The following is a 57,671-nucleotide window of genomic DNA, read 5'->3' as shown; positions in this document are numbered from 1 at the left end:
GCCGCCGTGTCACCGTCCGCCAGGGCCTCGAGCCCGGCCAGCAGACCCTCACGGTCCGTGGCGACCACCGCCGCCCGCTCGTCGAACGCGGACCGTCCGGTGGCCAGGGTCCGGCCGACGTCGGTCAGCGACAGCTCGGGGTCGGCGAGGAGCCGCGTCCGCAGGTTGTGGGCCTGCGACCGGAGTCCCGTCCGGCTCTTCGCCGAGATCACCAGCGGCATCGGCACCCGCAGGGCGCTCGGCGCCACGGATCCGGCGTCGCCCGCGCCGGGCGCCGTCGGCGACAGCTGCGGCGCCTGCTCGATGATCGTGTGGGCGTTGGTGCCGCTGAAGCCGAACGAGGAGATGCCGGCCCGGCGCGGACGGCCGGTGTCCGGCCAGGGCCGCCGCTCGGTCAGCAGCTCGATGTCGCCCGCCTGCCAGTCCACCTGCGGGGAAGGCTCGTCGATGTGGAGGCTCTCGGGAAGCTCTCCCTCCTGCATCGCCATCACCATCTTGATGACGCCCGCCACACCCGCTGCGGCCTGCGTGTGCCCGATGTTCGACTTGATCGAGCCGAGCAGCAGCGGCTGCCCGTCGGGCCGGTCCTGGCCGTACGTGGCCAGCAGCGCCTGCGCCTCGATCGGGTCGCCGAGGGTCGTGCCGGTGCCGTGGGCCTCGACGGCGTCCACGTCGGCGGCGGTCAGACCCGCGCCGGCCAGCGCCTGCCGGATCACCCGCTGCTGCGACGGACCGTTCGGCGCCGTCAGACCGTTGCTCGCACCGTCCTGGTTCACGGCCGAGCCGCGCACGACCGCCAGCACCGGATGCCCGTTTCGGCGAGCGTCGGACAGCCGCTCCACGAGCAGCATGCCGACGCCTTCACCCCAGCCCGTACCGTCCGCGCCGGCGGCGAAGGCCTTGATCCGGCCGTCGGCCGCAAGTCCGCGCTGACGGCTGAACTCGATGAACGTGCCGGGCGTGGACATCACGGTCACGCCACCGGCCAGAGCCAGGTCGCACTCACCCTGCCGCAGCGCCTGGATCGCCCAGTGCAGCGCGACCAGGGACGACGAGCAGGCCGTGTCGACGGTGACCGCCGGGCCTTCGAGGCCGAACACGTACGACAGTCGGCCGGACACCACGCTCGCCGCGTTGCCCGTACCCAAATGCCCTTCCAGGCCCGCCGGTTCCTCCAGGAGTACCGACAGGTAGTCCTGTCCGTTGGTTCCGACGAACACCCCGGCCTGGCTGCCGCGCAGCGTCTCGGGGTCGATGCCGGCGCGCTCGAAGGCCTCCCAGGAGGTTTCCAGCAGCAGGCGCTGCTGCGGGTCCATGGCGAGGGCCTCGCGCGGCGAGATGCCGAAGAAGTCGGCGTCGAAGTCGGCGACGTCGTAGAGGAATCCGCCTTCGCGGGCGTACGAGGTGCCCTGCGCGCTCGGGTCGGCGTCATAGAGGGCGTCGAGGTTCCAACCACGGTCCAGGGGAAGGTCGGAGATCGCGTCGGTGCCGGATGCCAGCAGTTGCCAGAGGTCCTCAGGCGTGCGCACTCCGCCGGGGAACCGGCAGCTCATCGCGACGATCGCGATCGGGTCGTCGTCGACGGCCTTGACCGTCGGGCCCGCCGTCTCGACCTGGGTTCCGAGGAGTTCGGAACCCAGGTGGGCGGCGAGTGCGGCCGGGGTCGGGTAGTCGTAGACAAGGGTGGCGGACAGCCGCAGTTCGGTGGCCGCGCCGAGTCGGTTGCGGAGTTCGACCGCCGTGAGCGAGTCGAACCCGATCTCTCGGAAGGCCCGTCCCGCCTCGACGTCCTCGGCACCGGAGTGGCCGAGGACCTCGGCGACCTGGGCGCGAACGAGGTCGAGGAGGAAGGCCTCCCGGTCACCGGCGGGCAGGCCCCGCAGGTGCCCGGTGAGCGACGAGCCCGCGCGCTCGGTACGGTCGCCCGCGTGGTCCGCACCACGGGTGACGGCTTCGGCCTCGGGCAGGTCGGCGAGCAGTTTGCCGAGCCGTACCGCGGTGAAACCGGGGGCGAACTTCGCCCAGTCGAAGTCGACGACCGTCAGTATCGCCTCGTCCGAACCGACGGCCTGCCGCAGGGCGGTGATCGCGAGGTCGGCGTTCATGGGCGGTACGCCACCACGGCGCATCCGGGCGTCCATCGCCTCGTCGGCGGCCATACCGCCATCGGCCCACGGGCCCCACGCGATCGACGTCGCGGCCAGCCCGGCCGCCCGACGCTGCTCGGCAAGCGCGTCCAGGTAGGCATTCGCAGCCGCGTAGTTGGCTTGACCGGCGGAGCCGATGGTGCCGCTCATCGACGAGAACAACACAAAGGCAGAAAGCTCGATGCCCAACTCGACCGTCAGCTCGTGCAGGTTGAGCGCGGACGTCGCCTTGGCCCGCAGCACCGACTCGAACCGCTCCGACGTCAGAGCGTCCAACACCCCGTCATCGAGAATCCCGGCCGTGTGAACAACCGCCGTCAGCGTGTCGGCCTCATCGGCCAGCAGCGCACGCAACGCGTCCCGGTCGGCGGCGTCACACGCCACCACCGACACCTCCACACCCAACCCCGACAACTCAGCAACCAGCTCAACAGCCCCAGGAGCATCCACGCCCCGACGACTGGTCAACACCAGACGCCCGGCACCCGCCCCGGCCAGCCAACGCGCCACCCGACCACCCAGCGCACCCGTACCACCGGTCACCAAAACCGTCCCTGACGGCACCCAGGAATCCGTACCACCGGCCACCGCACGCACCAGACGACGCCCGAAGACCCCGGAGGAACGCACCGCGACCTGGTCCTCACCGGTAGAACCACCGGCCAACACACCCGCCAACCGGCCCATCGCCCGCTCGTCCCACACCTCGGGAAGGTCCACCAGACCACCCCAACGCTCGGGAACCTCCAACGCCGCGACCCGACCCAGACCCCACACCTGCGCCTCAACCGCCGACACCAGAACGTCCGAGCGACCCACACTCACCGCACCACGCGTCAGGCACCACAACGGCGCCTGCACCCCGGCATCACCCAACGCCTGCACCAGAACAGCGGTGTCAACAACATCCACCGCCCCACCCGAAGCCAGCAGCGACACCACACCCGCCACAGCCCCGACACCCGACAGCAGACCCGTCAGGGACACCCGGTCGGTACCCGGCTCGACCACGAGCCGGCGCACCTCGGCCCCACGCCCGACCAGCGCACCCGCCACGGCCGCGTCATCGACACCAGCCTCGGGAACCACCACCAGCCAGACACCCGACAACCGCGCGCCCGCACCGGCATCCGTCAGCGGCTTCCACGTCACCCGGTAGCGCCAGCCGTCGACCTCCGACTGTTCTTGTCCCTGCCGGCGCCAAGCCGACAGGGCGGGGACGAGGTCGCTGATGCGTGCGTCGCCGGCCACGTCCAGTTCGGACGCCAGCGACGTCAGGTCGCCGCTCTCCACCGCGTCCCAGAACCGCGCGTCCACCCCGTCGACGGCCGGAGCGGAGGCGCTCGGGGCGTTCCAGAGGATGGTCTCGGGCCAGTAGCGCTGTCGCTGGAAGGCGTACGTCGGCAGTTCCACGCGCCGGGCGCCCGTACCGGCGAAGTAGACCGACCAGTCGACCTCCACTCCCCGCACGTGCACCCGGGCCACGGCGGTGACGACGGTCTCCGCTTCTCCCCGGTCCGCACGCAGAACGGGAACGAAGGCGGTGTCCGCGTCCCCCGTCAGGCACTCCTGGGCGAGGGCGGACAGCACACCGTCCGGTCCCAGCTCCACGAACGTCGTCACACCCAAGGCTTCCAGGGCGCGTACGCCGTCGAGGAAGCGGACGGCTTCACGGACGTGCCGGACCCAGAACTCCGCCGAGCCCATCTCGCCATCGGCGACGGGAGCGCCGGTCAGGTTCGACACGATCGGAATGCGCGGCGCCGCGAACGACAGCCCCTCCACCACCTGGCCGAAGTCCTCCAGCATGGCATCCATGTGCGGCGAGTGGAACGCGTGACTGACCGCGAGCCGCTTGCTCTTCCGGTCACCGAGGGACTCCACCACCGCGACAGCGGCATCCTCATCACCCGCGATCACCACCGACTGCGGGCCGTTGACGGCCGCGATGCTCACCCGATCCGTCAGCAGCGGCAGGACCTCCGCCTCCGACGCCTGAACGGCGACCATCACGCCACCGGACGGCAGCGCCTGCATCAACCGACCACGCGCCGCCACCAGGGCGCACGCGTCCTCAAGGGCGAACACTCCGGCCACGTGCGCGGCGGCGATCTCACCGATGGAGTGTCCGGACACGAAGTCCGGCCGCACACCCCACGACTCGAGCAGCCGGAACAACGCCACCTCGACCGCGAACAACGCCGGCTGCGTGAACCGCGTCTCGTCCAACAGAGCCGCATCCGCCCCGAACAGCACATCCCGCAACGGCACTTCAAGGTCGAGACGGGCACACACCGCGTCCAACGCATCGGCGAACACCGGAAACGCGTCGTACAGTTCGCGCCCCATTCCCAGCCGCTGACTGCCCTGGCCGGTGAACAGGAAGGCGAGGCCGCCGCTCGATGCCACGCCCTGCACGAGGCCCGGTACCGGTTCGCCGGCGGCCAGGGCGGTCAGGCGTCCGAGGAGGGCCTCGGCGTCCGACGGCGCGCCCAGCACGACAGCACGGTGTTCCAGGGCGGCGCGGTGCGTGGCGAGGGTGTGGCCGAGGTCGAGTGCACCGCTGGTCCCCGTGGCGGCGACCGCGTCGGCGGCGGCCGGGCGCAGGCGTTCCGCCTGGGCGCGCAGGGCGGTCGCGGTGCGGCCGGAGACCAGCCACGGCACGACCGGGACCCCGGGCCCGGTGGGCGTCGCCTGTACGGAGTCGTCCGCGGGTCGCGGGGCCTGCTCGATGACGGCATGGGCGTTGGTGCCGCTGTAGCCGAACGAGGAGATGCCGGCCCGGCGCGGGCGGCCGGTCTCGGGCCAGGCCCGCTGTTCGGTCAGCAGCTCGATGTCGCCGGCCGTCCAGTCGACGTAGGGGGTCGGCTCGTCGATGTGGAGGGTTTGGGGCAGTACGCCGTGGCGCATCGCCATGACCATCTTGATGACGCCGGCGGCGCCCGCGACGGCCTGGGTGTGGCCGATGTTCGACTTCACCGAGCCGAGCAGCAGCGGCCGGTCGGCCGGCCGGTCCTGGCCGTAGGTGGCCAGGAGGGCTTGGGCCTCGATCGGGTCGCCGAGGCGGGTTCCGGTGCCGTGGGCCTCGACGGCGTCGACGTCCGTGGCGGTCAGACCGGCGTCGGCGAGGGCTTCGCGGATGACGCGCTGCTGGGAGGGGCCGTTGGGGGCGGTGAGGCCGTTGGAGGCGCCGTCCTGGTTGACGGCGGTGCCGCGGACGACGGCGAGGACGGGGTGTCCGTTGCGGCGGGCGTCGGAGAGGCGTTCCAGGAGGAGGAGGCCGACGCCCTCGGACCAGATGGTGCCGTCGGCGGCCGCGGCGAACGCCTTGATGCGGCCGTTCTCCGCGAGGCCGCGCTGGCGGCTGAACTCGGTGAACGCGCCGGGGGTGGACATGATGGTCACGGCGCCCGCGAGTGCCATGGCGCACTCGCCGCTGCGCAGGGCCTGCGCGGCAAGGTGCAGGGTGACGAGCGACGAGGAGCAGGCGGTGTCGACGGTGACGGCCGGCCCCTCCAGCCCGAAGGTGTAGGAGATGCGGCCGGAGACGACGCTGGCGGCGTTGCCGGTGCCGAGGTGTCCTTCGAGGCCGTCGCCGTCGTTCAGCCACAGCTGGAGGTAGTCCTGGGCGTTGGAGCCGATGAACACGCCGGTGCGGCTGCCGCGCAGCGTCGTCGGGTCGATGCCGGCGCGTTCGAACGTCTCCCAGGTGGTCTCCAGCAGCAGGCGCTGCTGCGGGTCCATGGCGAGGGCCTCGCGCGGGGAGATCCCGAAGAAGGGGGCGTCGAAGGCGGCGGCCTCGTGGAGGAAGCCGCCCTCGCGGACGTAGCTGGTGCCCTCGCGGTCGGGGTCGTCGCTGTAGAGGGTGTCGAGGTCCCAGCCGCGGTCGGCGGGGAAGGCGGTGATGCCGTCGCGGCCTTCGGCGAGCATCCGCCAGAGGTCCTCGGGAGAGTTGATGCCGCCGGGGAAGCGGCAGTTCATGGCGACGACGGCGATCGGGTCGTCGTCCTCGCCGGCGCCCGTGGCGGCTGCCGTGCGACGGGACGCGGGTCCCGCCGTGCCGGCGGCGTCGTCGGTGAGGTCTCCGACGATCTCCTGGCGGAGGTACTGGGCGAGGGCGGTGGCCGTCGGGTAGTCGAAGACGAGGGTGGCGGGCAGCCGGCGGCCGGTGGCCTCGCCGAGGAGGTTGCGCAGTTCGACGGCGGTCAGCGAGTCGAAGCCGAGCTCCTTGAAGGACCGGCCGGGTTCGACGGAGGCGGCGCCCGGGTGGCCCAGCGCCGAGGCGACCTGCTTGCGCACGAGGTCGAGGAGCGTACGGTCCTGCTCGGCGGCCGGGAGCCCGGCCAGGGTCGCCCGCAGGCCGGAGGCACCGGCCGCGGCGCCGGTGCCGCCCGCGGCGCGGCGTACGGGGATCCGTACGAGTCCGCGCAGCAGCGGGGACAGGGCGCCCGCGCGGGCCTGCGTGCGCAGGCCGGGGAGGTCGACGCGCATCAGGACCGGTACGGGTTCGTCGATGCGGTGGACGAGGTCGAACAGGTCCAGGCCCTCGGCCGAGGTGAGCGGGGGCAGTCCGCCGCGGGTCATGCGACTGATGTCGGCGTCGGTCAGGCTGCCGGCCATGCCCGATCCGTCGGCCCACAGGGACCAGGCGAGGGAGGTGGCGGGCAGGCCGAGGGATCGGCGGTGTTGCGCGAGCGCGTCGAGGAAGACGTTGGCCGCCGCGTAGTTGCCCTGGCCGGCGCCGCCGAGGATGCCGCCGATGGACGAGAACAGCAGGAAGGCGGAGAGGTCGAGGTCGCGGGTCAGCTCGTGCAGGTTGCAGGCCGCGTCGGCCTTGGGCCGCAGGACGGCCGACAGGCGTTCGGGTGTGAGGGAGGTGATGATGCCGTCGTCGAGGACGCCGGCGGTGTGGACGACCGCGCCGAGCGGGTGTGCGGCGGGTATCGCCTCCAGTACGGCGGCGAGCGCGTCCCGGTCGGCGACGTCGCAGGCCGCCCAGGTCACCGATGCGCCGGCGGCGGTGAGTTCGGTGGTGAGCCGCTGTGCTTCGGGGGTGGATCCGCCGCGGCGGCCGACGAGCAGCAGGTGCCGTACGCCGTGTTCGGCGACGAGCCGGTGGGCGATCAGCCCGCCGAGGAGCCCGCCGGCGCCGGTGATCAGTACGGTCGACTCCGGTGCGTACGTGACGCCGGCGGTGGCCGGTCGGTCCGTGTCGGTCTCCGGGGTGTCCCGGGCCACCCGGGTGAAGCGCGGTACGTGGACGGTTCCGGCGCGCAGGGCCAGGCGCGGCTCGCCGGCGGTCACGGCGCCGGCGAGGGCGGCGGGCAGGGCGCTCGCGGAGGCCTCGGTGCCGTCGGTGTCGAGCAGGAGGATCCGGTCGGGGTTCTCGGCCTGCGCGGACGACAGCAGGCCCCGGACCGCGGCGTGGACGGGGTCGGTGACCGTACCGGTCACGCCGTCACCGGCTGCGACGGTGCCGCTGGTCAGGACGACGAGACGGGTGCCGGCGAACCGGTCGCCCGCGAAGGGCTCCTCGCCCAGCCAGGTTCGGGCCAGGGCGAGGGCGTGGTGCGCGGCCCGGTGCACGGCCTCGGCGCGGAAGTCGGGCGCGGTGGGGTGGGCGGCTTCGGTGTTCCGGTCTTCCGAGTCGGCCGCGGCCGGGTGTTCGGCCGCCGCCTGCCCGTAGCCGGTGAACACGACGTCGGGGACGGCCGCTCCGGCGTCGATCGCGGCCGCCAGTTCGGCCAGGTCCGCGTGGACGGTGATCGTGGCGTCGGCCGCGCCGGCGCCGAGGAGGGCGGCGGGCACCGCGCCGCCCAGGACCGCCCAACGGCCGGCGGTCGGGGTGGCGGCGGGGGCCGCGGGCAGCGGCGTCCACTCCGTGCGGAACACGGACTCGTGGTGGGCGGTGGCCGCCGCCCGGACCTGCTCGGCCGACACGGCCCGCAGGACGAGCGAGTCGACGGTCGCGACGGGCGCACCCGTCGGGTCCGCGATCTCCAGGCGGATGCCGCCGCCCCTGCCCGTCGGGGTGAGGTGCACGCGCAGTGCGTCGGCGCCGTTGGCGTGGAGGGTCACGCCGCTCCAGGCGAACGGGAGCCTGCCCTCGCCGTCGGTACCGCCGAGGACTCCGAGGCCCAGTGTGTGGAGCGCGGCGTCGAGGAGGGCGGGGTGCAGGCCGAAGTCCCCCGCGGTGGTGACGGATTGCTCGGGCAGGGCGACCTCGGCCCAGACGCTGTCGCCCTGCTGCCAGGCGGCGGTGAGCCCGCGGAACACGGGGCCGTAACCCATGCCGACGTCGGCGAGGTCGGCGTAGAGGCTCTCCGTGGGGAGGGGCTCGGCGCCCGCCGGGGGCCAGGGTCCGGCGGCGAACGGCGTCGGGGCCGCCGAGAGGGTGGCGGGGGCGAGGACGCCGCCGGCGTGCCGCGTCCAGGGCTCGTCGGCCGCGCTGTCCTTCGAGCGGGAGGAGAGGCTGAGGGAGCGGCGGCCACTGCCGTCGGCGTCGGGCGCGCTCACGTGCATCTGGAGCTGTACGCCGCCGCGTTCGGGCAGCACGAGCGGCGCCTCCAGCGTGAGTTCCTCGAGGACTCCGCAGCCGACCTGGTCGCCGGCCCAGATCGCCAGGTCGACGAAGGCGGTGCCGGGGAGCAGCACGCTGCCCATCACGGCGTGGTCGACGAGCCAGGGGTGGGTCGTCGAGGAGAGCATCGCGGTGAAGACGAGGCCGCCGGAGTCGGCGAGGGCGACCGTCGCTCCGAGCAGCGGGTGCGCGGCGCCGTCCAGTCCGGCCGCGCCGAGGTCACCGATCGGGCTGCCGGGCTCGATCCAGTAGCGCTGCCGCTGGAAGGGGTAGGTGGGCAGGTCGTCGACGCGTCCGGCACCGGTGCCGGAGAAGAAGGTCTGCCAGTCGACGCGGACGCCGCGGACGTGGGCCCGCGCGAGGGCGGTGACCAGCGTCTCGGCTTCGAGCCGGCCCTTGCGCAGGACGGGCACGAAGACGGCGTCCCGGGCCTCGGATTCCGCTGTGAGGCAGTCCTGGGCGAGGGCGGACAGGATCCCGTCCGGGCCGAGTTCGACGTACGTGGTGACGCCGGCGGCTTCCAGGGCCCGGACACCGTCGAGGAAACGGACGGCCTCGCGGACGTGCCGCACCCAGAACTCGGCCGAACCCATGTCGTCGGTGACGAGGGCGCCGGTCAGGTGGGAGACGAGCGGGATGCGCGGAGCGGAGAACGACAGGCCCTCCACCACCTGGCGGAATTCGTCCAACATGCCGTCCATGTGAGGCGAGTGGAAGGCGTGGCTGACCGTGAGCCGCTTGGACTTGCGGCCGGAGAAGGCATCCACGACCGCGACGGCGGCGTCCTCGTCGCCGGCGACGACCACCGAGCGCGGCCCGTTGATCGCGGCGATGCTCACCCGATCGGTCAGCAGCGGCAGGACCTCGTCCTCCGTCGCCTGCACCGCGATCATCACCCCACCGGCCGGCAGCGCCTGCATCAACCGGCCACGCGCCGCCACCAACGCGCACGCGTCCTCGATGGACAACACACCCGCCACATGCGCGGCGGCGATCTCGCCGATCGAATGCCCCGACACGAAGTCCGGCCGCACACCCCACGACTCGAGCAGCCGGAACAACGCCACCTCGACCGCGAACAACGCCGGCTGAGTGAACCGCGTCTCGTCCAGCAGAGCCGCATCCGAGCCGAACAGCACATCCCGCAGCGGGAGTTCGAGATCCAGCGACTCGCACACCGCATCCAGTGCGGCAGCGAACACCGGCTGGGAGTCGTACAGTTCGCGCCCCATCCCCAGCCGCTGACTGCCCTGACCGGTGAACAGGAAGGCGAGCTTGCCGCCGGTCGGGGTGCCCGACACCACTCCCGTCGACGGGCCGTCCTCGGCCAGTGCCGCGAGACCGGCCAGCAGGCCGTCGCGGTCGGGCGCGACCACCACCGCGCGGTCCTCGAACACCGCTCGGCCGACGGCCAGCGACGTGGCGACGTCCACGGGGTTCACCCCGGGGTGTTCGGCGGCGTGCGCGAGCAGACGTCCGGCCTGGGCGCGCAGGGCGTCCGGGGTCTTGGCCGAGAGGAGCCAGGGCACGACCGGGGTGGCGGTCGCGGGGGCCGCGGTCCCCTCCTCGGGGGTCCGGTCGGCTTCCGGGGCCTGCTCGATGATCGTGTGCACGTTGGTGCCGCTGACGCCGAAGGCGGAGACGCCGACCCGGTACGGGCGCCCGGTCCGCGGCCAGGCCTGCTGCTCCGTGAGCAGCGCGACCGCGCCCGCCGACCAGTCGACGTGCGAGGTCGGCTCGTCGACGTGCAGGGTGCGGGGCAGCACGCCGTGCCGCATCGCCATGACCATCTTGATGACGCCGGCGATACCGGCGACGTTCTGGGTGTGCCCGAGGTTCGACTTGAGGGAGCCCAGCCACAGCGGCCGGTCGGCGGGCCGGTCCTGGCCGTACGTGGCCAGCAGCGCCTGCGCTTCGATCGGGTCGCCGAGGGTCGTGCCGGTGCCGTGCGCCTCCACGGCGTCGATGTCGCCGGGGGTGAGGCGGGCGCTTTCCAGGGCTTGGCGGATGACGCGCTGCTGCGCGGGCCCGTTGGGGGCGGTCAGGCCGTTGGAGGCGCCGTCCTGGTTGACGGCCGAACCCCGGACGACGGCCAGCACGCGGTGACCGTTGCGGCGGGCGTCGGAGAGGCGTTCCACCAGCAGGACGCCGACGCCCTCCGACCAGCCGGTGCCGTCCGCCGCCTCGGCGAAGGACCTGCAGCGGCCGTCGGGCGACAGCCCGCGCTGCCGGCTGAACTCGACGAACACCTCGGGGCCGGCGAGGACGGTGACGCCGGCGGCCAGGGCCAGCGAGCACTCGCCCTGGCGCAGCGCCTGGACGGCCATGTGCAGGGCGACGGACGACGAGGAGCAGGCCGTGTCGATGGTGGCGGCGGGGCCCTCCAGGCCGAATACGTAGGCGAGTCGGCCGGAGACCACGCTGGAGGCGGTGCCGGTCAGGAGGTGCCCCTCGACGCCGTCGGGGAGTTCGCCCGAGCCGGCGCCGTAGGCGTTGGCGGACGCGCCGACGAACACGCCGGCGCGGCTGCCGCGCAGGGTCGCCGGGTCGATGCCGGCGCGCTCGAAGGCCTCCCAGGACGTTTCCAGCAGCAGGCGCTGCTGCGGGTCCATGGCGAGGGCCTCGCGGGGTGAGATCCCGAAGAAGGAGGCGTCGAAGTCGGGTGCCTCGTGGAGGAAGCCGCCGTGGCGGGCGTACGTGGTGCCGGGGTGGTCCGGGTCGGGGTCGTACAGCGATTCGACGTCCCAGCCGCGGTCGGTGGGGAACTCGGAGATGGCGTCGCCGCCGCTCTCGACGAGCTTCCACAGGTCCTCGGGGGATGCGATCCCGCCGGGGAAGCGGCAGCTCATGCCGACGATCGCGATGGGTTCGCGGGAGGCGTCGGTGAGCTCCTGGTTCCGGCGGCGCAGCCGCTCGGTTTCCTTGAGGGAGGCCCGCAGCGCTTCAACGACTTTTTCGTTCGGGGTGGTCATCAGTTACTCCGCACTTCGGGCAGGTCAGAAGCTGGTGGTGGTGGTGTCGCCGGTGGGGCCGTCGTCGTCGGACCCGGCCGTGTCGAGGGCGAGGTCGAGGAGGTCCTGGAGGTCCATCGTGTCGATGGATCCCGCGGCGTCGGCGGCGTCCGGACCGGGGCCGGAGCCCGTGGGTTCGGGGGCGGCGAGCCCGAGGAGGGTGTCCAGGAGTCCCGCTTCGCGGATCCGGCCGATCGGGATGCCGGCGAGGGTGCGGCGCAGTTCCGCGTCCTGTGGGTCGCTGTCCAGGTCGGCGACGGCCGGGGCGCCGTTGCCCGCGGGGAAGAGGGTGTGCAGCAGGTGGCGGGTGAGGGCCTGCGGGTTGGGATAGTCGAAGACCAGGCTGGAGGGCAGTCGCAGGCCGCAGGCGGCGCTCAGGCGGTTGCGCAGTTCGACCGCGGTGAGCGAGTCGAAGCCCAGGTCCTTGAAGGCCCGGTCGGGTGCGACGGCGTCCGCCGAGGGGTGGCCGAGGGCCGCGGCCGCGTGTTCGCGCACGAGGTCGAGGAGGGCCGTGTCCCGGTCGTCGCCGGACAGGTCGGTGAGCCTTCGCAGGACGGCCGCGGCGGCGTCGGCCGCCGTGGTGCCGCTGTCGGGGGAGGCGGCGCCGGGTGCGTCGCCGCGCAGTGCGTCGCGCACCTCGGGCAGGTCGCCGATGAGGGGGCGGGGGCGGGCGGCGGCGAACACCGGGGCGAACCGTGCCCAGTCGACGTCGGCGACGGTGACGGTCGCCGACCGGCCGGCCAGGGCGCGTTCCAGGGCCGTCAGGTTGGTCCCGGGGGCGACGGGCGGCAGCCCGCGCCGGGTGAGCTGTTCCTCCGCGTCGCCCTCGGCGGCCATGCCGCCCTCCGCCCACGGCCCCCAGGCGACCGCCGTGGCCGCGAGCCCGCGGGCCGCGCGGCGCTCGGCGAGCGCGTCGAGGAAGGTGTTGGCGGCGGCGTAGGCGGGCTGTCCGCCGCTGCCCCAGACTCCGGCGATGGAGGAGAAGAGGACGAACGCGTCGAGGGAGTCCGGCGCGTCGAACAGGGCGTCGAGGTGGACGGCGCCGGCGGTCTTGGCGGTGACGACCCGGGCGAATCCGGGCAGGTCGGTGCCGGTGCCGGGCGGTTGCGAGATGCCGGCCGCGTGGACGACGGCGCGTACGGGGGTCCCGTCGGCCGCCAGCCCCGTGACCAGGGCCCGCAGCGCCTCCCGGTCGGTGACGTCGCAGGCGGCCAGGGTGACGGCCGCGCCGAGCGCTTCAAGTTCGGTGCGGACCTCGCCGGCGCCGGGCGCGTCGGCGCCGGCGCGGCTGACGAGCACGAGGTGCCGCGCGCCGCGTTCGGCGAGGCGTCGTGCCACGTGGCGGCCGAGGGCGCCCGTGCCGCCCGTGATCAGTACGGTGCCGCGCGGGGTCCAGCGGGCGCCGGCCGTGTCCGTCGGGACGCCGGCGCGTACAAGGCGTCGTACGAAGGGGCCGGCGGCGCGCAGGGCGAGCTGGTCCTCGTCACCGGCCGCGGTGAGCGCGGCCGGCAGGCGGGACAGTACGCGCTCGTCGCACTGCTCGGGGAGGTCGAGGAGTCCGCCCCAGCGGTCGGGGTGCTCCAGTGCGAACACCCGGCCCAGGCCCCAGACCTGCGCCTGGCCGGCGCCGCCGAGGGTGTCCCCGGGGACGGCGGAGACCGCGTCACGGGTGAGGCACCACAGGGGTGCGTCGGCGCAGCCGCTGTCCCGCGCGTCCGGGCCGGTGGTGAACTCCTCCGAGGTGAGTACGGAGGCCAGAGCGGCGGTGAGGGCCAGCCCGACGGGCACCGCGGGGTGCTCGGGGTGCGGCCGCTCGTCCAGCGCCAGCAGCGACAGGACGCCGGTGACCGGTCCGGTGACGAGGTCCGCCGCGGCTTCGCGCAGGCGCTCGTCCAGGTGGGTGCGCAGGGCGGCCGGGTCGGCGTGGATGACGTCGAGCGGGAGCGGGAGGATCGTGGCGCCGCGGTCACTCAGGCGGTCGGTCAGCGTGCGGACCCAGGGGTCGGCCGCCAGCGGCGCGGGGACGGCGACCAGCCAGGTGCCCGCGGCGGCCGTGTTCCCGCCCTGAGCCCGGCTCTGCCCCTCGCCGGACCACGGCTGCCAGGTGACGTGGTAGAGCAGCGCGTCGGCCTCGGCCCGGGCCTGCCGGTCGCGCCGCCAGGCGGACAGGGCGGGCAGGACGGCGCCGAACGACTGCTCCGCGTCGACGGCGAACTCGTCGGCGAGCGCGGTCAGGTCGGCCCGCTCGATGACGTCCCAGAACCGGGCGTCGGCCCCGCTCCCGGCGGCGGACCCGGCCTGCGCGACCGCGCCGGGGTGCGCGGTGGCGGGCTCGGGCCAGTGGCGCCGGGGCTGGAAGGGGTAGGTGGGGAGGTCGACGCGCCGGCCGTGGTTCCCGGTGGCGGCGAAGTAGGCCCGCCAGTCGAGGGCGATGCCACGGGTGTGGGTGTGGGCGAGGGCGGTGGTCAGGGTTTCGGACTCGGGCCGGCCGGTGCGCAGCACCGGCACGAAGGCGGCGTCGCCGTCCTCGGCCAGGCAGTCCTGGGCGAGGGCGGACAGGGTTCCGTCGGGGCCGAGTTCGAGGTACGTGGTCACGCCGGCCGCCTCCAGGGCGCGGACGCCGTCGAGGAAGCGGACCGTATCGCGGACGTGGCGGACCCAGAAGTCCGCCGAGCCCATCTCGTCCTCGGTGACCAGGGCGCCGGTCAGGTGGGAGACGACCGGGATGCGCGGAGCCGCGTACGTCAACTCCTCGGCGACCTTGCGGAAGTCGGCGAGCATGCCGTCCATGTGCGGCGAGTGGAAGGCGTGACTGACGTTGAGCCGCTTGGACTTGCGGTCGGGGAAGGCCGCCACGACAGCCGTCGCGGCGTCCTCGTCACCAGCGATCACGACGGCCTGCGGGCCGTTGACGGCGGCGATGCTCACCCGGTCCGTCAGCAGCGGCAGGACCTCGCCCTCCGACGCCCGCACCGCGATCATCACACCGCCCGTCGGCAGGGCCTGCATCAGCCGGCCACGGGCCGCGACCAGCGTGCACGCGTCGTCCAGCGACAACACACCCGCCACATGCGCGGCGACGATCTCACCGATCGAATGCCCCGACACGAAGTCCGGCCGTACACCCCACGATTCGAGCAGCCGGAACAACGCCACCTCCACCGCGAACAACGCCGGCTGGGTGTACTCGGTCCGGTCCAGCAGATCGGCATCGTCCCCGAACAGCACGTCCTTCAGGGGCGTTTCGAGGTCGAACCGGTCGCAGATCGCGTCCAGCGCGGTGGCGAACACCGGCTGGGTCGCGTGCAGTTCACGCCCCATCCCGGTGCGCTGGCTGCCCTGTCCGGTGAACAGGAAGGCCTGCGCGCCGCCGGTGGCCGTCCCGCGGATCAGCCCCGGCGCGCTCTCGTCGGCCGCGACGGCGGCGAGCATGCGCAGCAGGCTCTCACGGTCAGCGGCGGCGAACGCCGCGCGGTGGTCGAGTCCGGCGCGGCCGGTGGCGAGGGAGTACGCGAGGTCCACGAGGGCGGAGCCGTCCTCGGCCCCGGTCACGTCGGCGCCGGCCTCGGCAACGGGGAGCAGCCGGGCGGCTTGGTCGCGCAGGGCCTGCGGGGTCCTGGCGGACAGGACGTAGGGCACCGGTCCGGTGGGCGGGGTCGTCGGCGCCGGAGCGTCCGTGTCCTGCGGTGCCTGCTCGATGATCGTGTGGGCGTTGGTGCCGCTGATGCCGAACGAGGACACCGCGGCCCGGCGCGGCCGTCGGGTCTCGGGCCAGGCCGTCGGCTCGGTCAGCAGGGTGATGTCGCCGGCCGCCCAGTCGACGTGCGGGGTGGGCTCGTCCACGTGCAGGGTTTGCGGCAGCGTCCCGTGGCGCATCGCCATGACCATCTTGATGACGCCCGCCACGCCCGCGGCGGCCTGCGTGTGGCCGATGTTCGACTTGACGGTGCCGAGCAGCAGCGGCTGCCCCTCGGGCCGGTCCTGACCGTACGTGGCCAGCAGGGCCTGGGCTTCGATGGGGTCGCCGAGGCGGGTGCCCGTGCCGTGCGCCTCCACGGCGTCGACCTCGGCGGCCGACAGGCCCGCGCTCGCGAGGGCGGCGCGGATGACGCGCTGTTGCGAGGGTCCGTTCGGCGCGGTCAGGCCGTTGCTCGCGCCGTCCTGGTTGACGGCCGAGCCGCGGACGACCGCGAGCACGGGGTGCCCGTTGCGGCGGGCGTCCGACAGCCGTTCCACGAGCAGCATGCCGACGCCTTCGCCCCAGCCGGTACCGTCCGCTGCCGCCGCGAAGGCCTTGCAGCGGCCGTCGGGGGACAGGCCGCCCTGGTGGCTGAACTCGCTGAAGGTGCCGGGCGTCGACATCACCGTGACGCCGCCCGCGAGGGCGAGGGTGCATTCGCCGGCCCGCAGGGCCTGGATCGCCCAGTGCAGGGCGACCAGCGAGGACGAGCAGGCCGTGTCGACGGTGACCGCCGGGCCCTCCAGGCCCAGGACGTAGGAGACGCGACCGGACATGACGCTGCCCGCGTTGCCGGTCATCACGTGGCCGAGTACGCCGTCCGCGTCGGCGGACCGCTCCAGTTGGGCGTCGTAGCCGGTGTAGGCGGCGCCCACGAAGACGCCCGCGCGGGTGCCGCGCAGTGAGGACGGGTCGATGCCGGCCCGCTCGACCGCTTCCCAGGAGGCTTCCAGCAGGAGGCGCTGCTGCGGGTCCATGGCGAGGGCTTCGCGCGGTGAGATGCCGAAGAAGTCGGCGTCGAAGGAGTCGGCGTCGTAGAGGAATCCGCCCGCGAAGGGGCGTCCGGTGTCGGAGGCGGTGTTCCCGGTGTCGGCGGCGCTCCCGGCGCCGCCCGCCGTCCCGGTGCCCGTGGCGTACAGCTCGGCCATGTCCCAGCCGCGGTTGCCGGGGAGGCCGCCGATGGCGTCGCCGCCGGTGGCGACGAGCCGCCACAGGTCCTCGGGGTTGCCGACTCCGCCCGGGTAGCGGCAGCTCATGGCGACGATCGCGATGGGGTCGTCGGCGCCGGAGGCGGAAACACGCGACGGGGCGCCCAGGGTGTGGTGCGTCGTGTCCGACTCGGCCGCGTCACCGAGGAGTTCGACGAGCAGTTGTCGTGCGAGGGCGGTGGGCGACGGGTGGTCGAAGACGAGCGTGGTGGCCAGGCGCAGTCCGGTGGCGGCGCCGAGGCCGTTGCGCAGTTCCACGGCGGTCAGCGAGTCGAAGCCGAGGTCCTTGAACGCCTTGGCCGGTTCGATCCGTTCGGCCGAGGCGTGGCCCAGCACGGAGGCGACCTGCGCCCGTACGAGTTCCAGCAGGGCGCGTTCCTGTTCGGGGCGGGTCAGGCCGGTCAGTCGGTCGGCGAGGGAGTCGCCCGCTTCGGCGCGGGTGTGCGCGGTGCGGCGTCCCGCCGGGCCCAGCAGGTCCCGGAACACGGGGGCGACGGGGCCGGGCGCGGCAGCGGCGCGCAGAGCGGCGGGGTGGAGTCGGGCGGGGACGAGGACGGGCCGGCCGGAGGCCAGCGCCGCGTCGAGCAGGGTCATGCCGTCGGCGGCGGAGAGGGCACCCATGCCGTGCTGCTCCATGCGGCGCAGCTGGGTTTCGTCGAGTCCGCCGATCATGCCGCCGGCTTCGGCCCACAGGCCCCAGGCGAGCGAGGTGGCGGGCAACCCCTGGTGGTGGCGGAGTTCGGCGAGGGCGTCCAGGTGGACGTTGGCGCAGGCGTAGTTGGCCTGGCCGGCGGCGCCGAGGGTTCCGGCGATGGCCGAGTACAGGACGAACGCCGTGACCGGCAGGTCGCGGGTCAGTTCGTGCAGGTGGAGGGCGGCGACGGCCTTCGGCCGCAGGACGGCGTCCAGCCGGTCGGGGGTGAGGGACGCGATGACGCCGTCGTCGAGTACGCCCGCCGTGTGGACCACGGTGGTGAGGGGGTGTTCGGCGGGGATCGCGGACAGGACGGCGGCCATCGCGTCCCGGTCGGCTGCGTCGCAGGCGGCCCAGGTGACCTCTGCGCCCAACGCGGCCAGTTCCGCGCTGCGTTCGGCTGCGCCGGGTGCGTCGGCGCCGCGCCGGCCGAGCAGCAGCAGGTGGCGCACGCCGTGGGCGCCGGCCAGGTGGCGGGCGACGATCCCGGCGAGGCTGCCGGAACCGCCGGTGATCAGGGCGGTGCCGTTCGGGTCGATGGTGACGCCGTTGCCGGCTGCGGGGTCGGTCGGCGGGGTGCGGCGCAGGCGCGGCACGTGCACGGCCGCGTCGCGGAGCAGCAGCTCCGGTTCGCCGGAGTCGAGGGCGGCGGCGAGGGCCGGAGCGGTGAGGTCGGCGAGGTCGGCGAGGTCGGCGAGGTCGGCGAGGACGAAGCGGCCGGGGTTCTCGGTCTCCGCGGACCGCAGCAGTCCGCGGATCGCGGCGTGCGGCAGGTCCTCGGCGCCTTCGCCGGGCCCGGCGACCGCGCCGGCGGTCACGACGACCAGCCGGGACGTTGCGAACCGGTCGTCGGCCAGCCAGGCCTGGGCCAGGGCGAGGGCCCGGTGCGCGGCCCCGCGCAGCGTGTCCGGCGAGGCACCCTCGGGCTGCCGCGAGAAGGGGGCCAGGACGTACGCGGGGACGGGCGTGCCCGCCTCGACGGCCGCGCCGAGCTCCGCCAGGTCGGCGTAGCCGGGGGCCTGACCGGATCCGGCGGCGCCGAGCACCGCCCAGCCGCCGGCCGGCCCGGTCGGGGCCGGGGCGGCCGGTGAGGGCAGGGGCGTCCACGCGAGCTGGAACAGGGCGTCGCGCACGACGGCCGGGACCGGGTCCGTGCCGTCGGTGGTGCCGGTGGTCGTGGCGGTGAACGCCCGCGGGGCGAGTCGGCCGACGGTGGCCACCGGGTCGCCGAGGTCGTCGGCGAGGTCGAGGGCGTACGTTCCGTCGGCGGCCGGTCGGACGCGTACGCGCAGGGCGCCCGCGCCCACCGCGTGCAGGGTCACGTCCGACCAGACGCTGCCGGGCCCGACGGCCGCGACGGCGGCGGATCCGTCGGCGGTCGCGGCGGCGCCCGCCAGAGCGAGCGCGGCGTGCGCGGCGGCGTCCAGGAGTACCGGGTGCAGCCCGAACCCGGCTGCCTGCGGAGCGTCTTCGGGCAGGCGCACCTGCGCGAACCACTCTCCGTCACGGTGCCAGGCGGCCTCCACGGCCCGGAACACCGGGCCGCGCTCGGGGGCGTGGGCGTGGGCGTGGGCGCCGTGAGGCTCGTCGGTGGCGTAGAGGTGACCGGTGTCGACGGGCTCGGCGCCGGCGGGGGGCCACGGTCCAGGGGCGAAGGCCGTCGCGGGGGCGGCGGGGCTGAGGACACCCCGGGCGTGGCGGGTCCAGCCGCTGCCCGCGTCGGTGGGGTCGTCCGGGCGGGCGGACACGGTGAAGGCGCGCCGGCCGTCCTCGTCGGGGCTCTCCACGAGCACCTGGATCCGTACGCCGCCGTCGGCGGGCAGCGCGAGCGGCGCGTCGAGCACCAGTTCCCCGACGGTGCCGCAGCCGGCGAGGTCCCCGGCGCGCACGGCGAGTTCGACGAACGCCGCTCCCGGCAGCACCGTCGTACCGGCCACGGTGTGCTCGGCGAGCCAGGGGTGGGTGCGGGCCGAGAGCCGGCCGGTGCACAGCACCTGGTCGGAGCCGGCGAGGGTGACGGCGGCGCCGAGCAGCGGGTGCGCGGCCGGGTCGAGTCCGGCCACGGCGACGTCGCCGGCCGCGCCGGCGCCGGGCTCCAGCCAGTACCGCTCGTGCTGGAAGGCGTAGGTGGGCAGGTCGACGCGGCGGGCGCCGGTGCCGGCGAAGTACGTCGCCCAGTCCACGGCGGCGCCGTGGGCGTGGGCCCGGGCGAGGGCGGCCATGGCCGTCTCGGGCTCGGGCCTGCCGCCGCGCAGCACGGGGAGGAAGACGGCTCCCTCGCCGCTGACGCAGTCCTGGGCGAGGGCGGACAGGACGCCGTCGGGGCCGATCTCCACGTACGTGGTCACGCCGGCGGCTTCCAGGGCGCGGGCGCCGTCGAGGAAGCGGACCGCTTCGCGGACGTGGCGGACCCAGAAGTCCGCCGTGCCCATCTCGCCGTCGGCGACGAGGGCGCCGGTCAGGTTGGACACGACGGGGATGCTCGGGGCGGCGTACGTGAGCCCTTCCGCGACCTGCCGGAAGGCGTCGAGCATGCCGTCCATGAGCGGCGAGTGGGAGGCGTGGCTGACGGCGAGCCGCTTGGTCTTGCGGCCCTGTGCCCGGAAGCCGGCCTCGATGACGGCGGCGTCGTCCGCGGCGCCGGCGATCACGACCGACCGGGGGCCGTTGACGGCGGCGATGTCCACCCGGTCGGTCAGCAGCGGCAGGACCTCGTCCCGCGTCGCCTGGAGGGCGATCATCGCGCCGCCGGCGGGCCGGTCCTGCATCAGTCGCGCCCGGGCGGCGACGAGCGTGCACGCGTCGTCGAGCGGGAGGATCCCCGCGGCGTGCGCGGCGGTGATCTCGCCGATGGAGTGACCGGACAGGTAGTCGGGCCGCAGGCCCCAGCTCTCGACGAGTCGGAACAGCGCCGTCTCCACGGCGAACAGCGCGGGCTGCGTGTACTCCGTACGGTTCAGCAGCTCCGCGTCCGCGCCGAACAGGACGTCCTTCAGGGCCAGTTCGAGATGGTCGTCCATGTGGGCGCAGACGGCGTCCAGGGCGTCCGCGAACACCGGGAAGGTTTCGTACAGTTCGCGTCCCATGCCGAGGCGCTGGCTGCCCTGTCCGGTGAACAGGAACGCGGTCCGGCCCTCGGTGGCGGTGCCTGTGACCAGGCCCTCCGCGTCCGCGCCGACGGCCAGCGCCGCCAGGGCGGTGTCGAGGCCGTCGTCGGTGCGGGCGAAGAGGACCGCGCGGTGCTCCAGGGCGGCGCGGGTGGTGGCCAGCGAGTGTCCGAGGTCGAGGGCGCCGGCGCCCACGCTCCCGAGGGCGCGGGCGTCGATCAGCCGGGCGGCCTGGGCACGCAGCGCGGCGGCGCTGCGGCCCGACAGCGTCCAGGGCAGCAGGGCAGGCCGCACCCGGACGACGGGTTCCGCAGCGGCCGGCGCATCGCCGTGGGACGGCTCGTCCTGCGGGGGCTCCTCCTGCGGGGCCTCCTCGATGATGGTGTGCGCGTTGGTGCCGCTCACGCCGAAGGCGGACACGGCCGCGCGGCGCGGCGCCCCGGTCTCGGGCCAGGGCATCGGCTCGGTGAGCAGCGACACCGCTCCGGCCGTCCAGTCGACGTCGGGGGTCGGCTCGTCGACGTGGAGGGTCTGCGGCAGGACGCCGTGGCGGATCGCCATGACCGTCTTGATGATGCCCGCGACACCGGCCGCGGCCTGCGTGTGTCCGAGGTTCGACTTGAGGGATCCGAGGCGCAGCGGCCGGCCCGCGGGCCGGTCCTGCCCGTACGTGGCGAGGAGCGCCTGGGCTTCGATGGGGTCGCCGAGGCGGGTGCCGGTGCCGTGCGCCTCGACGGCGTCGATCTCGGCGGCGGAGAGGCGTGCGTTCTCCAGGGCCTGCCGGATGACGCGCTGCTGGGCGGGGCCGTTGGGGGCGGTGAGGCCGTTGCTGGCGCCGTCCTGGTTGATGGCGGAGCCCCGGACCACGGCCAGCACGGGATGGCCGTTGCGGCGTGCGTCCGACAGGCGCTCGACGAGGAGGACGCCGACGCCTTCGGCCCAGCCGGTGCCGTCGGCGGCGGCGGCGAAGGACTTGCAGCGGCCGTCCTCGGCGAGACCGCGCTGGCGGCTGAACTCGACGAACACGTCGGGCGTGGGCATCACGCAGACGCCGCCGACCAGGGCGAGCGTGCACTCGCGCTGGCGCAGGGCCTGTCCGGCCAGGTGCAGGGCGACGAGTGAGGACGAACAGGCCGTGTCGATGGTGGCGGCCGGGCCCTCCAGGCCGAGGACGTAACTGACGCGGCCCGACAGCACGCTCGTCGCGCCACCCGTCAGCAGCAGCCCCTCCAGCCCCTCGGGAACCTCCGCGAGGTCGGCCCCGTACCCCATGGCGCCCGCGCCAATGTAGACACCGGTGCGGCTGCCGCGTACGGAAGCGGGGTCGATTCCGGCCCGCTCGAACACCTCCCAGGAGGTTTCCAGGATCTGGCGTTGCTGCGGGTCCATCGCCAGGGCCTCGCGCGGCGATATCCCGAAGAATCCGGGGTCGAAGGCTGTGGCGTCGGCGAGGAATCCACCGCCGGTGTTGTAGAAGGTGCCCTTGCGGTCGGGGTCCGGGTCGGCGAGGGACGCGATGTCCCAGCCGCGGTCGTCGGGGAAGCCGGTGATCGCGTCACCGCCCTCGGCGACCAGGTGCCACAGGTCCTCGGGCGACCGCACCCCGCCGGGGAAACGGCAGCTCATCGCGACGATCGCGAGGGGCTCGTGGGCGTCCTGCTCGACCTCCTGGAGACGGCGGCGGGCCCGCCGCAGCTCCGTGGTCATCCACTTCAGGTTTTCGAGAAGCTTTTCTTCGTTCGCGCCGGCCACTGGAACGTCACCTCCTGGAGAAATGCGGGTTGCTTGCGGACTGCGGGTGAGAATTCGACGAACTCAACTCATGCGATGAATTGAGAGAATTCGATGGAGACATCGGATCGGGCATCAAGGTCAGGCTTTTCCGAATTCGTTGTTGATGATGTCGAAGAGGTCTTCGGCGGATGCCGATTCGATGACCGTTTCCTCGTCCTCCAGGGCGAGCGCGGCGCGTTCGGTCCTGTTCCAGTTCGCCAGGAGCGCTTCGAGCCGTGCCGTGACGCGGGCGCGTTCGGCGGCGTCCTCCTCGGGGACCGACGAGAGGACGAACTCCAACTTGTCGATCTCCGCGAGGGCCGGGAGCACGGGCTCCGCGTCCCCACCGAGGAGTTCCGCGCGGATGTGCGCGGCCAGGGCGGCGGGTGTCGGGTGGTCGAAGACGAGGGCCGCGGGCAGCCGCAGTCCGGTGGCCGCGCCGAGGCGGGTCCGCAGTTCGACGGCGGTGAGGGAGTCGAAGCCCAGCTCCTTGAAGGCCCGGCCCGCCTCGACCGTGCCGGCCCCGTCGTGCCCGAGGACCGCCGCGACGTGCGTACGGACCAGGGTGAGCAGGGTCCGTTCGGCCTCGTCGGGGCTCGCGCCCCGCAGCTCGGCCAGCAGCCGGTCGACGGCGTCGGCGGAGCCGTCGCCGCCCGTGCCCGCAGCGTGCTCGTCCGCGTCGAGTACGCGGCGCACCTCGGGGAGGTCGGCGATGAGCGGACGCGGCCGGGAGGCCGTGAACGCCGGGACGAACAGGTCCCAGTCGACGTCGACGACCGTCACCGTGGTGTCGCCCGCGTCCAGCGCCTGCTGGAGTGCCGCGATCGACCGCTCGGGCGCCATCACCGGCAGACCGCGGCGCCGGAGTTGCCCGGCGGCCTCGTCGTCGGCGACCAGCCCGCCCTCGCCCCACGGACCCCAGGCGACGGCCGTGGCCGTCAGCCCGCGGTCGCGGCGCCGCTGCGCCAAGGCGTCGAGATGGGCGTTGGCCGCCGCGTAGGCGCCCTGGCCGCCGCTTCCCCACACTCCGGCGATGGAGGAGAACAGGACGAAGGCGTCCAACTCCGTGTCACCGAGCAGTTCGTCGAGGTGTTCGGCCCCGGAGACCTTCGCGGCGAGCACCGCGGCGACCTCGTCCGGTCCGGTTTCGGCGAGCGGCGTCAACTGGCCGACGCCCGCCGTGTGGAACACGGCGGTGAGGCCGGGGCCGGTGGTGTCGTCACGGAGCCCGGTGAGGAGCTCGGCCACGGACCACCGGTCGGTGACGTCGCAGGCGACGGCCGTTGCGCGGGCGCCCAGTTCGGCGAGTTCCGCGACCAGGGCCGAGACGCCGGGCGCCTGCGGTCCGCGCCGCCCGGCCAGCACCAGGTGCTCGGCGCCGTGCGCGGCCAGCCAGCGGGCGACGTGCGCACCGAGCGCACCCGTCCCGCCGGTGACCAGCACGGTGCCGCGGGGCCGCCACGGCGCCCGCGCCGACCCCGTGGCGCCGGCCGGTGTGGTGCTGTCCGGTGCGGTGCTGTCCGACGAGGCGGCGTGCTCGATGCGGCGTACGAGGAGACCGGCGGAGCGTACCGCGATCTGGTCCTCGTGGGCGTCCCCGCCTGCTCCAGCGAGTACGGAGAGCAGTTGGTCGAGCGTCCGTCCGTCCACGCGGGCGGGCAGGTCCACCAGACCGCCCCAGCGCTCGGGGTGCTCCAGCGCGACCACCCGGCCGAGCCCCCAGACCTGTGCCTGCGCGGTACTGCGCAGCCGGTCGGCGAGGCCGGCCGACACGGCACCTGAGGTCACGCACCACAGCGGTGCGTCGACTTCGGCGTCCCCGAGGGCCTGTACCAGGGTCCCGGTCAGCAGCAGCCCTGTCGGCGCCGCCGGATGGGTCGGGTGGGGGGCTTCGGCGAGTGCCAGCAGGGAGACCACGCCGTCGGCCCGGTCCCCGGCGAGCGCCGAACGCAGCCGATCGGCCACGGCGGTACGGCCGCTCTCCGCGGGGTCGAGGGCGACGTCCCGTACGTCGACGCCCTGCGCCCGGAGCGCGTCCGCGATACCGGGGATACCGGACGGTCCGGACCCGTCGCCGGGCGCCGCGGTGACGACCAGCCAGGTTCCGGCGGGGCGGGCGGCGGTGTCCGGGGCCGCCAGCGGCTTCCAGGTGACCCCGTACCGCCAGGTGTCGACGACGGACCGCTCCGTGCGCCGGCGCCGCCAGGCGGACAGCGCCGGCAGCAGGGCGCTCAGCGGCTGGTCGGCGTCGATGTCCAGGGCGGTGGTGAGGGCGGCGAGGTCATCGTTCTCGACGGCCTCCCAGAACGGGGCGTCGGCCACACCGCTCCCGACGCCGCCGGCTGCCACCGCCGCGGGGCGGGAGGCCTCCTCCAGCCAGTAGCGCTTGCGCTGGAAGGCGTACGTCGGCAGGTCGACGCGTCGGGGCGCGACAGCTGTTCCGGTACCTGTACCTGTACCCGTACCCGTACGCGTACCTGTGCCCGTGCCCGTGCCCGTGCCCGTTCCGGAGAAGTACGCCGTCCAGTCGATGGTGACGCCGTGGACATGGGCCTGGGCGAGGGCGGTGACGAGGGCCTCGACCTCGGCACGGCCCTTACGAAGGGCGGGCACGAACGTGGCCGCCCCCGTGGCCGCCCCGACAGTCGATCCGTCGGTGACGCAGTCCTGGGCGAGGGCCGAGAGCACCCCGTCCGGGCCGAGTTCGACGTACGTGGTCACGCCGGCGGCTTCCAGTGTGCGGACCCCGTCGAGGAATCGAACCGCTTCGCGGACGTGCCGTACCCAGAAGTCGGCCGAACCCATCTCGTCGGTGATGAGGGCGCCGGTCAGGTTGGACACGATCGGGAGGCGCGGCGGTTCGAAGGTCAGCCCCTCGACCACCTTCCGGAAGTCGGCCAGCATGCCGTCCATGTGCGGCGAGTGGAAGGCATGGCTCACGGTCAGCCGCTTGCTCTTGCGCCCGGTGAGCGAGGCGACGATCGCCACCGCCGCGTCCTCGTCGCCGGCGATGACGACGGCCTGCGGCCCGTTGATCGCGGCGATGCTCACCCGATCGGTGAGCAACGGCAGGACCTCGTCCTCCGACGCCTGGACGGCGATCATCACGCCACCGGCCGGCAGCGCCTGCATCAACCGACCACGCGCCGCGACCAGCACACACGCGTCGTCGAGGGTGAGAACACCGGCCGCGTGCGCGGCGGCGATCTCACCGATCGAATGACCGGACAGGAAGTCCGGCCGCACGCCCCACGATTCGAGCAGCCGGAACAGCGCCACCTCGACCGCGAACAACGCCGGCTGAGTGAACCGCGTCTCGTCCAGCAGAGCCGCATCCGAGCCGAACAGCACGTCCCGCAGCGGGAGTTCCAGCAGTGCGTCCATGCGGGCGCAGATCGCGTCCAACGCGTCCGCGAACACCGGATAGGCGTCGTACAGTTCGCGCCCCATACCCAGCCGCTGGCTGCCCTGACCGGTGAAGAGAAAGGCGACTCCGCCTGTGGATGCCGTCCCACGCACCGAGCCGGCCGACTGCTCACCGGCCGCGAGGGCCTTCAGAGCGGCCTGGAACTCCTCCCGGTCCTGCGCGATGAGCACGGCCCGGTGTTCGAGCATCGACCTGGACGTGGCCAAGGAGTGCGCGACGTCCGCCGGTTCGAGCGATTCCTCCGACGCGATCCACGCCGCCAAGCGCTCGGCCTGAGCGCGCAGGGCCGCGTCCGTCTTCGCCGACAGGATCCACGGCAGGGTGCCGGTCAGTCGCTGCGGGAGGGCCGGAGGCTGCTCGTCCTGGTCGTCCGGTGCCTGCTCGATGATCGTGTGCGCGTTGGTACCACTGAACCCGAACGAGGAGATACCGGCACGACGCGGCCGGCCGGTCTCCGGCCAGGCCCGCTGCTCGGTGAGGAGTTCCACATCACCCGCGGTCCAGTCGACGTGCGGGGTCGGCTCGCCCACGTGCAAGGTCTGCGGAAGCACCCCATGCCGCATGGCCAGCACCATCTTCATCACACCCGCGACACCCGCCGCGGCCTGCGTGTGCCCGATGTTCGACTTGATCGACCCCAGGAACAGCGGCTGGTCCTCGAAGCGCTCCTGCCCGTACGTGGCCAACAACGCCTGCGCCTCGATCGGGTCCCCGAGCATCGTGCCCGTGCCGTGCGCCTCCACCGCGTCCACCTCGGCCGCCGACAAACCGGCACCGGCCAGAGCCGCCCGGATCACCCGCTGCTGCGACGGACCGTTCGGCGCCGTCAAACCATTGCTCGCACCATCCTGATTGATCGCCGAGCCACGAATCACCGCCAACACCGGATGCCCGTTGCGCCGCGCATCCGACAGCCGCTCCACGAGCAGCATGCCGACACCCTCGCCCCAACCCGTACCGTCCGCGTCGGCCGCGAAAGCCTTGATCCGACCATCGGCGGCCAACCCACGCTGACGACTGAAGTCGATGTACGCACCCGGCGACGACATCACCGTCACACCACCGGCCAGCGCCATGCTGCACTCACCGTTGCGCAACGCCTGCACGGCCCAGTGCAACGCGACCAACGAAGCCGAGCACGCCGTATCCACCGTCACCGCCGGACCTTCGAGCCCGAACGCGTACGAAAGGCGACCCGATACGACACTCGCCGCGTTACCGGTGCCGAGGAAGCCCTCGATGCCGTCCGGAAGGGCTTGGAGCATGGAGCCGTAGTCCTGGCCGTTGGTTCCGACGAAGACGCCGGCCTGACTGCCACGCACAGCGGCCGGGTCGATGCCCGCCCGCTCGAACGCCTCCCACGTCGTCTCCAACAACAACCGCTGCTGCGGATCCATCGCCAGCGCCTCACGCGGCGAAATCCCGAAGAAGTCCGCATCGAACTCGGCAGCGTCGTAAAGGAAGCCACCCTCACGGGCATAGAACGTGCCCTGCTGATCCGGATCCGCACTGTAGAGCCGCTCCAGATCCCAACCACGATCCACCGGGAACTCACCGATGGCGTCACCGCCGCTCGACAGCAACCGCCACAGATCCTCCGGAGTACGCACCCCACCCGGGAACCGGCAACTCATCGCCACGATCGCGACCGGATCATCGTCGACCGCCACCACCACCGGACCCGCGATCTCCACCCGCGTACCCAGCAGTTCATCCCGCAGGAAAGCGGTCAGCGCGGAAGCCGTCGGGTAATCGAAGATCAACGTCGCCGGCAACGTCACACCCGTCACCGCACCAAGCCGGTTACGCAGCTCAACCGCCGTCAACGAGTCGAACCCCAACTCCTTGAAAGCCCGCTCGGCGCCCACGGCCTCCGAACCGTCGTGCCCCAGAACCGCCGCGACCTGCGCACGCACCAGAGCGAGCAACTCCCGCTCCAACTCCACCGCACCGAGACCGGAGAGGCGTTCGGCCGGCGAACCGGCCTTCTCGGAACGGTTGGCAGCGGTGGAGCCGGTGACCCGGGTCTCCGGCAGCTCGGCGAAGAGATTGCTCGGACGCACGACGGTGAACGCGGGACCGAAGCGCTCCCAGTCCACGTCCGCCACCAACAGAGCAGCAACATCACTCGACGCCGACACACTCTGCCGCAGAACAGCCATGGCCGTGTCCGGCGCCATCGGCGGCAGACCCTCACGACGCATCCGGGCATCCATCGCCTCGTCGGCCGCCATACCGCCATCGGCCCAGGGACCCCAGGCCAGGGAGGTCGCGACCAGACCGGCCGCCCGACGCTGCTCGGCAAGCGCATCCAAGTAGGCATTCGCAGCCGCGTAGTTGGCCTGGCCGGCGGAGCCGGTCATGCCGCTCATCGAGGAGAAGAGTACGAAAGCGGAGAGCTCGATGCCGAGCTCGACGGTCAGCTCGTGCAGGTTGAGCGCGGACGTCGCCTTGGCCCGCAGCACCGACTCGAACCGCTCCGACGTCAGAGCGTCCAACACCCCGTCGTCCAGGATCCCGGCCGTGTGCACGACCGCCGTCAGCGCGTCGGCCTCGGTGGCCAACAGCGCACGCAACGCATCCCGGTCGGCGGCGTCACACGCCACCACGGACACCTCCACGCCCGTCTCCGACAACGCGGCCACCAGCTCGGCTGCGCCGGGAGCGTCCGCGCCCCGGCGGCTGGTCAGCACCAGACGCTCCGCGCCGGCCTCGGCCAGCCACCGCGCGATCCGACCACCCAGGGCGCCCGTACCACCGGTCACCAGCACCGTCCCGGACGGCGTCCAGGACTGGTCGCCCTGAACGGCGGCGGCACGGACCAGGCGGCGACCGAAGACCCCGGAGGAACGCACCGCGACCTGGTCCTCACCGGCGGAACCACCGGCCAACACACCCGCCAACCGGCCCATCGCCCGCTCGTCCCACACCTCGGGAAGATCGACCAGACCACCCCAACGCTCGGGCACCTCCAACGCTGCGACCCGACCCAGACCCCACACCTGCGCCTGAACCGCCGAGACCAGCCGGTCCGAACGACCCACACTCACCGCTCCACGGGTCAGGCACCACAGCGGCGCCCCGACCCCTGCATCGCCCATGGCCTGCACCAGTGCTGCCGTGGCAAGCACGCCGGTGGCCTCGTCCAGGCCCAGCAGCGACACCAACCCGCCGACAGGTCCGGAGGCGGAACCGGCGACGGCCTCGGCCAGCAGCCCGGCCAGCGCGGCCCGGTCGGTACCGGCCTCGACCACGACCCGGCGCACCTCGGCGCCGCGCCCGGTCAGCGCGCCCACCACAGCCGCGTCGTCCATGCCCTCGGCGGGCACCACGAGCAGCCACGGACCGGACAGCCCCGCACCGGCCACGGAATCCTTCAGCGGCTTCCACGTCACCCGGTACCGCCAGGCATCCACATCGGACCGGGTTCGCAGGCCGCGACGCCACGCCGACAGGGCGGGCAGGGCCGGCAGGACCGTGTCCCATGCGTGCTCGTCGTTCAGGTCCAGTGCGTCGGCGAGCGAGTCCAGGTCCTCGCGTTCCACCGCGTCCCAGAAGCGGGAGTCCACGTCGTCGGCGACACCCTTGCGGGACGCCGACGGCATCTCCAGCCAGTAGCGCTGCCGCTGGAAGGCGTACGTCGGCAGCTCCACGCGCCGGGCACCCGTACCGGCGAAGAACGTCGACCAGTCCACCTCAACACCACGCACGTGCACCTGGGCGACAGCGGCGACCAGCGTCTCCGCCTCGCCGCGCGCCGCACGCAGAGCCGGCACGAGGACGGCATCCGTGTTATCGGTCAGGCAGTCCCGCGCGAGTGCGGACAGAACTCCGTCCGGGCCGAGTTCGACGTACGTCGTCACACCCGCGGCTTCCAGGGCCCGCACGCCGTCGAGGAAACGCACGGCTTCCCGGACGTGCCGCACCCAGAACTCGGCCGAGGCCATCTCGTCGGTGACGAGGGCGCCGGTCAGGTTCGACACGATCGGGATGTGCGGGGTCGCGAACGACAATCCCTCCACCACCTGGCGGAAGTCGTCCAGCATGGCGTCCATGTGCGGCGAGTGGAACGCGTGACTAACCGTGAGGCTCTTGGTCTTCCGGCCGGCGAAGGATTCGGCGATGGCCACCGCGGCGTCCTCATCGCCCGCGATCACGACCGACTGCGGGCCGTTGACGGCGGCGATGCTCACCCGGTCGGTCAGCAGCGGCAGGACCTCGTCCTCCGACGCCTGAACGGCGATCATCACGCCACCGACCGGCAGCGCCTGCATCAGGCGACCACGAGCCGCCACCAGGGCGCACGCATCATCCAGCGACAACACACCCGCCACATGCGCGGCAGCGATCTCACCGATGGAGTGCCCGGATACGAAGTCGGGCTTCACACCCCACGACTCGATCAGCCGGAACAGCGCGACTTCGACGGCGAACAGGGCCGGCTGGGTGAACCTCGTCTCGTCCAACAGGTCGGCATTCGATCCGAACAGCACTTCCTTGAGCGGCAGTTCGAGCAGCGAATCAAGCTGCTCGCACGCCGCGTCCAGGGCGTCCGCGAACACCGGGAAAGCTTCGTACAGTTCGCGCCCCATGCCCAGACGCTGGCTGCCCTGACCGGTGAACAGGAAGGCGATCTTGCCGCCGGCAGGTGATCCTTCGATCAGCGCGCCCGTCGATCGGCCTTCCGCGAGTGCGGCGAGACCGGCCAGGAGGCCCTCGCGATCTCCGGCGATCACGGCCGCGCGGTCCTCGAACGAGGCCCTGCCCGTCGTCAGCGACCACGCCACATCGGCCGGACGCGCGTCCGGCGTGGACAGGACGTACGACCGGAGCTGACGCGCCTGCGCCTGGAGCGCCTCCGCACCCTTCGCGGAGAGCGTCCACGGCACGACCGGCAGCAGCGCGTCCGACTCCGCCCCCGACTCGATCTCAAGAACGGACGGTTGCTCGATGATGGTGTGGGCGTTGGTGCCGCTGATGCCGAACGAGGACACGCCCGCCCGACGCGGACGGCCGGTCTCCGGCCACTCCAACGCCTCCGTCAGGAGACTGACCTCACCAGCCTCCCAATCGACCTGCGACGACGGCGCGTCCACATGCAGCGACTTCGGCAGCACACCATGCCGCATCGCCATGATCATCTTGATGACACCGGCCACACCCGCAGCCGCCTGCGTGTGCCCGATGTTCGACTTGATCGACCCCAGGAACAACGGCCGACCCCCGGCCCGCTCCTGCCCGTACGTCGCCAGCAGCGCCTGCGCCTCGATCGGGTCCCCCAACCGGGTACCCGTACCGTGCGCCTCCACCGCGTCCACATCCGCAGCCGACAGACCCGCACCGGCCAACGCCTCACGGATCACCCGCTGCTGCGAAGGCCCGTTCGGCGCCGTCAACCCGTTGCTCGCACCGTCCTGGTTGACCGCCGAACCCCGCACCACCGCCAGGATCCGATGCCCGTTGCGCACCGCGTCCGACTGACGCTCCACGAGCAACATGCCCGCGCCCTCGGCCCACCCCGTACCGTCCGCACCGTCCGCGAAGGACTTGCACCGACCATCGGAGGCCAGACCACGCTGACGACTGAAGTCGATGAACGTCTCCGGCGTCGCCATGATCGCCACACCACCGGCCAGCGCCATGTCGCACTCACCCTGCCGCAACGCCTGGATCGCCCAGTGCAGCGCGACCAACGACGACGAACAAGCCGTGTCCACCGTCACCGCCGGACCCTCAAGCCCGAAGGCGTACGAGACGCGGCCCGAGGCGATGCTGCCCGAGATGCCGGTGCCGAGATAGCCCTCGACGCCTTCGGGCAGCGCTTCGCCGTTTCCGAAGCCAGTGGCGTAGTCGTGGTACATGACGCCGGCGAACACGCCGGTCCGGGTGCCACGCATCGAGGTCGGGTCGATCCCCGCACGCTCGAACGCCTCCCACGACGTCTCCAACAGCAACCGCTGCTGCGGATCCATGGCCAGCGCCTCACGCGGCGAGATCCCGAAGAACGACGGATCGAACTCCGCCGCATCATGCAGGAACCCACCCTCACGCGTGTACGACGTACCCGCGTGATCCGGATCCGGGTGATACAGCCCCTCCACGTCCCAACCACGATCGGTCGGGAAACCCGAGATCCCGTCGCCACCCGAGGAGACGAGCTGCCACAGGTCCTCCGGCGTCCGCACACCGCCCGGGAACCGGCACCCCATCCCCACGATCACGATCGGGTCGTCCGTAACACCGATGACCGGCCGGCTCGGCGCCATCCGCTGTCCACGTCCGCCGTCCTGGTCGCCGGGGCCGGCGGTCACTCCCAGCTCGCTCAGCAGGTGGCGGGCCAACACCACGGGAGTGGGGTAGTCGAAGATCAGTGTCGGCGGGAGCCGCAGACCCGTCTCCGCCTTCAGCACGTTGCGCAGTTCCACCGCCGTCAGCGAATCGAAACCGAGATCCCGGAACGCCCGCTCGGCATCCACCGCCTCAGCACCCGTGTGACCGAGCACCGCGGCCACCCGACCGCACACCAGCTCCAGCAACACACCCTCATGCTCCGCAACCGGCAACCCGAGCAGCCGCGCCACCAACGGCGAGGACCCGGCATCAGCCACCCCACCACCACGCCGCTCGACCATCCGCCGCGCCGGCACCCGCACCAAACCACGCAACAACGCCGGCACCGAACCCGCGGACACCGCCTGCGCACGCAACACCGACACATCCAGATGCATCGGCACCAACACCGCCGCATCCATCCCCACCGCCACATCGAAGAGCCCAAGCCCTTCGTCGGCGGCCAGCGCGGCAACGCCCTCACGGGCGATGCGGAGCAGGTTGGCCTCGTCGAGGCTCGCCGCCATACCGGCGGCGCCACCGGCCTGCGGGGCCCACAGACCCCAGGCGAGCGCGGTGGCCGAAAGACCCTCGGCACGACGCTGCTCGGCCAGGGCCTCCAAGAAGGCATTGGCCGCCGCATAGTTCGCCTGCCCGGCCGCACCGAACGCCGCAGCCGCACCCGAGAACAGCACGAACGCCGACAGATCGAGTTCGCGGGTGAGTTCGTGCAGGTTCCAAGCCGCGTCCACCTTCGGACGGAGCACCTTCGCCACCCGCTCCGGAGTCAGCGACGCCAGCACGCCGTCGTCCAGCACACCCGCGGTGTGCACCACGGCCGTGAGCGGGTGTTCCACCGGTACGAGGTCCAACAGGCGGGCGAGCGCGTCCCGGTCGGCGATGTCGCAGGCGACGAGTTCGACGTCAGCGCCCAACTCCACCAGCTCGGCGACCAGTTCATCGGCGCCCTGCGCCGCCGGACCACGACGACTGGTGAGCAGCAGACGCCGCACCCCGTACGCGGTCACCAGATGGCGGGCGAACAACCGGCCCAGACCGCCCGTGGCACCGGTGACGAGCACGGTGCCCGACGGGTCGCCCAGGCTGATCCGGGTCTCCGAAGCAGCGTCCACCGACGGCACGCGCACCAGGCGCGGCACACGCACCACACCACCCCGGACCGCCAACTCCGGCTCCCCGGACGCCAACGCGGCGACGATGCCAACCGTCGACACCCCGTCCACGTCCACGTCCACGTCCACGTCCAGCATCACGAGCTGGCCGGGATTCTCCGACTGCGCCGACCGCAGCAAGCCACGCACCGCGCCACCCGCCAGATCCCGCACACCCTCCCCCGCACCAACGGACACCGCACCCGACGTCACCCACACCAGACGAGTAGCCGCGAACCGGTCGTCCGCCAACCACCCCTGCACCACCTCAAGCGCACCGTTCACCGCCGCATGGACGGACCCCACGGAGTCGGCCCCTGCGGCGGACGGCTGTACGAAGACCGCGTCCGGAGCCGGCTCCCCCGCGTCCAGCGCCGCACGCAACGCGTCGGCGTCCGCGTATTCGGTGACCTGCGCACCCGTGCTGCCCAGTCCGAGTTCGTCACGGCCCAGGACGACCCAACGAAGGTCGCCGGTCCCAGCAGCCGCGGCGGGCGCGGGCACCCATTCGACGCGGAACAGGGACTCGACATGACCGCCGGACGCGGCGTTGACCTGCTCGGCCGAGGCCGGCCGCAACGTCAACGACTCCACCGCCGCCACCGCCCGCCCGGACTCGTCCGCGACCAGCAACGCCAACGTGTGCGGATCCTCCACGGACACCGGCGTCAGCCGCATCCGCAGCGACGACGCACCCGCCGCGTACAACGAAACTCCGGCCCACGAGAAGGGAAGCAGCGCGCCCTGCGCCGTCGCGCCGGGGTCTCCGTGACCAATGGCGTGCAGGCCCGCGTCGAGCAGAGCAGGGTGCAGACCGAACCGCGCCGCGTCCCGGTGCCCGTCCTGCGGCAGCACGACCTCCGTGAACAGCTCGCTTCCGCGCCGCCAAGCCGCCTTCAACCCCTGGAACAACGGCCCGTAGGCCATGCCGTCACCGGCGAGGTCCTCGTACAGCCCGCTCACGTCCACCGCGACGGCGTCCACCGGCGGCCAGGCCGCCAGCTCGCCGAACTCCGCCGCGGCCTCCGGCCTGGCACCCATGGCCAGCACACCGGACCCGTGACGCGTCCACGGCTCCTCGGCGAGTGCGTCCTGAAGCCGCGAGTACACGGCGAACGCTCGACTGCCGGAGGCGTTCGATGCCTCGACGGCGAGCTGGAGGTGTACGCCGCCACGCTCGGGGAGGACCAGCGGGGCCTCCAGCGTCAGCTCCTCGACCACATCGCATCCGACCTGGTCACCGGCACGAACCGCCAGCTCGACGAAGGCCGTGCCCGGCAGCAGAACACCGCCGTGAATGGTGTGGTCGGCAAGCCACGGGTGGGTGTCCAACGACAGCCGGCCGGCGAGCAGCACCCCGTCCGAGTCGGCGAGGGTGACCGCCGCGCCGAGCAACGGGTGGTCGGCGTCGCCGAACCCGATCGCCCCCGGGTCCCCGGCCGCGTAAGCAACCTCACTGGGCCAGTACCGCTGCCGCTGGAAGGCGTACGTCGGCAGGTCGACGCGTCGAGCGCCCGTACCCGCGAAGAACGCCGTCCAGTCGACGGCCACACCGTGCACGTGGGCCTGCGCGAGGGCCGTCGTGACGACCTGGACCTCGGGGCGCTGCTTACGGAGCGCCGGCAGGAAAGCGGCGTCCTGCGTCACGCAGTCCTGCGCGAGCGCGGACAGCACACCGTCCGGGCCGAGTTCGACGTACGTGGTCACGCCGGCGGCTTCCAGGGCCCGGACACCGTCCAGGAACCGGACGGCTTCACGGACGTGCCGCACCCAGAACTCGGCCGAACCCATCTCGTCGGTGACGAGGGCGCCGGTCAGGTGGGAGACGAGCGGAATGCGCGGAGCGTGGAACGACAGGCCCTCCACCACCTGTCGGAAATCGTCCAACATGCCGTCCATGTGGGGCGAGTGGAAGGCGTGGCTGACCGTGAGCCGCTTGGACTTGCGGCCGGTGAGCGAGGCGACGATCGCCACCGCCGCGTCCTCGTCGCCGGCGATGACGACGGCCTGCGGCCCGTTGATCGCGGCGATGCTCACCCGATCGGTGAGCAACGGCAGGACCTCGTCCTCCGACGCCTGGACGGCGATCATCACGCCACCGGCCGGCAGCGCCTGCATCAACCGACCACGCGCCGCGACCAGCACACACGCGTCGTCGAGGGTGAGAACACCGGCCGCGTGCGCGGCGGCGATCTCACCGATGGAGTGCCCGGACAGGAAGTCCGGCCGCACGCCCCACGATTCGAGCAGCCGGAACAGCGCCACCTCGACCGCGAACAGCGCGGGTTGGGTGAACCGCGTCTCGTCCAGCAGAGCCGCATCCGAGCCGAACAGCACCTCCCGCAGCGGGAGTTCCAGCAGTGCGTCCATGCGGGCGCAGATCGCGTCCAACGCGTCCGCGAACACCGGATAGGCGTCGTACAGTTCGCGCCCCATACCGAGCCGCTGGCTGCCCTGACCGGTGAAGAGGAACGCCACCTCTCCACCCGACGCGGCACCCTGGATCAGCCCCGACGCGGACTCACCCGCCGCCAAGGCGTGCAGCCCGGCGAGGAACGCCGGCCGGTCCTCGGCGAGGACGACGGCACGACGGTCGAGCATCGACCGCGATGTGGCCAAGGAATAGGCCAGGTCAGCGGGTTCAAGCAGCTCGTCCGACGCGATCCACGCCGCCAAGCGCTCGGCCTGAGCGCGCAGGGCCGCGTCGGTCTTCGCCGACAGGATCCACGGCGTAACGGCCGGCCCCGCTTGCGGGAGGGCCGGCGGCTGCTCGTCCTGGTCGTCCGGTGCCTGCTCGATGATCGTGTGCGCGTTGGTACCACTGAACCCGAACGAGGAGATACCGGCACGACGCGGCCGGCCGGTCTCCGGCCAGGCCCGCTGCTCGGTGAGGAGTTCCACATCACCCGCGGTCCAGTCGACGTGCGGGGTCGGCTCGCCCACGTGCAGGGTCTGCGGAAGCACCCCGTGCCGCATGGCCAGCACCATCTTCATCACACCCGCGACACCCGCCGCGGCCTGCGTGTGCCCGATGTTCGACTTGATCGACCCCAGGAACAGCGGCTGGTCCTCGAAGCGCTCCTGCCCGTACGTGGCCAACAACGCCTGCGCCTCGATCGGGTCCCCGAGCATCGTGCCCGTACCGTGCGCCTCCACCGCGTCCACCTCGGCCGCCGACAAACCGGCACCGGCCAGAGCCGCCCGGATCACCCGCTGCTGCGACGGACCGTTCGGCGCCGTCAAACCATTGCTCGCACCATCCTGATTGATCGCCGAGCCACGAATCACCGCCAACACCGGATGCCCATTGCGCCGCGCATCCGACAGCCGCTCCACGAGCAGCATGCCGACACCCTCCCCCCAACCCGTACCGTCCGCGTCGGCCGCGAAAGCCTTGATCCGACCATCGGCGGCCAACCCACGCTGACGACTGAAGTCGATGTACGCACCCGGCGACGACATCACCGTCACACCACCGGCCAGCGCCATGCTGCACTCACCATTGCGCAACGCCTGCACGGCCCAGTGCAACGCGACCAACGAAGCCGAGCACGCCGTGTCCACCGTCACCGCCGGACCTTCGAGCCCGAACGCGTACGAGAGACGGCCGGACACCACGCTCGCCGCGTTGCCCGTACCGAGGAAGCCCTCGATTCCCTCCGGGATCACCTGGAAGGTCGAGTCGTAGTCCTGGCCGTTGGTTCCGACGAAGACGCCGGCCTGACTGCCACGCACAGCGGCCGGGTCGATGCCCGCCCGCTCGAACGCCTCCCACGTCGTCTCCAACAACAACCGCTGCTGCGGATCCATCGCCAGCGCCTCACGCGGCGAAATCCCGAAGAAGTCCGCATCGAACTCGGCAGCGTCGTAAAGGAAGCCACCCTCACGGGCATAGAACGTGCCCTGCTGATCCGGATCCGCACTGTAGAGCCGCTCCAGATCCCAACCACGATCCACCGGGAACTCACCGATGGCGTCACCGCCGCTCGACAACAAACGCCACAGATCCTCCGGAGTACGCACCCCACCCGGGAACCGGCAACTCATCGCCACGATCGCGACCGGATCATCGTCGACCGCCACCACCACCGGACCCGCGATCTCCACCCGCGTACCCAGCAGTTCGTCCCGCAGGAAAGCGGTCAGCGCGGAAGCCGTCGGGTAATCGAAGATCAACGTCGCCGGCAACGTCACACCCGTCACCGCACCAAGCCGGTTACGCAGCTCAACCGCCGTCAACGAGTCGAACCCCAACTCCTTGAAAGCCCGCTCGGCGCCCACGGCCTCCGAACCGTCGTGCCCCAGAACCGCCGCGACCTGCGCACGCACCAGAGCGAGCAACTCCCGCTCCAACTCCACCGCACCGAGACCGGCGAACTTGCCGACCGATGCGCCGGCGTCCTCGGCCCGCGCGGCAGGCCCGGCAGGCCCGGCAGGCCGGGTCTCCGGCAGCTCGGTGAAAAGATTGCTCGGGCGCACGACGGTGAACGCGGGACCGAAGCGCTCCCAGTCCACGTCCGCCACCAACAGAGCAGCAACATCACTCGACGCCGACACACTCTGCCGCAGAACAGCCACGGCCGTGTCCGGCGCCATCGGCGGCAGACCCTCACGACGCATCCGGGCATCCATCGCCTCGTCGGCCGCCATGCCGCCATCGGCCCAGGGACCCCAGGCCAGGGAGGTCGCGACCAGACCGGCCGCCCGCCGCTGCTCGGCAAGCGCGTCCAAGTAGGCATTCGCAGCCGCGTAGTTGCCCTGACCGGCCGCACCGATGGTGCCGCTCATCGACGAGAACAACACAAAGGCAGAAATCTCGATGCCCAACTCGACCGTCAGCTCGTGCAGGTTGAGCGCGGAGTCCGCCTTGGCCCGCAGCACCGACTCGAACCGCTCCGCCGTCAGAGCGTCCAACACCCCGTCATCGAGAATCCCGGCCGTGTGAACAACCGCGGTAAGCGTGTCGGCCTCCGCGGCCAGCAGCGCACGCAACGCATCCCGGTCGGCGGCGTCACACGCCACCACCGACACCTCCACACCCAACCCCGACAACTCAGCAACCAGCTCAACAGCCCCAGGAGCATCCACGCCCCGACGACTGGTCAACACCAGACGCCCGGCACCCGCCCCGGCCAGCCAACGCGCCACCCGACCACCCAGCGCACCCGTACCACCGGTCACCAAAACCGTCCCGGACGGCACCCAGGAATCCGTACCACCGGCCACCGCACGCACCAGACGACGCCCGAAGACCCCGGAAGAACGCACCGCGACCTGGTCCTCACCCTGGGCACGAACGGCGAGGACACCGGCCAGGCGCCCCATCGCCCGCTCGTCCCACACCTCGGGAAGGTCCACCAGACCACCCCAACGCTCGGGCACCTCCAACGCCGCGACCCGACCCAGACCCCACACCTGCGCCTGAACCGCCGACACCAGAACGTCGGAGCGGCCCACACTCACCGCACCACGCGTCAGGCACCACAACGGCGCCCCCACCCCGGCATCACCCAACGCCTGCACCAAAGCGGACGTCGCGACGACACCGGCAGACTCGTCCAGCGCCAGCAGCGACACCACACCGGCGACGGACCCGACGCCGGACAGCAGGTCGGCCAGGGCCACCCGCTCCGTCCCCGCATCCACCACGACCCGCCGAACCTCGGCTCCGCGCCCGGCCAGCGCGTCCACCACGGCCGTACCGTCCACGGGCCCGGCCGGGAGCACGACCAGCCAGGTACCCGACAGCCGCACACCGGCGGCGCCGGCCGCAGCATCCGTCAGCGGCTTCCACGTCACCCGGTAGCGCCAGCGGTCCACGTCGGACTGGGTCCGCAGGTTGCGGCGCCAGGCCGACAGTGCGGGGAGGACCGAGCCCCACGCGCCCTCGTCGTCCATGTCCAGGGTGTCGGCGAGGGACTCCAGGTCCTCGCGTTCCACCGCGTCCCAGAAACGAGAATCCAGGTCGGGGCCGGCGCCGTTGCGTGCCGCGCCCGTCAGTTGCAGCCAGAAGCGCTGCCGCTGGAAGGCGTACGTCGGCAGCTCCACACGGCGGGCACCCGTACCGGCGAAGAACGTCGACCAGTCGACGTCCAGGCCCCGCAAGTGGGCCTGAGCCAACGAAGCGACCACCGTCTCGGTCTCGGGACGCCCGTTGCGCAGAACGGGCACGAAGGCGACGGCTTCGCCGGCCGTCACACACTCCTGAGCCATGGCCGAGAGCACGCCACCCGGGCCGAGTTCGACGTACGTCGTCACACCCGCGGCTTCCAGGGCCCGCACACCGTCGAGGAAACGCACGGCTTCCCGCACGTGCCGCACCCAGAACTCGGCCGAGGCCATCTCGTCGGTGACGAGGGCGCCTGTCAGGTTCGACACGATCGGGATGCGCGGCGACGCGAACGACAACCCCTCCACCACCTGGCGGAAGTCTTCCAGCATGGCATCCATGTGCGGCGAGTGGAACGCGTGACTGACCGCGAGCCGCTTGCTCTTCCGGTCACCGAGGGACTCCACCACCGCGACAGCGGCATCCTCATCACCGGCGATCACCACCGACTGCGGGCCGTTGACGGCGGCGATGCTCACCCGATCCGTCAGCAGCGGCAGGACCTCGTCCTCCGACGCCTGCACCGCGATCATCACGCCACCGGCCGGCAGCGCCTGCATCAGGCGACCACGAGCCGCCACCAGAGCACAGGCGTCGTCCACGGAGAGAACGCCCGCCACGTGCGCGGCAGCGATCTCACCGATCGAATGCCCGGATACGAAGTCGGGCTTCACACCCCACGACTCGATCAGCCGGAACAACGCCACCTCGACCGCGAACAACGCCGGCTGAGTGAACCGCGTCTCGTCCAACAGAGCCGCATCCGCCCCGAACAGCACATCCCGCAACGGCACTTCGAGATCCAGACGGGCGAACACGGCGTCCAACGCATCGGCGAACACCGGGAACGCGTCGTACAGTTCGCGCCCCATGCCCAACCGCTGACTGCCCTGGCCGGTGAACAGGAAGGCGACCTTTCCGCCGACCGGCGAGCCCGTCACGACCCCCGACGTCGAGCGACCCTCGGCCAGTGCCTCAAGGCCTGCCAGGAGGGCCTCGCGGTCCGTGGCGATGACGGCCGCGCGGTCCTCGAACGAGGCCCTGCCCGTCGTCAGCGACCACGCCACATCGGCCGGACGCGCGTCCGGCGTGGACAGGACGTACGCCTGGAGCTGACGCGCCTGCGCCTGGAGCGCCTCCGCGCCCTTCGCCGAGAGGACCCACGGCACCGACGGGAGAGGTACGGTCTCGCCGCCGGGCGTCGCCGCCACCGCTTCCGCGACCATCGGCTGTTCGAGGATGGTGTGGGCGTTGGTGCCGCTGATGCCGAACGAGGACACGCCCGCCCGACGCGGACGGCCGGTCTCCGGCCACTCCAAAGCCTCCGTCAGGAGACTGACCTCACCGGCCTCCCAATCGATCTGCGACGACGGCGCGTCCACATGCAGCGACTTCGGCAGCACACCATGCCGCATCGCCATGATCATCTTGATGACACCGGCCACACCCGCAGCCGCCTGCGTGTGCCCGATGTTCGACTTGATCGACCCCAGGAACAACGGCCGACCCCCGGCCCGCTCCTGCCCGTACGTCGCCAGCAGCGCCTGCGCCTCGATCGGATCCCCCAACCGGGTACCCGTACCGTGCGCCTCCACCGCGTCCACATCCGCGGCCGACAGACCCGCACCCGCCAACGCCTCACGAATCACCCGCTGCTGCGAAGGCCCGTTCGGCGCCGTCAACCCGTTGCTCGCACCGTCCTGGTTGACCGCCGAACCCCGCACCACCGCCAGGATCCGATGCCCGTTGCGTACCGCGTCCGACTGACGCTCCACGAGCAACATGCCCGCGCCCTCGGCCCACCCCGTACCGTCCGCACCGTCCGCGAAGGACTTGCACCGACCGTCGGAGGCCAGACCACGCTGACGACTGAAGTCGATGAACGTCTCCGGCGTCGCCATGATCGCCACACCACCGGCCAGCGCCATGTCGCACTCGCCCTGCCGCAAGGCCTGGATCGCCCAGTGCAGCGCGACCAACGACGACGAGCAAGCCGTGTCCACCGTCACCGCCGGACCCTCAAGCCCGAAGGTGTAGGCAATACGGCCGGAGGCGATGCTGCCCGCGTTTCCGGTGCCGAGGTAACCCTCCACTCCCTCGGGGAGTTCGTCTCCACTGCCGGCGCCGTCCCCGATGCCTATCCCGGTGACGTAGTCGTGGTACATGACGCCGGCGAACACGCCGGTCCGGGTGCCACGCATCGAGGTCGGGTCGATCCCCGCACGCTCGAACGCCTCCCACGACGTCTCCAACAGCAACCGCTGCTGCGGATCCATGGCCAGCGCCTCACGCGGCGAGATCCCGAAGAACGACGGATCGAACTCCGCCGCATCGTGCAGGAACCCACCCTCACGCGTGTACGACGTACCCGCGTGATCCGGATCCGGGTGATACAGCCCCTCCACGTCCCAACCACGATCGGTCGGGAAACCCGAGATCCCGTCGCCACCCGTAGCGACCAGCTGCCACAGGTCCTCCGGCGTCCGCACACCGCCCGGGAACCGGCACCCCATCCCCACGATCACGATCGGGTCGTCGGCCACGCCCACGGAGGTCCGTACCGGTGTCCGCAAACCGTGCTCGCCGGGTGCGGCGGGACCTCCGGTCACCGCGAGTTCGCTCAGCAGGTGGCGGGCGAGGGCGTGTGGTGTCGGGTAGTCGAAGATCAGTGTCGGCGGGAGCCGCAGACCCGTCTCCGCCTTCAGCACGTTGCGCAGTTCCACCGCCGTCAGCGAATCGAAACCAAGATCCCGGAACGCCCGCTCGGCATCCACCGCCTCAGCACCCGTGTGACCGAGCACCGCGGCCACCCGACCGCACACCAGCTCCAGCAACACACCCTCATGCTCCGCAACCGGCAACCCGAGCAGCCGCGCCACCAACGGCGAGGACCCGGCATCAGCCACCCCACCACCACGCCGCTCGACCATCCGCCGCGCCGGCACCCGCACCAAACCACGCAACAACGCCGGCACCGAACCCGCGGACACCGCCTGCGCACGCAACACCGACACATCCAGATGCATCGGCACCAACACCGCCGCATCCATCCCCACCGCCACATCGAAGAGCCCAAGCCCTTCGTCGGCGGCCAGCGCGGCGACGCCGTCCCGTGCGATACGCCGCAGGTCGACCTCGTCGAGGGTCGCTGCCATTCCGCTGTCACTGCCCGCCTGCGGGGCCCACAGGCCCCAGGCGAGCGCGGTGGCCGAAAGACCCTCGGCACGACGCTGCTCGGCCAGGGCCTCCAAGAAGGCATTGGCCGCCGCGTAGTTCGCCTGCCCGGCCGCACCGAACGCCGCGGCCGCACCCGAGAACAGCACGAACGCCGACAGGTCCATGTCCCTGGTCAACTCGTGCAGGTTCCAGGCCGCATCGACCTTCGGACGCAGAACAGCAGTCACTCGCTCGGGGGTGAGCGAGGCAAGCACGCCGTCGTCCAGCACCCCTGCGGTGTGCATCACAGCGGTCAGCGGGTGCTCGGCCGGTACGGACGCCAGTACGGCGGCCAGCGCATCGCGGTCGGCGATGTCGCAGGCGACGAGTTCGACGTCAGCGCCCAACCCCACCAGCTCGGCGACCAGTTCATCGGCGCCCTGCGCCGCCGGACCACGACGACTGGTGAGCAGCAGACGCCGCACCCCGTACGCGGTCACCAGATGGCGGGCGAACAACCGGCCCAGACCGCCCGTGGCACCGGTGACGAGCACGGTTCCGGACACGGCACCGAAGCCGGTCGGCAGTTCGTCCACTCCATCCACGGACTGCACGCGCACCAGGCGCGGCACACGCACCACACCGCCCCGGACCGCCAACTCCGGCTCCCCGGACGCCAACGCGGCGACGATGCCAACCGTCGACACCCCGTCCACGTCCACGTCCACGTCCACGTCCAGCATCACGAGCTGGCCGGGATTCTCCGACTGCGCCGACCGCAGCAAGCCACGCACCGCGCCACCCGCCAGATCCCGCACACCCTCCCCCGCACCAACGGACACCGCACCCGACGTCACCCACACCAGACGAGTAGCCGCGAACCGGTCGTCCGCCAACCACCCCTGCACCACCTCAAGCGCACCGTTCACCGCCGCATGGACGGACCCCACGGTGTCCTCGGCGTGCGGGAACACGCCCGGCAGCACGAAGACCGCGTCCGGGGCCGGTTCGCCCGCGTCCAGCGCCGTACCCAGCGCATCGGCATCGGTGTACGCGGTGACCTGCGCACCTGTATTCACCAACCCGGCCTGGTCCTGGCCGATCACGGCCCACCGGAGGCCGTCTGTCCCGACAGCTGCGCCCTGCATCGGGGCGGGCACCCATTCGACGCGGAACAGGGACTCGACATGACCGCCGGAAGCTGCGCTGACCTGCTCGGCCGAGGCCGGCCGCAACGTCAACGACTCCACCGCCGCCACCGCCCGCCCGGACTCGTCCGCGACCAGCAACGCCAACGTGTGCGGATCCTCCACGGAAACCGGCGTCAGCCGCATCCGCAGCGACGACGCACCCGCCGCGTACAACGAAACTCCGGCCCACGAGAAGGGCAGCAGCGCGCCCTGCGCCGTCGCGCCGGGGTCGCCGTGGCCGATGGCGTGCAGGCCCGCGTCGAGCAGAGCCGGGTGCAGACCGAACCGCGCCGCGTCCCGGTGCCCGTCCTGCGGCAGCACGACCTCCGTGAACAGCTCGCTTCCGCGCCGCCAAGCCGCCTTCAACCCCTGGAACAGCGGCCCGTAGGTGACACCGCCCTCCGCGAGGTCCTCGTAGAGCCCGCTCACGTCCACCGCGACGGCGTCCACCGGCGGCCAGATCGCCAGGTCGGCAAACTCCGCGGCGTCCGCCGCCCTGGCTCCCGCCGTCAGCACACCGGAGCCGTGACGCGTCCACAGTTCCTCCGTGGGCCCGTCCTGGCGCCTGGAGTACACGGCGAACGGACGTCCGCCTCCCGCGATCGGGGCCTCGACAGCGAGCTGGAGCTGCACGCCGCCACGCTCGGGGAGGACCAGCGGGGCCTCCAGCGTCAGCTCCTCGACCACATCGCATCCGACCTGGTCACCGGCACGAACCGCCAGCTCGACGAAGGCCGTGCCCGGCAGCAGAACACCGCCGTGAATGGTGTGGTCGACAAGCCACGGGTGGGTGTCCAACGACAGCCGACCCGCCAGGATCGCGCCTTCGGAATCGGCGAGCGCGACCGTCGCGCCCAGCAGCGGGTGTCCGGCGTCGCCGAGGCCGATCGCCTCCGGGTCCCCGGTCGCGAACAGCGTCGCGCTGGGCCAGAACCGCTGCCGCTGGAACGCGTACGTCGGGAGGTCCACCCGCCGGGCGCCCGTACCCGCGAAGAACGCCGACCAGTCGACGGCCACACCGTGCACGTGGGCCTGCGCGAGGGCGCTGACGACGCTCTCGGCCTCGGCGCGCCCCTTGCGCAGCACGGGCAGGACGACCATGGCAGCGGCCTCGTCCGTCACGCACTCCTGCGCGAGGGCGGACAGCACACCGTCCGGTCCCAGCTCGACGTACGTCGTCACGCCGGCGGCCTCAAGGGCCCGCACACCGTCGAGGAAGCGCACGGCTTCCCGCACGTGCCGCACCCAGAACTCGGCCGAGCCCATCTCACCGTCGACGACGAGGGCGCCGGTCAGGTTCGACACGATCGGGATGCGCGGCGACGCGAACGACAACCCCTCCACCACCCGGCGGAAGTCCTCCAGCATGGCATCCATGTGCGGCGAGTGGAACGCGTGACTGACCGCGAGCCGCTTGCTCTTCCGGTCACCGAGGGACTCCACCACCGCGACAGCGGCGTCCTCATCACCGGCGATCACCACCGACTGCGGACCGTTGACGGCCGCGATGCTCACCCGATCCGTCAGCAGCGGCAGGACCTCGCCCTCCGACGCCTGCACCGCGATCATCACGCCACCGGCCGGCAGCGCCTGCATCAACCGACCACGCGCCGCCACCAACACACACGCATCGTCCAGCGACAGCACACCCGCCACATGCGCGGCGGCGATCTCACCGATCGAATGCCCCGACACGAAGTCCGGTCGCACACCCCACGACTCCACCAGCCGGAACAACGCCACCTCGACCGCGAACAACGCCGGCTGAGTGAACCGCGTCTCGTCCAACAGAGCCGCATCCGCCCCGAACAGCACCTCCCGCAACGGCACTTCAAGGTCGAGACGGGCGAACACAGCGTCCAGCGCATCGGCGAATACCGGGAACGCGTCGTACAGTTCGCGCCCCATCCCCAGCCGCTGACTGCCCTGGCCGGTGAACAGGAAGGCGGTACGGCCGTCACGGGCCGTACCCGTGGCGAGTCGCGGAGAGGACTCACCGGCGGCGAGGTGCGCGAGGGTGGTCCGCAGGTCCGCGTCCTCCCCGACGGTCAGGAGAGCGGTTGCTCGGTGGTCGAGGTGCGCGCGGCTGGTGGCGAGCGAGAACGCCACGTCGATCGCGGTCGTGTGCGCCGCGTCCGCGTCGCCGCCCCGGGGGGTGGTGTCCAGGTGTGCAACGAGAGCTGCGGCCTGTGCCCGGAGGGCTTCGTCGGTCTTGCCGGAGAGGACGTAGGGAACGACGCGCGCCGGCCGTACGGCGGGCAGTGGCCGGGCGTTCGCGGACGGCTCCGAGTCCGGCGCCTGCTCGATGATGGTGTGGGCGTTGGTGCCACTGATGCCGAAGGAGGAGACGCCGGCGCGGCGCGGGCGGCCGGTCTCGGGCCACCGCACCGACTCGGTCAGGATCTCGACATCGCCCGCCGTCCAATCGACGTGCGGGGTCGGCGCGTCCACGTGCAGCGTGCGGGGCAGCACCCCGTGCCGCATCGCCATGACCATCTTGATCACACCGGCCACACCCGCGGCCGCCTGCGTGTGCCCGATGTTCGACTTCACCGAACCCAACAGCAACGGCTGCCCCTCGGCCCGCTCCTGCCCGTACGTCGCCAACAGCGCCTGCGCCTCGATCGGATCCCCCAACCGGGTACCCGTCCCGTGCGCCTCCACCGCGTCCACCTCGGCCGCCGACAAACCCGCACTGGCCAGCGCCTGCCGAATCACCCGCTGCTGCGACGGACCGTTCGGCGCCGTCAAACCATTGCTCGCACCATCCTGATTGATCGCCGACCCACGCACCACCGCCAACACCGGATGCCCATTGCGCCGCGCATCCGACAACCGCTCCACGAGCAGCATGCCGACACCCTCGCCCCAACCCGTGCCATCCGCACCGGCGGCGAACGCCTTGATCCGACCGTCCGCCGCAAGGCCCCGCTGACGACTGAAGTCGATGAAGTTCTCGGGCGTCGACATGACCGTCACACCACCGGCGAGCGCCAGGGTGCACTCCCCCTGCCGCAGCGCCTGCACGGCCCAGTGCAGGGCGACGAGCGACGACGAGCAGGCGGTGTCGACCGTGACCGCCGGGCCTTCGAGTCCGAACACGTAGGAGACGCGGCCGGACATGACGCTTCCCGCGTTGCCGGTGCCGACATGGCCTTCCAGACCGTCCTGTTCGCGGGCGACGAGGGACAGGTAGTCCTGGCCGTTCGTTCCGATGAAGACACCGGCCCGGCTGCCGCGCAGGGTCCCGGCGTCGATGCCGGCGCGCTCGAAGGCCTCCCACGAGGTCTCCAGCAGCAGGCGCTGCTGCGGGTCCATCGCCATGGCCTCACGCGGGGAGATCCCGAAGAAGTCCGCGTCGAAGTGCGCCGCGTCGGTGAGGAAACCGCCCTCACGCGTGTACGAAGTACCGGCCCGGTCGGGGTCGGGGCTGTAGAGCCGCTCCAGGTTCCAGCCGCGGTCGGCCGGGAACCCGGCGACCGCGTCCGTACCCTGCGCGAGCAGCTGCCAGAGGTCTTCGGGGGTCCGTACTCCGCCGGGGAAGCGGCAGCTCATCGCGACGATCGCGATCGGATCGCCGTCGACGGCCGAGGCGACGGGCAGGAGCGCGCCGGAGACGGGGACGCTGCCCACGAGCTCGGTGCGGAGGTGGTCGGCCAGGGCGGCGGACGTGGGGTAGTCGTAGATCAGCGTGGCGGGCAGCCTCAGCTCCGTCGCCGCGCCGAGGCGGTTGCGCAGTTCGACCGCGGTGAGCGAGTCGAACCCGAGTTCTTTGAAGGCGCGTTCGGCGCCGACCGCTTCGGAGCCGCCGTGGCCGAGTACGGCGGCGACGTGGGTGCGGACCAGGGTGAGCAGTTCCCGTTCCTGCTCGGCGGGCGCGAGTACGGCGAGGCGGCCGGACAGGGTGAGGGGGCGGCCGGCGTGGGCGTCGACCTGCCCGTGGGCTTCGGAGCGGGCCCGTGTCGCCGCGCGGGTCGCACGTACCTCGCTCAGGTCGCTGAACAGTTCGCTGCGGCGTACGGCGGTGTGCTGGGACAGGTAGCGGTCCCAGACGACATCGGCCACCGTGACGACGGCGTCCCTGCGACCGACGGCCTGCCCGAGGGCGCGGATCGCCCGAGGGGCGTCCATGGGCGGTACGCCGTCCCGGCGCATCCGGGTCTCAAGGGCTTCGTCGGCGGCCATGCCACCGTCGGCCCACGGACCCCACGCGATCGACGTCGCGGCCAGCCCGGCCGCCCGACGCTGCTCGGCAAGCGCGTCCAGGTAGGCATTCGCAGCCGCGTAGTTGCCCTGGCCAGCCGCACCGACCGTGCCGCTCATCGACGAGAACAGCACGAACGCCGACAACTCGATACTCAGCTCGACGGTCAGCTCGTGCAGGTTGAGCGCGGAGTCCGCCTTGGCCCGCAGCACCGACTCGAACCGCTCCGACGTCAGAGCGTCCAACACCCCGTCATCGAGAATCCCGGCCGTGTGAACAACCGCGGTGAGCGTGTCGGCCTCATCGGCCAGCAGCGCACGCAGCGCGTCCCGGTCGGCGGCGTCACACGCCACCACCGAAACCTCCACACCCAACCCCGACAACTCAGCAACCAGCTCGGCAGCCCCAGGAGCATCCACGCCCCGACGACTGGTCAACACCAGACGCCCGGCACCCGCCCCGGCCAGCCAACGCGCCACCCGACCACCCAGCGCACCCGTACCACCGGTCACCAGAACCGTCCCGGACGGCGCCCAGGACGCGGAACCCTCGGTACGTACCGCCCGCACGAGGCGACGGCCGAAGACCCCGGAGGCGCGAATCGCGAGCTGGTCCTCGCCGGCGGCTCCCCCGGCCAGTACGCCGGCCAGGCGCGCCATCGCCCGCTCGTCCCACACCTCGGGAAGGTCCACCAGACCACCCCAACGCTCGGGCACCTCCAACGCCGCTACCCGGCCCAGACCCCACACCTGCGCCTGAACCGCCGACACCAGCGCATCGGAGCGACCCACACTCACCGCACCACGCGTCAGGCACCACAACGGCGCCTGCACCCCGGCATCACCCAACGCCTGCACCAGAACAGCGGTGTCAACAACATCCACCGCCCCACCCGAAGCCAGCAGCGACACCACACCCGCCACAGCCCCGACACCCGACAGCAGACCGGCCTGCTCGGCCCGCTCCGAGCCGGCGTCGACCACAACCCGGCGCACCTCGGCTCCCCGGCCGGCCAGGGCGTCCGTCACGGCCGCCGCCAAGGTGTCGTCCTCGCGCCCGGCGGGTACGACGACGAGCCACTGGCCGCCCGGTGCGCCGGAGGTCAGCGCCGCCGCCGTGAGCGGCTTCCACGACTCCCGGTAGCGCCAGCCGTCGATCCGCGCCTGTTCCTGGTTCTGCCGCCGCCAGGCCGACAGCGCGGGGACGAAATCGCTGAAGCTCGCGTCGTCGGCCACCTCCAGTTCGGAGAGCAAGGAGGCGAGGTCGCCGCGCTCCACCGCTTCCCAGAACCGCGCGTCCACCCCGTCGATCGCCGGGGCGGGTACGGCAGCGCCACCCGGCGCGGCCATCTCCGGCCAGAAACGCTGCCGCTGGAAGGCGTACGTGGGCAGCTCGCCCCGGGTGGCGCCCGTACCGGCGAACCAGGCGGACCAGTCCACCTCCACACCCCGCACGTGCGCCTCGGCGACAGCGGTGAGCGCCGACTCCGACTCCGCGCGGCCCGCACGCAGAACCGGTACGAAGGCGGCGTCCGCGTCGGCGGCGAGGCAGTCCTGGGCCAGGGCGGACAGTACGCCGTCGGGGCCGATCTCGACGTACATGGCGACACCGGCGGCCTCAAGGGCCCGCACTCCGTCGAGGAAGCGCACGGCTTCCCGGACGTGCCGCACCCAGAACTCCGCCGAGCCCATCTCACCGTCGACGACGAGGGCGCCGGTCAGGTTCGACACGATCGGGATGCGCGGCGACGCGAACGACAACCCCTCCACCACATGGCGGAAGTCCTCGAGCATGGCATCCATGTGCGGCGAGTGGAACGCGTGACTGACCGCGAGCCGCTTGCTCTTCCGGTCACCGAGGGACTCCACCACCGCGACGGCGGCATCCTCATCACCGGCGATCACCACCGACTGCGGGCCGTTGACGGCGGCGATGCTCACCCGATCCGTCAGCAGCGGCAGGACCTCGTCCTCCGACGCCTGCACCGCGATCATCACGCCACCGGCCGGCAGCGCCTGCATCAGACGACCACGCGCCGCCACCAACACACACGCATCGTCCAGCGACAACACACCCGCCACATGCGCGGCGGCGATCTCACCGATCGAATGCCCCGACACGAAGTCCGGCCGCACACCCCACGACTCCACCAGCCGGAACAACGCCACCTCGACCGCGAACAACGCCGGCTGCGTGAACCGCGTCTCGTCCAGCAGAGCCGCGTCCGACCCGAACAGGACGCCCTGCAAGGGCGCATCGAGCTGGGCGTCGAAGCGTGCGCACACCGCGTCCAACGCGTCGGCGAACACCGGCTGTGCGGCGTACAGTTCGCGCCCCATCCCGAGGCGCTGACTGCCCTGGCCCGTGAACAGGAAGGCCAGTCCGCCTCCCGACACCGTGCCCTGGACGAGGCCCGGCACCTGCTCGCCCGTGGCGAGCCCGCGCAGGCCGGCCGTCAGCGCTTCGCGGTCCTCGGAGCCCCCGATCAGGACGGCCCGCGTCTCGAACTTCGACCGCTCGACGGCGAGCGAGTACGCGGTGTCCAGGACGTCGGCCTGCGGGTTGTCGGCCAGCCACGAGGCGAGCTGCTCCGCCTGGGCGCGCAGCCCGGCGGGGTTCTTGCCGGTGACGACGTACGGCAGGACCGGGGCGGCGCCACCGGTGTGCTGCTCGGCGTCCGCGACCTCGGCCGGGAGCGGGGCCTCTTCGATGATGGTGTGGGCGTTGGTGCCGCTCAGACCGAAGGAGGAGACGCCGGCGCGGCGCGGGCGGCCGGTCTCGGGCCACCGCACCGACTCGGTCAGGATCTCGACATCGCCCGCCGTCCAATCGACGTGCGGGGTCGGCGCGTCCACGTGCAGGGTGCGGGGCAGCACCCCGTGCCGCATCGCCATGACCATCTTGATCACACCGGCCACACCCGCAGCCGCCTGCGTGTGCCCGATGTTCGACTTCACCGAACCCAACAGCAACGGCTGTCCCTCGGCCCGCTCCTGCCCGTACGTCGCCAACAGCGCCTGCGCCTCGATCGGATCCCCCAACCGGGTACCCGTCCCGTGCGCCTCCACCGCGTCCACCTCGGCCGCCGACAAACCCGCACTGGCCAGCGCCTGCCGAATCACCCGCTGCTGCGACGGACCGTTCGGCGCCGTCAAACCATTGCTCGCACCGTCCTGATTGATCGCCGACCCACGCACCACCGCCAACACCGGATGCCCATTGCGCCGCGCATCCGACAACCGCTCCACGAGCAGCATGCCGACACCCTCGCCCCAACCCGTGCCATCCGCACCGGCGGCGAACGCCTTGATCCGACCGTCCGCCGCAAGGCCCCGCTGACGACTGAAGTCGATGAAGGCATCGGGGGTGGACATCACGGTCACACCACCGGCGAGCGCCATGGAGCACTCGCCCTGCCGGAGGGCCTGCACCGCGAGGTGCAGGGCGACGAGCGACGAGGAGCAGGCGGTGTCGACCGTGATGGCCGGGCCTTCGAGCCCGAACACGTACGAGAGACGGCCGGAGACGACGCTCGCGGCGTTGCCCGTACCGACGTGTCCTTCGAGGCCGTCGGCCTCGCCCGCGACGAGGGACAGGTAGTCCTGTCCGTTGGTGCCGACGAAAACACCCGCCCGGCTGCCCTTGAGCAGGGCGGGGTCGATGCCGGCGCGCTCGAAGGCCTCCCAGGAGGTTTCCAGCAGCAGGCGCTGCTGCGGGTCCATGGCGAGGGCCTCGCGCGGCGAGATGCCGAAGAAGTCGGCGTCGAAGTCGGCGACGTCGTAGAGGAATCCGCCTTCGCGGGCGTACGAGGTGCCCTGCGTGCTCGGGTCGGCGTCGTAGAGGGCGTCGAGGTTCCAGCCGCGGTCGGCCGGGAACCCGGCGACCGCGTCCGTACCCTGCGCGAGTAGCTGCCAGAGGTCTTCGGGGGTCCGTACGCCGCCGGGGAAGCGGCAGCTCATCGCGACGATCGCGATCGGATCGTCGTCGGTCGGCGTGGTGGTCGCGGTCGTCGGCAGCGCGGAGTCCGTGGCCGTCGCACCGCCGGCCACGAGTTCGCCCCGCAGGTGGGCGGCGAGGGCGGACGAGGTGGGGTAGTCGTAGACGAGGGTGGTGGGCAGCTTCAGCCCGGTGGCCGCGCCCATGCGGTTGCGCAGGTCGACGGCGGTCAGCGAGTCGAACCCGAGTTCCTTGAAGGCGCGTTCGGCGCCGACGGCGTCGGCGCCGTCGTGCCCGAGTACGGCGGCGACCAGGGTACGGACCAGCGCGAGCAGTTCCCGGTCCTGCTCGGCCCGGGGCAGTTCGGCGAGCTTCGCGAAGGTGGCTCCCGCGACGTCGGCGCCCGTCACCACGGTGCCGTGGCCGGTGATCGCGGCTTCGCCCGCCGACACGGAGGTGAGGAGGTCGAGGACCAACGGGCTGGGCCGGACCGCGGCCACGACGGCCGCGAAGCGGTCCCAGTCGATGTCCGCGACGGTCAGAGCGGCCTCACCCGCTGCAACTGCCTGAGCCAGTGCGGCAATTGCTACATCAGGTGCCATCGGCGGAACGCCCTCGCGGCGCATGCGGGCGTCCATCGCCTCGTCGGCGGCCATACCGCCATCGGCCCACGGGCCCCACGCGATCGACGTCGCGGCCAGACCGGCCGCCCGACGCTGCTCGGCGAGGGCGTCCAGGTAGGCGTTGGCGGCGGCGTAGTTGGCTTGACCGGCCGCACCGATGGTGCCGCTCATCGAGGAGAACAACACAAAGGCAGAAAGCTCGATGCCCAACTCGACGGTCAGCTCGTGCAGGTTGAGCGCGGAGTCCGCCTTGGCCCGCAGCACCGACTCGAACCGCTCCGACGTCAGAGCGTCCAACACCCCGTCATCGAGAATCCCGGCCGTGTGGACAACCGCGGTGAGCGTGTCGGCCTCCGCGGCCAGCAGCGCACGCAACGCGTCCCGGTCGGCGGCGTCACACGCCACCACCGAAACCTCCACACCCAACCCCGACAACTCAGCAACCAGCTCAACAGCCCCAGGAGCATCCACGCCCCGACGGCTCGTCAACACCAGACGCCCGGCACCCGCCCCGGCCAGCCAACGCGCCACCCGACCACCCAGCGCACCCGTACCACCGGTCACCAAAACCGTCCCGGACGGCGTCCAGGACGCGGAACCCTCGGTACGTACCGCCCGCACGAGGCGACGGCCGAAGACCCCGGAGGCGCGAATCGCGAGCTGGTCCTCGCCGGCGGCTCCCCCGGCCAGTACGCCGGCCAGGCGCGCCATCGCCCGCTCGTCCCACACCTCGGGAAGGTCCACCAGACCACCCCAACGCTCGGGCACCTCCAACGCCGCGACCCGACCCAAACCCCACACCTGCGCCTGAACCGCCGACACCAGAACGTCGGAGCGGCCCACACTCACCGCACCACGCGTCAGGCACCACAACGGCGCCCCCACCCCGGCATCACCCAACGCCTGCACCAAAGCGGACGACGCGACGACACCAGCAGACTCGTCCAGCGCCAACAGCGACACCACACCGGCCACGGACCCGACGCCCGACAGCAGACCGGCCAAGGACTCCCGGTCGGTACCCGGCTCGACCACGAGCCGGCGCACCGCGGCCCCACGCCCGACCAGCGCACCCGCCACAGCCGCGTCATCGACACCAGCCGCGGGAACCACCACCAGCCACACACCCGACAACCGCACATCCGCACCGGATCCGGCATCCGTCAGCGGCTTCCAGACGTCCCGGTAGCGCCAGCCGTCCACCGTGGAGCGGGTGCGTACGCGGCGGCGCCAGGCCGACAGGGCCGGGACGACGTCGCTCAGCGGCTGCTCGCCGGCCGCGTCCAGTTCGAGGGTCGCGGCGAGCGCGGCCACGTCCTGGAGCTCGACCGCGTCCCAGAACGCGCTGTCGGCCGGGTCGGTCCGGTGCGCGGACGTCGTGGCCGGTTCGGCGGCGGGGGTGCGGGCGTCCATCCAGTAGCGCTGTCGCTGGAAGGCGTACGTCGGCAGTTCCACGCGGCGGGCGCCCGTACCGGCGTAGAAGGCGCTCCAGTCGGTGGCGGCGCCCCGGACGAACATGCGGGCGACGGCGTCGAGCAGGGTGGCCGGCTCGGCGCGGCCGGCGCGCAGTGCGGCGGCGAAGACGGGGTGCGCGGGGGCCTGCGGGTCGGTGACCAGGCAGTCCTGGGCGAGGGCCGTGAGGACGGGGTCGGGGCCGAGTTCCAGGAATGAGTCGGCGCCGCGGGCCTGGAGGGTGCGAACGCCGTCGAGGAAGCGGACGGCTTCGCGGACGTGGCGGACCCAGTGCTCGGGGTCGGCGAGTTCGGTGGCGGTGGCCGTGGTACCGGTGAGGAGGGAGACGACGGGGAGGGTGGGCTGGGCGTAGTCGAGGACCTGTGCGATGCGGCGGAACTCGTCGAGCATGCCGTCCATGTGCGGGGAGTGGAAGGCGTGGCTGACGGTGAGTCGCTTGCTCTTGCGGCCGACGAGGGATTCCACGACCGCGACGGCGGCGTCCTCGTCACCGGCGATCACGACCGCCTGCGGGCCGTTGACGGCGGCGATGCTGACGCCGTCCGTCAGCAGGGGCAGGACCTCGTCCTCGGAGGCCTGGACCGCGATCATCACGCCGCCCGGGGGCAGCGCCTGCATGAGGCGGCCGCGGGCCGCGACCAGGGCGCAGGCGTCTTCGAGGGAGAACACGCCCGCGACGTGGGCGGCGGCGATCTCGCCGACGGAGTGGCCGGCCACGAAGTCGGGTTTCACGCCCCACGATTCGACCAGGCGGTACAGGGCCACCTCGATCGCGAAGAGGGCGGGCTGGGTGTAGCCGGTCTGGTGCAGGAGGGCGGCTTCGGGGGTGCCGGCCTCGGCGAAGAGGACGTCGAGCAGCGGGAGTTCGAGTTGCTCGTCGAGGAACCAGCAGGTGTCGTCGAGGGCGTCGGCGAACACAGGGTAGGTCTCGTACAGTTCGCGGCCCATGTCCAGGCGCTGGCTGCCCTGGCCGGTGAACAGGACGGCGAGGCGTCCCGAGGCGGGTTCGGCGTGGACGACGTGGGGTGCGTCGGTGGCGTCGGCGAGGGCCCGCAGGCCGCGCACGAGGGCGTCGCGGTCGTCGCCGAGGATGACGGCGCGCTGTTCGAAGCGGCCGCGGGTGGCGGCGAGGGAGTGGCCGATGTCGAGGGGGTCGGCCTCGGGGCGGGTGTCGAGCCAGTCGCCGAGGCGGTGGGCGGCGGCGCGCAGGGATTCGGGGGTCTTGGCCGACAGGGTCCAGGGCAGCGGGCCGGCGGGAGCGTCGACCGACCGGCGTCCCGAACCGTCCGTCGCGTCGTCCGTCGCGTCGTCCGTCGCGTTGTCCGTCGCGTTGTCCGTCGCGTCGTGCGTCGCGTGGTCCTCCGGGTGGTGGTCCCCCGCCGCTTCCGCCGCGTCCTCGCGGTCCTCGGCCGGCGGCTCCTCGATGATGGCGTGCGCGTTGGTGCCGCTCATGCCGAAGGAGGAGACGCCCGCGCGGCGGGGGGCGTCGGAGGTGGGCCAGTCGACGGACCGGGTCAGCAGGGAGACGGCTCCGGCCTCCCAGTCGACGTGCGGGGTGGGCTCGTCGACGTGGAGGGTTTGGGGCAGCACGCCGTGCCGCATCGCCATGACCATCTTGATGACGCCGGCGACGCCTGCGGCGGCCTGGGTGTGGCCGATGTTCGACTTCAGTGAGCCGAGCCACAGCGGCCGGTCCGCCGGGCGGTCCTGGCCGTACGTGGCCAGCAGTGCCTGCGCTTCGATCGGGTCGCCCAGCGTGGTGCCGGTGCCGTGCGCTTCCACGACGTCGACTTCGGCGGCGGACAGCCGGGCGTTGGCGAGTGCCTGGCGGATGACGCGCTGCTGCGCGGGGCCGCTGGGCGCGGTCAGGCCGTTGGAGGCGCCGTCCTGGTTGATGGCGGTGCCGCGGACGACGGCCAGGACGCGGTGGCCGTTGGCGCGTGCGTCGGAGAGCCGTTCCACGAGGAGCATGCCGGCGCCCTCGCCCCATGCCGTGCCGTCGGCGGCTGCGGCGAAGGGCTTGCAGCGGCCGTCGGGGGCGAGGCCGCGCTGGCGGCTGAAGGAGACGAACGAGCCGGGGCTCGCCATGACGGCGACGCCGCCGGCGAGGGCGATCGTGCATTCGCCGGTGCGCAGCGCCTGGACGGCGAGGTGCAGGGCGGCCAGGGAGGAGGAGCAGGCGGTGTCGACGGTGACGGTGGGGCCTTCGAAGCCGAAGGTGTAGGCGATGCGGCCGGAGGCGACGCTCGCGGCGTTGCCGGTGAGGAGGTAGCCCTCGAACCCGTCGGCGGCGTCCTCCAGTCGGGGGCCGTATTCCTGGGTTTCGGCGCCGACGAAGACGCCGACCTGTGCGCCGCGGAGTTGGGCGGGGTCGACGCCGGCCCGGTCGAAGGCCTCCCAGGAGGTTTCGAGGAGCAGGCGTTGCTGCGGGTCCATTGCCGTGGCTTCGCGGGGGGAGATTCCGAAGAATGCGGCGTCGAATTGGTCGGCGTCGTGGAGGAATCCACCTTCGCGGGCATACGTGGTGCCGGAGCTGTCGGGGTCCGGGTCGTAGAGCGAGTCGAGGTTCCAGCCGCGTCCGGTGGGGAATTCGGAAATGGCGTCGGTGCCGGCGGCGACGAGGTCCCAGAGCGCTTCGGGGGAATGCACGTCGCCCGGGAACCGGCAGCCGATGCCGACGATGGCGATGGGCTCGTCGCTGCTGACGGCCGCGGCGACGGGGGTCTCGGCGGGGCTGGTCAGGCCCAGGAGCAGGGCGTGGATCCGGCGGGCGAGGTGGGCGGGGGTGGGGTGGTCGAAGGCGAGGGTGACGGGCAGCCGCAGGCCGGTGCCGGCGACGAGCCGGGCGTGCAGGTCGACGGCGGCGAGGGAGTCGAAGCCGAGGTCCAGGAAGGAGCGGTGGGCGTCGAGCGCGGTGGGTGCGTTGTCGCGGAGCGCGGCGATCACCAGGGAGGAGACCCAGTCGAGCAGGGCGGTGTGCTGTTCGCCCTCGGTCAGGCCGGCGAGGCGCTCGCGCCACCCTTCGGGGCTGTCGCCGCTGCTGACGTCCTGGGTTCCGCCGGCCTCGGGGGCGCCGTCGATTTCGGCTGCGAAATCCTGGGATTCGTTCAACATCGCGCGCTCCATCACTCCGTGCAGAGAAACCTAAGACCGGTTATGACCCTGGCACGTGAAAGGTGCCGCAGAAACCCCTAACAGGCCCCTAGGGGCCCCTATGCGGGGACACTGCGGAATGCGCGATGAATATGCGTGTGCGACCGGATCATAATGCCCTCGGAGTGCGGGCAATTGCAAGAATCCCGAGGAGGGTTTCCGCGGTCGCCGGAAACGGGTGCGGGCCGGCGGGGGGTTGCTCCCCCCGCCGGCCCGCACCGCGGTCCGCGCTACATGCGGATCTCGGGCTTGTGGACGTCCAGCCAGATCGCGGTGTCCAGGGCTCGTTCCAGTCCGTTGCGGGCGGCCGGGGACAGGCTCTCGGGGGTGGCCAGTACCGTTTCGCCGAGCCAGTCGCGGCTGACGATCTGGAAGACGGGGCCGTCGTCGCCGAGGAGTTCCTTGGCGTGCCGCTGGAGGGCCTCGGCGTAGCGCCAGTCCTGGATGACGGGGTAGGGGCTCTTGGTGCGTTCGATCACGGATCGCGGGAGCAGGTGCTGCGTGGCGCCGCGCAGCAGGCTCTTCTCCCGGCCGTCGTAGGTCTTCATCGACCAGGGCGTGTTGTAGACGTACTCGACGAGTCGGTGGTCGCAGAACGGCACGCGGACTTCCAGTCCGACGGCCATGCTCATGCGGTCC

Annotated in this window: 4 protein-coding genes (2 of these 4 cut by a window edge); all 4 read right to left on the bottom strand. The window is 72.4% G+C overall.

Annotation, left to right across the window (positions count from 1 at the left end; genetic code table 11):
• Positions 1-11,699, bottom strand: partial view of a type I polyketide synthase gene (locus ACFY0I_RS33370; protein WP_388902766.1) — the 5' portion only. It extends 8,503 nt beyond the left edge of the window; the window shows 11,699 of its 20,202 coding nt (coding positions 1-11,699); it begins with the start codon at positions 11,697-11,699; its stop codon lies beyond the left edge, outside the window.
• Between the two features lie 24 nt (positions 11,700-11,723).
• Positions 11,724-22,238 (bottom strand): type I polyketide synthase, encoded by a 10,515-nt coding sequence (locus ACFY0I_RS33365; RefSeq protein ID WP_388902764.1) that lies wholly within the window; start codon positions 22,236-22,238, stop codon positions 11,724-11,726.
• A 120-nt stretch (positions 22,239-22,358) separates the two neighbouring features.
• On the bottom strand, positions 22,359-56,993 hold the full coding sequence (locus ACFY0I_RS33360; protein WP_388902762.1) for a type I polyketide synthase: 34,635 nt from the start codon (positions 56,991-56,993) through the stop codon (positions 22,359-22,361).
• 269 nt (positions 56,994-57,262) lie between these two features.
• On the bottom strand, positions 57,263-57,671 hold the 3' portion of the coding sequence (gene asnB, locus ACFY0I_RS33355; RefSeq protein ID WP_388902760.1) for an asparagine synthase (glutamine-hydrolyzing). It continues 1,436 nt past the right edge of the window; only the last 409 of its 1,845 coding nucleotides appear in the window; the start codon falls outside the window, past its right edge; the stop codon is at positions 57,263-57,265.

Source organism: Streptomyces sp. NPDC001568 (genome assembly GCF_042893755.1).
Taxonomy (GTDB): domain Bacteria; phylum Actinomycetota; class Actinomycetes; order Streptomycetales; family Streptomycetaceae; genus Streptomyces.
The sequence above is the reverse complement of the archived record's forward strand: the minus strand, read 5'-3'. Positions and strand labels throughout refer to the sequence as shown.

Excerpts from the sequence above, each read along its gene's own strand:
- ACFY0I_RS33360 (WP_388902762.1), bottom strand. The coding sequence starts at position 56,993 with ATGTTGAACGAATCCCAGGATTTCGCAGCCGAAATCGACGGCGCCCCC.